Annotated in this window: 57 protein-coding genes (1 of these 57 only partly in view); 53 read left to right on the top strand and 4 right to left on the bottom strand. The window is 54.7% G+C overall.

The annotated features are described in order from the left end of the window. The 14 genes from ACOTZB_RS11580 to ACOTZB_RS11515 form a co-directional block, all read left to right on the top strand. Window positions 1-252: hypothetical protein (locus tag ACOTZB_RS11580; RefSeq protein WP_421627197.1), on the top strand; the 252-nt coding region annotated here is incomplete at its 5' end. 144 nt (window positions 253-396) lie between these two features. Then, the gene (locus ACOTZB_RS11575; RefSeq protein WP_421627196.1) at window positions 397-1,311 is read left to right on the top strand and encodes a ParA family protein; all 915 of its coding nucleotides are present in this window, start codon (window positions 397-399) and stop codon (window positions 1,309-1,311) included. Between the two features lie 123 nt (window positions 1,312-1,434). Beyond that, window positions 1,435-2,799: an SPI-7-type island replicative DNA helicase gene (gene dnaB-PI / locus ACOTZB_RS11570; RefSeq protein ID WP_421627195.1), complete on the top strand. Its 1,365-nt coding sequence runs from the start codon at window positions 1,435-1,437 to the stop codon at window positions 2,797-2,799. Continuing rightward, window positions 2,796-4,517, top strand: coding sequence for a ParB family protein (locus ACOTZB_RS11565; RefSeq protein ID WP_421627194.1), 1,722 nt, complete (start codon window positions 2,796-2,798; stop codon window positions 4,515-4,517). The genes dnaB-PI and ACOTZB_RS11565 overlap by 4 nt, the downstream gene beginning before the upstream one ends. After that, on the top strand, window positions 4,510-4,764 hold the full coding sequence (locus tag ACOTZB_RS11560; RefSeq protein WP_421627193.1) for a TraR/DksA C4-type zinc finger protein: 255 nt from the start codon (window positions 4,510-4,512) through the stop codon (window positions 4,762-4,764). Before ACOTZB_RS11565 ends, ACOTZB_RS11560 begins: the two co-directional genes overlap by 8 nt. Continuing rightward, a complete protein-coding gene (locus ACOTZB_RS11555; RefSeq protein ID WP_421627192.1) occupies window positions 4,757-5,500 on the top strand; it encodes a DUF2786 domain-containing protein in 744 nt (247 codons plus the stop codon). The genes ACOTZB_RS11560 and ACOTZB_RS11555 overlap by 8 nt, the downstream gene beginning before the upstream one ends. Before the next feature lie 84 nt (window positions 5,501-5,584). Then, window positions 5,585-6,184, top strand: coding sequence for a DUF2857 domain-containing protein (locus ACOTZB_RS11550; RefSeq protein ID WP_038643502.1), 600 nt, complete (start codon window positions 5,585-5,587; stop codon window positions 6,182-6,184). Further along, entirely contained in the window at window positions 6,184-6,414 is a 231-nt protein-coding gene (locus tag ACOTZB_RS11545) for a hypothetical protein (RefSeq protein ID WP_038643500.1), read from the top strand. The genes ACOTZB_RS11550 and ACOTZB_RS11545 overlap by 1 nt, the downstream gene beginning before the upstream one ends. A 78-nt stretch (window positions 6,415-6,492) precedes the next feature. Continuing rightward, window positions 6,493-7,725 carry an STY4528 family pathogenicity island replication protein gene (locus tag ACOTZB_RS11540; RefSeq protein WP_421627191.1) on the top strand — a complete coding sequence of 411 codons (1,233 nt, stop codon included), beginning with the start codon at window positions 6,493-6,495 and terminating at the stop codon, window positions 7,723-7,725. A gap of 369 nt (window positions 7,726-8,094) precedes the next feature. Further along, window positions 8,095-8,817, top strand: coding sequence for a PFL_4669 family integrating conjugative element protein (locus tag ACOTZB_RS11535; RefSeq protein ID WP_058970681.1), 723 nt, complete (start codon window positions 8,095-8,097; stop codon window positions 8,815-8,817). A gap of 16 nt (window positions 8,818-8,833) precedes the next feature. Next, complete coding sequence (locus ACOTZB_RS11530; protein ID WP_421627190.1) at window positions 8,834-10,846, top strand: DNA topoisomerase III; 2,013 nt, start codon at window positions 8,834-8,836, stop codon at window positions 10,844-10,846. Between the two features lie 635 nt (window positions 10,847-11,481). Beyond that, the gene (locus tag ACOTZB_RS11525; RefSeq protein ID WP_058970687.1) at window positions 11,482-11,973 is read left to right on the top strand and encodes an STY4534 family ICE replication protein; all 492 of its coding nucleotides are present in this window, start codon (window positions 11,482-11,484) and stop codon (window positions 11,971-11,973) included. Between the two features lie 75 nt (window positions 11,974-12,048). Further along, complete coding sequence (locus ACOTZB_RS11520) at window positions 12,049-12,597, top strand: single-stranded DNA-binding protein (RefSeq protein WP_421627189.1); 549 nt, start codon at window positions 12,049-12,051, stop codon at window positions 12,595-12,597. A gap of 100 nt (window positions 12,598-12,697) precedes the next feature. Continuing rightward, the gene (locus ACOTZB_RS11515; RefSeq protein WP_034948913.1) at window positions 12,698-13,129 is read left to right on the top strand and encodes a DUF29 domain-containing protein; all 432 of its coding nucleotides are present in this window, start codon (window positions 12,698-12,700) and stop codon (window positions 13,127-13,129) included. A gap of 142 nt (window positions 13,130-13,271) precedes the next feature. Here ACOTZB_RS11515 and ACOTZB_RS11510 read toward each other — a convergent pair whose 3' ends face one another. Then, a complete protein-coding gene (locus tag ACOTZB_RS11510; protein ID WP_034948916.1) occupies window positions 13,272-13,619 on the bottom strand; it encodes an FxLYD domain-containing protein in 348 nt (115 codons plus the stop codon). Window positions 13,620-13,784: 165 nt separating this feature from the next. On the opposite strand from ACOTZB_RS11510, the gene ACOTZB_RS11505 reads away from it, so the two are divergent. The 31 genes from ACOTZB_RS11505 (at window position 13,785) to ACOTZB_RS11355 (ending at window position 41,168) form a co-directional block, all read left to right on the top strand. Next, complete coding sequence (locus ACOTZB_RS11505) at window positions 13,785-15,038, top strand: TcpQ domain-containing protein (protein ID WP_421627188.1); 1,254 nt, start codon at window positions 13,785-13,787, stop codon at window positions 15,036-15,038. A gap of 1 nt (window position 15,039) precedes the next feature. Further along, entirely contained in the window at window positions 15,040-15,483 is a 444-nt protein-coding gene (pilM, locus tag ACOTZB_RS11500) for a type IV pilus biogenesis protein PilM (protein WP_421627187.1), read from the top strand. A 19-nt stretch (window positions 15,484-15,502) separates the two neighbouring features. Next, window positions 15,503-17,176: a PilN family type IVB pilus formation outer membrane protein gene (locus ACOTZB_RS11495; protein WP_038643483.1), complete on the top strand. Its 1,674-nt coding sequence runs from the start codon at window positions 15,503-15,505 to the stop codon at window positions 17,174-17,176. A gap of 2 nt (window positions 17,177-17,178) precedes the next feature. Next, window positions 17,179-18,459, top strand: coding sequence for a type 4b pilus protein PilO2 (gene pilO2, locus ACOTZB_RS11490; RefSeq protein ID WP_407637864.1), 1,281 nt, complete (start codon window positions 17,179-17,181; stop codon window positions 18,457-18,459). Then, window positions 18,446-18,943 (top strand): type IV pilus biogenesis protein PilP, encoded by a 498-nt coding sequence (gene pilP / locus ACOTZB_RS11485; protein WP_034948922.1) that lies wholly within the window; start codon window positions 18,446-18,448, stop codon window positions 18,941-18,943. The genes pilO2 and pilP overlap by 14 nt, the downstream gene beginning before the upstream one ends. Before the next feature lie 7 nt (window positions 18,944-18,950). Further along, window positions 18,951-20,528, top strand: coding sequence for a GspE/PulE family protein (locus tag ACOTZB_RS11480; protein ID WP_421627207.1), 1,578 nt, complete (start codon window positions 18,951-18,953; stop codon window positions 20,526-20,528). Beyond that, window positions 20,515-21,630: a type II secretion system F family protein gene (locus tag ACOTZB_RS11475; protein ID WP_421627186.1), complete on the top strand. Its 1,116-nt coding sequence runs from the start codon at window positions 20,515-20,517 to the stop codon at window positions 21,628-21,630. The genes ACOTZB_RS11480 and ACOTZB_RS11475 overlap by 14 nt, the downstream gene beginning before the upstream one ends. A 9-nt stretch (window positions 21,631-21,639) precedes the next feature. Beyond that, the gene (locus ACOTZB_RS11470; protein WP_421627185.1) at window positions 21,640-22,236 is read left to right on the top strand and encodes a type 4 pilus major pilin; all 597 of its coding nucleotides are present in this window, start codon (window positions 21,640-21,642) and stop codon (window positions 22,234-22,236) included. A gap of 4 nt (window positions 22,237-22,240) precedes the next feature. Continuing rightward, window positions 22,241-22,720 (top strand): lytic transglycosylase domain-containing protein, encoded by a 480-nt coding sequence (locus ACOTZB_RS11465; RefSeq protein WP_421627184.1) that lies wholly within the window; start codon window positions 22,241-22,243, stop codon window positions 22,718-22,720. Next, window positions 22,717-23,385 (top strand): prepilin peptidase, encoded by a 669-nt coding sequence (locus tag ACOTZB_RS11460; protein ID WP_421627183.1) that lies wholly within the window; start codon window positions 22,717-22,719, stop codon window positions 23,383-23,385. The genes ACOTZB_RS11465 and ACOTZB_RS11460 overlap by 4 nt, the downstream gene beginning before the upstream one ends. Before the next feature lie 5 nt (window positions 23,386-23,390). Beyond that, window positions 23,391-24,662: a shufflon system plasmid conjugative transfer pilus tip adhesin PilV gene (gene pilV, locus ACOTZB_RS11455; RefSeq protein ID WP_421627182.1), complete on the top strand. Its 1,272-nt coding sequence runs from the start codon at window positions 23,391-23,393 to the stop codon at window positions 24,660-24,662. Between the two features lie 638 nt (window positions 24,663-25,300). After that, on the top strand, window positions 25,301-26,158 hold the full coding sequence (locus ACOTZB_RS11450; protein WP_421627181.1) for a plasmid transfer protein: 858 nt from the start codon (window positions 25,301-25,303) through the stop codon (window positions 26,156-26,158). A gap of 17 nt (window positions 26,159-26,175) precedes the next feature. Beyond that, window positions 26,176-26,889 (top strand): TIGR03759 family integrating conjugative element protein, encoded by a 714-nt coding sequence (locus ACOTZB_RS11445; RefSeq protein WP_421627180.1) that lies wholly within the window; start codon window positions 26,176-26,178, stop codon window positions 26,887-26,889. Further along, window positions 26,868-27,479: a transglycosylase SLT domain-containing protein gene (locus ACOTZB_RS11440; RefSeq protein WP_034948923.1), complete on the top strand. Its 612-nt coding sequence runs from the start codon at window positions 26,868-26,870 to the stop codon at window positions 27,477-27,479. The genes ACOTZB_RS11445 and ACOTZB_RS11440 overlap by 22 nt, the downstream gene beginning before the upstream one ends. Further along, window positions 27,476-28,006, top strand: coding sequence for an integrating conjugative element protein (locus ACOTZB_RS11435; RefSeq protein ID WP_200678931.1), 531 nt, complete (start codon window positions 27,476-27,478; stop codon window positions 28,004-28,006). The genes ACOTZB_RS11440 and ACOTZB_RS11435 overlap by 4 nt, the downstream gene beginning before the upstream one ends. Then, window positions 28,006-28,659 (top strand): restriction endonuclease, encoded by a 654-nt coding sequence (locus ACOTZB_RS11430; RefSeq protein ID WP_058973064.1) that lies wholly within the window; start codon window positions 28,006-28,008, stop codon window positions 28,657-28,659. Before ACOTZB_RS11435 ends, ACOTZB_RS11430 begins: the two co-directional genes overlap by 1 nt. 1 nt (window position 28,660) lies before the next feature. Further along, on the top strand, window positions 28,661-29,035 hold the full coding sequence (locus tag ACOTZB_RS11425; RefSeq protein WP_421627179.1) for a hypothetical protein: 375 nt from the start codon (window positions 28,661-28,663) through the stop codon (window positions 29,033-29,035). Window positions 29,036-29,038: 3 nt separating this feature from the next. Then, window positions 29,039-29,815, top strand: coding sequence for a hypothetical protein (locus ACOTZB_RS11420; RefSeq protein WP_421627178.1), 777 nt, complete (start codon window positions 29,039-29,041; stop codon window positions 29,813-29,815). Then, the gene (gene traD, locus ACOTZB_RS11415; protein ID WP_421627177.1) at window positions 29,812-31,929 is read left to right on the top strand and encodes a type IV conjugative transfer system coupling protein TraD; all 2,118 of its coding nucleotides are present in this window, start codon (window positions 29,812-29,814) and stop codon (window positions 31,927-31,929) included. The genes ACOTZB_RS11420 and traD overlap by 4 nt, the downstream gene beginning before the upstream one ends. Beyond that, window positions 31,910-32,671 (top strand): TIGR03747 family integrating conjugative element membrane protein, encoded by a 762-nt coding sequence (locus ACOTZB_RS11410; protein WP_421627176.1) that lies wholly within the window; start codon window positions 31,910-31,912, stop codon window positions 32,669-32,671. The genes traD and ACOTZB_RS11410 overlap by 20 nt, the downstream gene beginning before the upstream one ends. A gap of 232 nt (window positions 32,672-32,903) precedes the next feature. Continuing rightward, window positions 32,904-33,221, top strand: coding sequence for an RAQPRD family integrative conjugative element protein (locus ACOTZB_RS11405; RefSeq protein ID WP_034948935.1), 318 nt, complete (start codon window positions 32,904-32,906; stop codon window positions 33,219-33,221). Beyond that, a complete protein-coding gene (locus ACOTZB_RS11400) occupies window positions 33,212-33,457 on the top strand; it encodes a TIGR03758 family integrating conjugative element protein (RefSeq protein ID WP_421627175.1) in 246 nt (81 codons plus the stop codon). Before ACOTZB_RS11405 ends, ACOTZB_RS11400 begins: the two co-directional genes overlap by 10 nt. Window positions 33,458-33,469: 12 nt before the next feature. After that, window positions 33,470-33,832, top strand: coding sequence for a TIGR03745 family integrating conjugative element membrane protein (locus ACOTZB_RS11395; protein ID WP_058973054.1), 363 nt, complete (start codon window positions 33,470-33,472; stop codon window positions 33,830-33,832). A gap of 9 nt (window positions 33,833-33,841) precedes the next feature. Then, window positions 33,842-34,216: a TIGR03750 family conjugal transfer protein gene (locus ACOTZB_RS11390; protein WP_421627174.1), complete on the top strand. Its 375-nt coding sequence runs from the start codon at window positions 33,842-33,844 to the stop codon at window positions 34,214-34,216. Continuing rightward, complete coding sequence (locus tag ACOTZB_RS11385; RefSeq protein WP_058973052.1) at window positions 34,213-34,857, top strand: PFL_4703 family integrating conjugative element protein; 645 nt, start codon at window positions 34,213-34,215, stop codon at window positions 34,855-34,857. Before ACOTZB_RS11390 ends, ACOTZB_RS11385 begins: the two co-directional genes overlap by 4 nt. Next, window positions 34,857-35,762: a TIGR03749 family integrating conjugative element protein gene (locus ACOTZB_RS11380; RefSeq protein WP_421627173.1), complete on the top strand. Its 906-nt coding sequence runs from the start codon at window positions 34,857-34,859 to the stop codon at window positions 35,760-35,762. The genes ACOTZB_RS11385 and ACOTZB_RS11380 overlap by 1 nt, the downstream gene beginning before the upstream one ends. Next, window positions 35,762-37,282, top strand: a complete 1,521-nt coding sequence (locus tag ACOTZB_RS11375; protein WP_058973050.1) for a TIGR03752 family integrating conjugative element protein — start codon at window positions 35,762-35,764, stop codon at window positions 37,280-37,282. The genes ACOTZB_RS11380 and ACOTZB_RS11375 overlap by 1 nt, the downstream gene beginning before the upstream one ends. Before the next feature lie 11 nt (window positions 37,283-37,293). Continuing rightward, window positions 37,294-37,554, top strand: a complete 261-nt coding sequence (locus ACOTZB_RS11370; protein WP_421627172.1) for a DUF7446 family protein — start codon at window positions 37,294-37,296, stop codon at window positions 37,552-37,554. Next, complete coding sequence (locus tag ACOTZB_RS11365) at window positions 37,541-37,957, top strand: TIGR03751 family conjugal transfer lipoprotein (protein ID WP_034948940.1); 417 nt, start codon at window positions 37,541-37,543, stop codon at window positions 37,955-37,957. Before ACOTZB_RS11370 ends, ACOTZB_RS11365 begins: the two co-directional genes overlap by 14 nt. Continuing rightward, complete coding sequence (locus ACOTZB_RS11360; RefSeq protein ID WP_421627171.1) at window positions 37,957-40,752, top strand: conjugative transfer ATPase; 2,796 nt, start codon at window positions 37,957-37,959, stop codon at window positions 40,750-40,752. Before ACOTZB_RS11365 ends, ACOTZB_RS11360 begins: the two co-directional genes overlap by 1 nt. A gap of 11 nt (window positions 40,753-40,763) precedes the next feature. Then, on the top strand, window positions 40,764-41,168 hold the full coding sequence (locus ACOTZB_RS11355; RefSeq protein WP_034948945.1) for a hypothetical protein: 405 nt from the start codon (window positions 40,764-40,766) through the stop codon (window positions 41,166-41,168). A 98-nt stretch (window positions 41,169-41,266) separates the two neighbouring features. On the opposite strand, the gene ACOTZB_RS11350 is transcribed toward ACOTZB_RS11355, so the two are convergent. Beyond that, a complete protein-coding gene (locus ACOTZB_RS11350) occupies window positions 41,267-41,692 on the bottom strand; it encodes a GNAT family N-acetyltransferase (protein WP_421627170.1) in 426 nt (141 codons plus the stop codon). A 14-nt stretch (window positions 41,693-41,706) separates the two neighbouring features. Further along, on the bottom strand, window positions 41,707-41,940 hold the full coding sequence (locus ACOTZB_RS11345; RefSeq protein ID WP_421627169.1) for a PerC family transcriptional regulator: 234 nt from the start codon (window positions 41,938-41,940) through the stop codon (window positions 41,707-41,709). A gap of 129 nt (window positions 41,941-42,069) precedes the next feature. Here ACOTZB_RS11345 and ACOTZB_RS11340 point away from each other — a divergent pair, with 129 nt between their 5' ends. The 6 genes from ACOTZB_RS11340 (at window position 42,070) to ACOTZB_RS11315 (ending at window position 49,337) form a co-directional block, all read left to right on the top strand. Then, window positions 42,070-44,481: an ATP-binding protein gene (locus ACOTZB_RS11340; protein ID WP_421627168.1), complete on the top strand. Its 2,412-nt coding sequence runs from the start codon at window positions 42,070-42,072 to the stop codon at window positions 44,479-44,481. A 174-nt stretch (window positions 44,482-44,655) separates the two neighbouring features. Beyond that, window positions 44,656-45,063 (top strand): TIGR03757 family integrating conjugative element protein, encoded by a 408-nt coding sequence (locus ACOTZB_RS11335; RefSeq protein WP_421627167.1) that lies wholly within the window; start codon window positions 44,656-44,658, stop codon window positions 45,061-45,063. A gap of 2 nt (window positions 45,064-45,065) precedes the next feature. Continuing rightward, window positions 45,066-46,031: a TIGR03756 family integrating conjugative element protein gene (locus ACOTZB_RS11330; protein ID WP_421627206.1), complete on the top strand. Its 966-nt coding sequence runs from the start codon at window positions 45,066-45,068 to the stop codon at window positions 46,029-46,031. A gap of 79 nt (window positions 46,032-46,110) precedes the next feature. Beyond that, window positions 46,111-47,466: an integrating conjugative element protein gene (locus ACOTZB_RS11325; protein WP_421627205.1), complete on the top strand. Its 1,356-nt coding sequence runs from the start codon at window positions 46,111-46,113 to the stop codon at window positions 47,464-47,466. Window position 47,467: 1 nt separating this feature from the next. After that, window positions 47,468-47,806, top strand: coding sequence for a hypothetical protein (locus ACOTZB_RS11320; protein ID WP_421627166.1), 339 nt, complete (start codon window positions 47,468-47,470; stop codon window positions 47,804-47,806). Between the two features lie 10 nt (window positions 47,807-47,816). Next, a complete protein-coding gene (locus tag ACOTZB_RS11315; RefSeq protein WP_421627165.1) occupies window positions 47,817-49,337 on the top strand; it encodes a conjugal transfer protein TraG N-terminal domain-containing protein in 1,521 nt (506 codons plus the stop codon). Window positions 49,338-49,386: 49 nt separating this feature from the next. Here ACOTZB_RS11315 and ACOTZB_RS11310 read toward each other — a convergent pair whose 3' ends face one another. Then, window positions 49,387-49,608: a hypothetical protein gene (locus ACOTZB_RS11310; protein WP_421627164.1), complete on the bottom strand. Its 222-nt coding sequence runs from the start codon at window positions 49,606-49,608 to the stop codon at window positions 49,387-49,389. 145 nt (window positions 49,609-49,753) lie between these two features. On the opposite strand from ACOTZB_RS11310, the gene ACOTZB_RS11305 reads away from it, so the two are divergent. Both ACOTZB_RS11305 and ACOTZB_RS11300 read left to right on the top strand, forming a co-directional pair. After that, on the top strand, window positions 49,754-50,692 hold the full coding sequence (locus ACOTZB_RS11305) for a hypothetical protein (RefSeq protein ID WP_421627163.1): 939 nt from the start codon (window positions 49,754-49,756) through the stop codon (window positions 50,690-50,692). A 988-nt stretch (window positions 50,693-51,680) separates the two neighbouring features. After that, window positions 51,681-51,899, top strand: partial view of an integrase domain-containing protein gene (locus ACOTZB_RS11300; protein WP_058973036.1) — the beginning only. 672 nt of this gene lie beyond the right edge of the window; only the first 219 of its 891 coding nucleotides appear in the window; it begins with the start codon at window positions 51,681-51,683; the stop codon falls past the right edge of the window.

Raw genomic sequence — 51,899 nt, 5'->3', positions numbered from 1 at the left:
TCTCCCCATGTGAGAGTAGGGAACTGCCAGGCATCAATTAGAAGAACCCCGTACCGTAAGGTGCGGGGTTTTTTGCTTTGTGCCGGCAGAAACATGCCGGATGGCGGCTTCGACTTATCCGGCATGGAAAACCCGCATGCCCGGTACGCGCTGTGCCACCGGGCGCGCCAGACCGCACGATCCCACGGCAAAGAGAAACAAGAATACAAAGAAGGGATTTATAAACGCAGAAAAGCAAAAACCCAGCCATAGGCTGGGTTCTTTGAATAGTGGTGCCCGGACTCGGAATCGAACCAAGGACACGGGGATTTTCAATCCCCGTGTCCGGTTGTTAACGTTTTGGCCTTTTTGTTGCTGGATTGCTAATCGCACCTGAATCAATTTCAGGTGTATCAAATGCATTCAAAATCAGAGCCTTATAAAGAACAGGGTTCAAAGCCCAAAATTTTACCTGTTGTTTCAACCAAAGGTGGAGAAGGGAAATCAACTCAAGCCGCAAATCTGGGTGGTTTTCTTGCAGATGCAGGTATAAAAACTCTCATCATTGACGGCGACCATGCCCAGCCAACTGCCAGCAGTATCTATCCCTTAGAATATGAAGCACCTTGCGGGCTCTACGAGTTGCTTATGCAAACCGTCGACCTATCCCAGGCCGAAAACATCATTTCCCGCACCGCGTTCACGAACCTTGATGTCATTGTCTCAAACGATCCGCGCAATCTTTTACCTACCTATATGCTCAATGTTGCAGATGGGCGCGTACGTCTGCGCAATGCATTGTCAAACTCGGTATTTAGCCAGTATGACGTCATCCTGATTGATTCGCAGGGGTCACGTTCAGTGATGTCAGAACTGATTATTCTGGCCGCAACCGGCGAGATGATTGGAATGGTCAAGCCTGTGCTGCCTGATGTGCGTGAATTTATGCGCGGCACAGTTGCTCTGATGGAAGAACTGCTCCCTTACATGGCTTTTGGGATCAGTCTTCCGAGTATACGCATGCTGGTTAACTGCATGGACTATACGCTGCTTGCGAAAACCACGGTTGAACAGGCCGAAAGCATCATACTGAGTGGCGATTACAGTCAGCATTCAGACAAGATCGTCATCAACATGCTACAGACGCGCATTTATGATCTTGATGTTTATAAGCAGGGGCATGCGGCCGGTCAGCCTGTTCACCGCCTGGAGAAAAAAACGTCCCGTAAGAGCGATTCAGCATTCGACTCAATGCACAAACTTGCCTGCGAACTGTTCCCTGAATGGAAGCATAAGTTCGACGTGCTTGCGGAAGAAGGGGGATCAAAATGATCCTTTCCCCTTTTTTTTCAGCAGCCCTCACCATGATAGTTAATAAAAACAATGCCGGACGGCAGCTGAGTATAGGTGTTATCAAGCGGCCCTCGGCAATGTTCTCTCTCAATGGAGGTGCGTATGTCTGACAACCGCAGAAATATTCCAGGTATTTATTCACCTGATGCCGAGCAGTCTGTTATCGGTGGCCTGATGCTGGATAACGATCGCTGGGATGACGTTGCTCTCCATCTGAGTGCTGATGATTTCTTTCTCAAGGTGCATAAGGCCATCTTTCAGGAAATGTCCCGGCTGGTATCAGCCGGTAAACCACTTGATCTGATTACGCTTTCTGAAAGCATTGAACGTCGCGGTAAAGACGCTCTTGAGCAACTGGGGGGATTCGCTTACCTGGCTGAGCTGGCAAAAAATACGCCCAGTGCAGCAAACATCGTTGCTTACAGTGAAATTGTTGCCAGAAACAGCCGTGGGCGGCAGCTGGCGGCCATTGGTGCTGAGATTACCGAACAAGTCAAAATGCCCGGAACGAATATTGAAAAGCTCATGGAAACCGCCGAGCAGAAAATAACTCGCCTGGCAGAACGTGCTGAGCCTGAACAGGCCGTGACGCTAATTGATGGTATGGAAAAGCTGCTGACGGAGCTGGAGCGCCGGTGCAACGTTCCCGATGGCATTACCGGCACGCCCACCGGGTTTGACGAGTTTGACGCGATGACCAGCGGTCTACAGCCTGGTGATCTGGTGCTCATTGCGGCCCGCCCGTCTATGGGAAAAACGGCGTTTCTGATAAGCCTCTTGCTCAATTCACTGCAGAAAAAAGTGGGTTCAATAGGCCAGTTTTACAGTCTTGAGCAGCCTACTGAACAAATCCTCATGCGCATGGTTGCATCACTGGGCAATGTTGATCTTACCCATCTTAAAAGTGGATTAATGGATGATGAGGACTGGGCTCGTGCCTCATCCGCGGCCAGTTTGCTTATGGGCGATCTCAAGGACAGCTTAATCATAGATGATACAGGCTCGCTCACGCCAGCGATGCTGCGTATCCGCGCACGTCGTAATGCCCGCCGCTACGGTCACCCGTCCATTATCGGACTTGATTATCTGCAGCTGATGCGCTGTCCGGACCAGGAGAACCGCACGCAAGAAATCGCCGAAATATCCCGTTCCCTGAAAGCGCTGGCCAAAGAGATGGGTTGCCCGGTCGTTGCACTTTCGCAACTTAACCGACAGCTGGAAAACCGTGCGGATAAGCGGCCTAACAACGGTGACCTGCGTGATTCTGGCTCACTTGAACAGGATGCTGACCTGATTATTTTTATCTACCGTGACGAGGTTTATCACGAGAAAACTGAAGATAAAGGTGTTGCTGAAATCATTATCAGCAAACAACGTCAGGGACCCACAGGGACAATACGCCTGCAGTATGAAGGTCGCTATACCCGCTTTAATGCCATGCACAAACAGGCGGGGAGATCAGTATGAGCAATGTCAGCAAACTGGACCTGGGCTCAGCGATGCTACAGCGGGGCAGATCGCCCGCTAAGGTTAATGCCGGTACTGATACAGCTCCACTGCCGGTCAGTGAGATGGCGATGGTACTGACCCTTGATCAGTTGCGCCCCAACCCCGATAACCCGCGTAAAGGCCGTAACCCACGTTATGAAGAGATCAAATCTTCGGTGCGTGCACGCGGTCTGGATTCCATACCTAAGGTCACGCGTGACCCTGATGGCGAAGATGTTTATATCTTCAGTGACGGAGGAAACACGCGATATCAGATCCTTTGTGAGCTCTGGCAGGAGACCGGTGATGAACGGTTTCACCGTGTTCACACCATTTTCAAGCCGTGGCCGGGCAGGCTCAAATGCCTCGTAGGCCATCTGGCCGAGAATGAGGTGAGGGGCGACCTGACGTATATAGAGAAAGCGTTCGGGGTGCATAAAGCGCGCGTCATTTATGAGGAGCAACTGGGCCGCAGCGTCACGTTGAGGGAGCTTTCAGACCTTCTCGGGCAGGAGGGCTATCCGATTGATTACTCTAGCGTTAGCCGGATGGAGGACACCCTCAACTATCTATACCCACATATGCCCAGACTGCTGGAATCGGGTATGAGCCGGGGACAGGCAACGCCTCTGCTCAGTCTTCGTTCTTCGGCGATGAAGGTCTGGAAAATTTTCAGCGGTGACGTCCGGCCCGATACAACTCTTGACGAAGTATTTGGATCGACATGCAAGGGCTTTGACGAACCTGACTGCTATGCACTGGATGTGTTCAGGGATGAATTTATCGGCCAGCTTGTTAAGGCATTACCTCATCCGAGCCTCAATTACGATCGCTGGCTGATTGAACTGGACCCGCGCGAACAAAAACGCCGTGAGCAGTTTGGTGAGCCGCCACCGCTACCCTCGCTCACGCCGCCGCCCGGGCGGTCTGCTGGTCGTGAACGCGCTGAGCCGGGTGTGACCATTCTGCCGTCGGATACTTCATCAGCCCTCCAGCCTACGGGTCTCCGGAGCGGTACGTTAACGTCTACCGGCCGCCCTGAACCAGCGCCGGACCTGACTTTGAACACGTCACTGCCTGATGCAGCGTCAGTCACTGCCGGCAGTGAACCGCGTCGCGAGGTGCAGAACGATTTGTTTGGCGGGTGTCCTGTCATCAGCGGCGAAAGTGAAATTATCACGGATGAGAATGCGTCCTTATCCTCGCCTGAGTTCAATGCCGGCTCGCTTGTCTCGGCGTTCACAGATCCTGAAGAAGCCTCCTCTGATGGGGTAATCAGTTCTGTTGCTTTTGCGGAAACCGGGCTGGAACCGGTCAGCGATATCTGGCACATCTCCGCGCTGCAGGATGATACGGAACATCTGCAGGATATGGCATATCGCCTTGTGTTTGAGATTGCTGAGGCCATGGGCTGCGCGGACTGTGTGCGGGAAGATAAAAATCCTTTGTCTGCCGGCTTTGCCGTATCCGACAGCACCCGCGAGTTTACGCTGTTTCTGGCGGGTCTTTCCGGTTCAGTTCCCAATTCTCAGTTCAATATGTTTATGTTTTGCCTGAATTTCTTCGGATCGCAGGTTCCTTCGGATACGGCCGTTTTTGATGATATTACGGTAGTGAAAACAATGCGCCTTATCCGGGTTATCCGTCGCCTGCGTGAACTGCAACGCCTGGCTGCTCAGGGAGGGGACAATGTCTGACGATCTCAATGATGAAATGGCGCAGGCCAGCACTGCCCTTTTTACTCAGCGCGGTATTGATGCAATCCGTGCAAAGGTGCAGTGTCTGCGGCCCTCAAAAGAAATCTGCGAATGCTGCGGTGCCGATATTCCCACTGAACGGCAACGTGCCGTTCCGGGTGTGGAGTTCTGTGCCGGCTGTCAGGACGTGAAGGAAAAGCAGATGCGTCATCGTTCGGCTGGCGGCAGAGGGAACGGGTATGTCTGAGCAGGCAAAAGTTCTCGAACGCATACGGCGCCTGATGGCGCTGGGAACCCGCAATAGTAACCCCCACGAAGCCGCACGGGCAGTCAGGCTGGCTCAGCGGCTGATGCAGCGCCACGGCCTGACAGCAGACATGCTTTCACTCAGTGAGGTCAGCGAGTCCGTGTGTCAGGGGCTTAGCAGTAATGCCGACAAAGTCCCGGCTTGGCTGAGCTCGCTGGCGACCGTCGTCTGCATGGCCACGGGCAGTCGTTGCTGGTTTGGCTGGTATATCCATACCAGCCTTCAGGGTGTGAACAGCGTGCGCAGGGCACTTCACTTTTACGGTTTTAATGAGCGTCCCGAGGTGGCGAACTACATCTTCACCGTTCTGCAGCGGCAGCTTAAGGTTGCTACAGACGCGCACATGGCAGGGTATCGCAAGCGCCGCATCCTCATCGGTACGCTGAGGCGCCGGGCCGACCAGTTCAGGGAGGGCTGGGTCGCCGGCGTCTGGCAGGTGCTGCAGTCGTTCGCCCCGACAGACGGTGAAAATGTCGTCCTCAAACGCTGGCTTGGCCAGCGTCATTCCAGTGAAACGCTGCGGGAACTCAATGTGCGTAATGCCGGAAGGTGCCGCGGTGACAGACTGGCCCGGGAAAAGGGTTTTCTGACCGGCCGTGAAACGGAATTACATCAGGGAATCGGCGGCGCTCAGGCTCCGCGACAGATTACAGCGCAGGAGAATGTACATGACTGACTTTCTTTTATGGATTGCCTGCCTGTCAGGCTGGTTTTTTGATGTTCTGCTCGTCGCTGACCAGACAATTTCAGGAGGTGGCCTGTGAGCCAGCATAATCTTTCTCAGGCCACCACGGCCATTCTCTCTTCACTTCTTATGGACGTTAAGAGCGGTAACATCCGCCGATGTGAGTCGCTGGGGATGTCAGTTGAGGAGATAAGGGCACTCAGTCAGTTGAGTCTTGATGAGTTGCATTATCTCAGCCAGTCGCACGTTTCCGTTCTGGATATCAGCCTGAATCATGAAAATTTCTGGCTGATGCTGAACCAGGCCCGCAACGAACTTAAGCGCATGCTGATGATTGATCGTGCACTTGAGCTTGGCGGGTCCATGGAGCTGATTGACAAGTATTTTGGCCTTTCTCCAGCTGAGGTAAGCGCCCGTCGCCGACTGATGGGAATTGAGTCGCGGCAGGGACGTACACAGTCCCTGACGGAACCGCAGGATGCGGCGCTCTGGACCGAGTGGAAAGCGGCCGGACTGTCCTCTCCCGACTCTCATCAGGCGCTGGAGGCAATGATGCTGGCTTCTGAACAACACGGTCTGTCACTGACTGCCGTGTGGAGCCGGGTCAGTCAGTGGTGCCGCGAGGCAGGTGCTGCAGCACGCCGGTCTGAATCTACCGTACGTAAGGAGGCGTGATGCAGCTGGGTGATTTCTCTCCCCGTCAGCAGGTGTCGCCGGCTGTCAGGCGCCGCGCACAGACGCTGTTCCGGGCGGCATGCTGCGGACACAAGGTGTTTCGCCGGCTGACCATGAACGGTTATCTCAAGATAGATGTGGGTCCGTTCTGGCGCATCCTGAGTAAAGATGGCGGACGGCAGTGGTGGCTGATGGATCATGAGACCTACAACCGTGAAATTCGCCGGTAAAGGACGACCGCTGATGACCACACAGTGCCGGGTCTAGCCCGGCACTGTGCTGTCTCAGGCAGAAGAGGAGATGATTAAATGACCATTCCAGCCGATAGCATTGTGGCGCACACGCTGTCCAGAATGCAGAAAAATCTTGAGCGGCGGTCAGATATCGGCGATGTCAGCCAGGAGCGCAGCGGCCTGCTGTTTATGGGCAATGTGCACGACGCTTTTCCGCGCAGGCTGTTCCTGGACACGCGCCTTTCACCGCTCGATAAAACCGCCTGGGTGATGATCCGGCTTTATGCGCAGCAGAATGAGGGCGCCATTTTTCCTACCTATGATGAACTACAGGCTCAGCTCGCATCAGCCCATTCAGATAAGGCATCCAGGGACACGGTCAGTCGCGTTCTGCTGATGCTGCGCCTCACCGGCTGGCTCAGCCTGTGCAAACGCGTACGCGATGACCGCGGCCGGGTAAGGGGGAACATTTATGCACAGCATGATGAGCCGCTGGGTTACCGTGATGCAGAAACCTTTGACCCGGGCTGGCTGAAGCTGGTCGAAGACAGCTGCCTCAGCCGGAACAAAGCCGTCCGGATGACGGCGCTGGCCGTAGTAAATGACATCCTCCAGGATAAGGGGATGCGGCATCGCCACAGCCGCCTTGCGCTGATTGAGAGTCGACTGAGCGCACCGGAAACGCCTGCTCAGATGGTCCATCAGCGGCACACTGAACAGCTGAGTCCGAAAAACGGACTCAGTAAAAATAGCATAAAAAACAGCCAGAATTCACTGAGTCCGGAAAACGGACTCAGTACACCTCCAACAGATAAAATACCGGGTCCTGATTCAGGACTCAGTGATAAATCAACATGTTACACCGGAGTCCGAAATCCGGACTGTAACGTACGTTCTTTCACACAGAGTGTGAATAAAAAAACGTACGTACCCTGTGAAAATCACTATCTGCCTGACGATTTTCTGAACGGGCTGAACAGCGAAGACCGTCACATGCTGACCTCGCAGATGGCCTCGCTGCCTGAGGTTGTCGCAAAGGCCCTTGCTGGCATGCTGCAGGAACAACTTAACCGGGGCAAACTGGCCAACCCTGCTGGCTGGCTGTTTTCCATGCTGCGCCGGGCGCGAAACGGTGAACTGAAACTGTCCGACGAGACGACGAAGCGCGATGCCGCTGGTGAGCCTTTGCGTATGACGGAGACGCGAAAAGTCCCGCCAGCGAATCTGCCAGTGATGCCAACCAGTCGCCCGTCACCGGAGGATGTCAGGGCAATGATCAGTGCCATACGAAACAAAATAATCACCTGAAACAGCGATTGAAAAGCGAGCATTTTTGCTGGGCGCAGCGAGGTTAATAATCGTATAGAGGTGCTGTTAATGCAGTGAACCTGACGTACAAAAAACCAGCAACATTAAAGCGTTCAAATAATGACCTTGTTGCGGGGCGCAACAAGGTTAAAAACTGTACAGAAGAGATATTGTTGTAATGACACTATCATTGAAAAAATCAGCAACCCTGAACTGTTCAAATAATGATCTTGTTGCGGGGCGCAACAAGATTAAAAAATGAACAGAAGAATAATTTCATGCTGATGATTAAGAGTTTCACATTGTTGTAAGTGCACAGGTTTCACGACTATGCCTGCTCATCTTAACTGAACACAGGTGACGACAACGATGGCAGATCAAAAAGTAACTAAGACGGGTTCGCTTCAGTCAGAGATGACAATTGCGCTCCACACAAATTATGCAATAGGTTTATGGCAGGGGCGCAGGCCGGGTAAACAGGAGGGTAATGTTCCTGTAAAGCATGGCATTATCGGAATGCCGCAGTTTTTTCATCGTGCAACGCTTATCAACCAAGACTCGCTCAAAAACAATCCTTGGGCAGATGAAGCTATGTACAGGCTTGAAGAAAAGTTAAAAGCAGCAACAGAAAGAATGTCTGAATTGATTCAGAAGCTTGAGCAAGAGGTCGCCTTATTACCCAAAGGAGTAACTCTTACAGAAGTGGCATCAGTTGAACCTCTAGACATTCAAGTCTTTACTCGTACTCCTCTTGGTTACCGATGTGTATTTCTTCTTGTTGGCTTTGATCAGTTTGCCAAAAAGGTACTTCAGGCATCTCATTACGGTTTAATCACCCGCAACGCGCGCGATTCGTATCTCAGTGAAGGGGGAAGATTGCTGCGTCAGATTTATGGAACCGTGCTTTCATATCGCCGAGTGGAAGCTACCCGAATCGATGCAGCGGAGAATAATGACATCTGGAAAAAAGCCTGTGAAATTGCGGGAGAGCCTGACCAAGCTATCCTGCTGGGACATAAGCGTTCTGCTTTCTCTCCACCGGTCAATGAAGCAAGCGTGAACCTCCTTCGCCTGCGTTATCAGGCTATCTGAGACGCCGGAGGCAGCCATGCGGCTTTATATTTGTGAAAAGCCCTCTCAGGGGCGAGATCTTGCTGGCGTGCTGGGTGCAACTCGTCGCGGTGAAGGATTTCTGTCGGGCAGCGGTGTGACCGTGACATGGGCGGTGGGTCATCTCCTTGAAACGGCTTCTCCTGAAGCCTACGGTCAGCAGTACGGTAAACCCTGGTCACTTTCAGCGCTGCCGATCCTGCCAGCTCCCTGGCAGGTCGTTGTAAAAAAGGACACGCAGGATCAGTTCAAGGTCATTGAGCGGTTGCTTCGCCAGGTTGATGAGGTGGTCATTGCCACCGATGCTGACCGTGAGGGTGAAGTTATTGCGCGAGAGCTGCTGGACTATTGTAGCTGGGAAGGCCCGGTGCAGCGTCTCTGGCTCTCTGCTCTGGATGAACCCAGCATCCGTGCAGCACTTCAGGACCTCCGCCCCGGCCAGGCCACGCTCGGCATGTATCATGCCGGCCTGGGACGTGCCCGTGCTGACTGGCTGATAGGGATGAATCTCTCGCGGCTTTACACCCTGCGAGCCGCCGAAGCTGGCTTTGACGGCGTGATCTCCGTCGGGCGAGTGCAGACCCCCACGCTGGCGCTGGTTGTCCGCCGGGACCGCGAAGTCGCGTCTTTTGTGCCAAAACCCTACTGGCAGGTCAAAGCGCTTCTTTCGGCTGGCGGCCTTACCTTCCCCGCGCAGTGGGTGCCGGCGAAAATCTATACTGACGATGAAAAGCGCTGTATCCACCAGAATATCGCGCAGCAGGTGGCGCAACTCTGCCGGCAGACAGGACGTGCTGTCGTCACCGAGTGTGAGACGAAGCGAGAAAAAGTTGCGGCCCCTCTGGCGTTTTCGCTTGGTTCCCTTCAACAGGCCTGCGGCAGACTCTGGGATATGTCTCCCCAGCAGGTGCTGGATACCGCTCAGAGCCTGTATGAAAAGCATAAGGCGACAAGCTATCCCCGGACCGACTGCGGTTATCTGCCTGAATCCATGCAGGAGGAGGTCTCCGGCGTACTCGATGCCATCGGCCGAACTGATCCGGATTGTGTGCCATTACTGACTCGTCTTGACCTGACATTTGTGTCTCGCATATGGAATGACAGGACAATTACGGCACACCATGGCATTATTCCCACTCGAACCGCCTTTCAGCTCTCGGCCCTGACGGAGTCTGAGCGTAAGGTTTATCTTCTTATCCGTCGCAATTACCTCGCCCAGTTCCTGCCCCTGTATGAATCCGATATCACCCGGCTCCAGTTCGACATCGGCGGGCAGCTGTTCCGTACCACGGGGCGCACCGAGGCAGTAAAGGGCTGGAAGGCTCTCTTTGACAGAGCCGGAGATGAAGATGCGCAGGCGGATGACGATGCAGCGCTGGCGCTGCCACCGCTCTCTCAGAATGCCCCCTGCGCCGCGACAGGTGCTGAGGTAGCGCAGCTAATGACCCGGCCGCCGGCGCACTACACCTTTGCCACCCTGATTGGTGCGATGATGAACGCCTCCGCTTTCGTTACTGATATCGCGCTGCGTAAGGTACTGAAAGACAATGCGGGTCTGGGCACTGAGGCCACCCGTGCAGGTATAATTGAACAGTTGCTGAACCGCCGATTTATTGTGCGTAAAGGCAGTAAGCTGATGGCCACAGAGCTGGGTAGTGACGTCATTGATGCTCTTCCCCCACAACTGACTGAACCCGGCATGACCGCGCTCTGGGAGCAGGCGCTGGATGAGGTCGCTGCAGGTCGCATGTCACTTGACGACTTTCTGCAACGGCAAGCTGGCTGGACGCGCAATCTGGTCAGTCAGGGCGCGCAGCAGCGGGTGAATATTCGCGTGCCTCCTTCCCCTCCCTGCCCACTATGCGGAAATAAAACCCGACTGCGAAAGGGAGAAAAAGGGGAATTCTGGAGCTGTCAGCGCTATCCGGTATGTAAGGGCGTCATTAATGTCAGCGGCAGTAAAAATAAACGTTCCCGTAAGGCTAAGTCTCCTGAATCAAAGAAGAATTAATCCGTTTTCTCCAATTGCGGGCCATCAGGGGCTTTGCTATTGTGACACCGGCTCTGAAGCCGCACCCCGTGACTGCGGGTTCTGTCATCATCTAATGCATATGCTGACGGAATACAGTCTGACTGGCCTCGTCCACACCTGAACGGGAGCCGGTAAGGCACGAAAACTCCGTGAAAACCGTGCCGGGAACTGAACACGCCAGCGGAGCTACTGTAAAATACAGCTTAACACCAGGTCGAAGGTGCAGACCTCAGAAGGCGGTGCCACATGGCGCCGCTTTTTTATTTTCATGCAGTGATGATTTTTTGCGCGGTACAACGTTGACAACCGTTGCGACTGAATGAATGATTGTGAGGCTTATCGTTGTCTTCCCGACAACTGCCAATGTTCCAGTGATTTGAGAGGGACGCCTTCGGGTAATCACATGCCAAAGCCATCACAACCTGAGAGATGGCGCTTTCGGGCGGTTTTAAACCTGTTTAACCTTTGCAAACAGGGACCTGTTAGTCAGGTAAAGGTCCACTTCACCAATTCAGCCAGTCGGCAAATTATGCTGACCTCCCTGCGGGAAACATTTCCCGTACGGGACAAATGTTTCTCCGCTACCTGTTCAGTTTTACTCCGGAGAAAACATCATGACTGCAACTAATCAAACCCCTGCTTCAAATGGCTCTGCTTCTGGAAATCAGAAAAAAGAGTTTTTCAACCTTAATGTCAGCGGCATCGGTTATCTGAACTCGATACGTCGCGTTCAGGGCCCTAACGGTGAGTTCACCTGCGCTGTTATTAACGCTCTGACCGGTCCGACTGACAATGCTTCCTATACCCGATTTGATGTCACCATCGCGGGCCCGGAAGCAACCAAACTGATCAATCGCTGCCAGAAAGCCGTTGATGAAGAAGAAAAGGTGCTGCTCGGATTTGTACTGAGCGGACTGAAAGCCGATGTGTTTACCCTCCAGTCGGGTGATCATGCTGGTGAGAGTCGCCCTTCTCTGAAGGCCCGCCTGATAAAGGTGGAGTTCATCAAGAAAGGCCAGGACGTGGTTTACCAGGCTCCCAATGCTTCCCAGACGCCGGAATCCGGTTCATCTGCTCCGAAAGAGTACGATCCGAACTCATTCTAAGCGTCACGGACACACCACCGGAACACATCCCGGTGGATGTGCTCCTCTCAACCCAATTCATAAGAGGAAATCATTATGTCCGCACGCGGCGTCAACAAAGTCATCCTGGTTGGTCATCTCGGCCAGGATCCTGAAGTACGTTACATGCCAAATGGCAATGCAGTAACCGGTTTAAACCTGGCGACTTCAGAAACCTGGCGTGATAAACAGACCGGTGAAAACCGTGAAAATACCGAATGGCATCGTGTCGTGCTGTTTGGCAAGCTGGCTGAGGTTGCCGGTGAATACCTGCGAAAGGGTTCACTGGTGTACATTGAAGGCCAGTTACGCACCCGCAAATGGACTGATAACAGCGGTACCGATCGCTGGACAACTGAAGTCGTTGTGGGTGTTAACGGAACGATGCAGATGCTGGGCGGGGGTCGCAATAACAGCTCCAGTACCAGTGGAAACAATGCGCAGTCAGGTCAGCAGAGTGGCTGGGGTCAACCTCAGCAGCCACAGCAGACTCCGTCAGCGCCAAAAAATCCACAGAATGAGCCACCGATGGATTTTGATGATGACATACCGTTCCTCGGACACGGTTATGGCATCTGTAAAAAAGCCATTTACGCAATTTCATAATGGATTTAGATAAATATACCCTCTTATGCGCCAGTTCAGTCTGGCGCTTTTTTCTTCTATAATGATGTTCATTAATCAGGAATGTCACTGGAGATCTACCATGAACACACGCTACGAAGCTGACGTTGTTGCCTGGGCTCAGGAGCAGGCAGCTTTACTCCGTGCCGGTCGGTTCTCTGAGATTGATATTGCTAATATCGCCGAGGAGATCGAAGACGTGGGTAAAAGCGAAAAGCGGGAGCTGGCCAGTCGTATGGCCGTTCTGCTGGCGCATCTTCTCAAATGGAAGTTTCAGCCAGGCCGTCGTGGGTCAAGCTGGCAGCGAACCATCAAAGAGCAAAGAAAAGCACTGGCATTACATATAAAAGGCACTCCGAGCTTAAAAACGGCTCTTACCGATAGTGACTGGATTGCTGCAGTATGGGCAGATGCAGTCTCTTCTGCAGCTCAGGAGACACAGCTTGATGTTTTTCCTGAAGATTGCATCTGGGAAATGGGACAGATCTTGTCTCAGGAATACTACCCGGATTGATTTTGTCAGCCTGTCTTAAGACTAAGCGCCATCATGGCGCTTTTTTTTGTCCTGAATTTCCTGGTATTTAGTCAGTTATCGGAAACCCGTCCATGACATGAAACTTGCTTTTATGGCGTGGACGGGTTGCCCCGAAGGGGAGTTATTTTTCTGTTGCCAGCACTTCGGTCAGTTTGAACGAATCGGGCTGCAGTTGGATACTGTTGTAAATAGCGTTAATAGTAAACTTCTGACCAGGTTCGATATTACTGGCCATATCTACAGCCTGCCCGATGACGACGTCATTTTTAAGCAAATTAAATTTAACGATAATATTGCCGAGCGTTTTACCACTGGTATTTTGTCCCAGCCCTTGAATGTTCTGAAGACCGTTTTGCGTTTTCTGGAAGTGCAGGTCACTTACCGCAACTTTGTTGCTGGTCGCGGCCAAAGCTGCTGAGCTGGTAATGAAAGCCGCGGCGAAACAGATGGCTGATAATTTTCTTTTCATAACACCCTCTTGATGAGTGAACCTTAACGTGACGAACTGTCACTTTTCTTCTATCGGCCGTCAGTACTTTATTCTTCAATCTGAACTCAGAGTTTCACATTGCCCGCTTTTTCATCACCGCCAGAATAGCACTCCTGACTAAGACTATCCCTGGGGTGAATCCTGATGGCAGTACCTTCAAGACGCGCGGCAACGGGAGCCGGCCTGCTCGCCTGCTCTGTCATGTTAGCCAGCTGCAGCAACCCGGCTTCTGACCCTGCGCCATTAACTAATGGGCGTTATCAGCAGCCTGCACGTTTCGATGACATTTACCGCAATCGTGCCCCTGAAGTGGTGCGCTACGATCGCTACACGCTCGTCAGTACGCGCCCGGATGATGCACAGCGCGATCCGCTCAATCAGATTATTGATATCACGATGCCTGCACAGCTGGTTAACACAGTAGGAGAAGGATTTCGCTATCTCCTGCTGGAATCAGGTTATTCACTGTGCTCAGCCACGACTTCTTCATTTTCGGAACTTCTCAGCCGTCCGCTTCCCGCTGTTCAGCGCGATATTGGTCCGGTTAAGCTGAGCGAGGCGCTGCAAATTCTTGCCGGCCCCGCCTGGCGGCTGAAGGTGGATGAAGTCAACCGTGAAATTTGTTTTGTGCTGCGCGATCAGTACCGCCAGTTTGACGCAGCGGCTGCAACGCCCCCCCCGGCAAAGAGCCTATCGGCAATTAACCCGGTTCAGCCGAAACCCGTTCAGTCAGCGGGCCCAGCCGTTCCGGAAAATGCTTTACCCCGTAACCCTTTCACAGGAGAAACCCTGCCGGCTGCCGTCCCAAAAACAGCGTTGACTCCACAGAATCTGGCCGTGCCGTCACCCATGCTGACAACCAGCGGACCCCAGAAAGCGCAGAAATCAGCGAACAATCCGCCGCTATTAGCTAAGGCACCGGTTGCTAAATTGGCTCAGCAGCACGATTCTCAGGCTGTGGCAGTTCGACCGCCGGTAGTCACACAGACTACAGTGAATGCCACACCGAAAGCATCCTCTGTGCGTCCTGTCACAACGCTCCCTCCCGCGCCGCCTGTGAGCAGCCAGACGGTAGCCTCTCCCATTCCGGGCACACCTGTTACCGTCGCCCCGGTGGGTCAGACATGGCGGGCAGAACCGGGTTCAACCCTGAAAGAGACACTCACCGGCTGGGCTTCGAAGGCGCCGTGCAGTAACGGCGGTAACTGGGTCGTTATCTGGCCGGTATCGCTTGATTACCGCATTGATGCCCCTCTGATTTTCCACGGCAACTTTGAGTCGGTGATGGTTCAGGTATTTGACCTCTATCGCAAGGCCGAAAAACCGCTGTTTGCTGAGGCAAACCGCATTCAATGCCTGATTTCCGTCAGCGACACCCCTGCGGGCGGGGGGCACTGAGATGGGATTCGCGCTGCCGGTTCTGGTGTTTTGTCTGGTCATTGCGCTGATGGCGGGTGATGCGCAGCGTCATTCGTCAGAACACGTCCGTGCGGCTGTCCAGCAAACGCTGCCGGATCAGTTGGCCGCAGACATGCTACGTACGGCCGATGCTGTCAATAACTGGCGCCATGGTCGCACGGTTGCCGATGGTGCTATTACCCCCGCTCAGACAGGCATGATGCCTGCGCCTGACAGCCGAATTCAATCCGTCATTCTGAACAACCGACTCTGGGTATGGGTCCCTGCTACTGACGGCGTTTTTGCCGCCCTGCGAAGCCAGTCAGTGACCTCAGCGCTGGCGCTGACCGTAAGCGGCGGTCGCCTGCGCATGGCTGACGGCACCGATATGAATCTTTCCCTGCCCTCCGGAATAACGGAGGGCAGCATTGTTTACCTCAATTAACCACCTCAGGGAGCTGCGGATGCCGCGTATACCTTTCTGCCTGACAGCGCTGGCCACCGCGTTCGTGCTGTCATCCTGTTCGCTGACAGAAATCAGCAAAATGGACAAAGAAGCTTCAGGACAGGCTGACACTGCTCAGCGGGTGTTGCAGAGCCGACAGGCAATGACCCAACCTACCGTCGTCTGGTCCGACAAACCCTGGGTTAACCTGCAGCCGGTTGCGCCCGTCGTATCCACGCCGGACGAAAAAAATCTGCCTGCCTGCCAGATAACGATAAACCGTCCAGACGGTATATCACTGCCTGAGCTTGGACAACGCATTACCGCGCTTTGCGGCATCAGGGTTTCCATCACGCCGGATGCCTTTGCGGCACTCAGTAACGTTTCAACCGGTAGCGTGACCACCTCGCAGATGAATGGTCAGCTCCCTGCGCCTGATGATAATGGTCGCGTACCACTATCACAGATCGGCTCAGCATCAGGGCAGGCTGCACCTGTTCAGCAAAGCACTGCCCTTGTCCGTGGTATCAAATTCCAGGGCGATGTACGGGATCTGCTGGATGTTGAAGCCAGCGGATACGGTCTGTCCTGGCGTAGTGACCGCAGCGGCGTGTATTTCTACCAGCAGGATACCCGCACATTCCAGCTCGTCATTCTCAATACCAAAGTCAACAGCAGCGCCTCAATCAACTCTGGCTCCGGTAATCAGCTGGGCAGCGGAGGGGGAACTACCGGTGGCACGACCGGTGACATCAGCTCGAACCAGAAGACCGATTACGGTATGAACAGTGACCTGTATGATGATATCCGTAAAACAATCGATCAAATGCTGACACCAAAATCAGGCAGATTCTGGCTGTCTGCCGCCACGGGTACGCTCAGCGTGACGGACACGCCGGATGTGCTTGACCGTATCGGACGCTACATCGAATACCAGAACAAAGTCCTGAGTCGTCAGGTTCAGCTAAATATTCAGATAGTCAGCGTCAGCCAGACGCGTAATGAGCAGCTGGGACTGGACTGGGGGCTGATTTATAAATCCCTCAATAACTTTGGCGCCAGTCTGACCGGCTCCATGGCCAATGCATCCACATCTGCTGCCAGCGCGGGCATTTCAATTCTCGATACCGCCTCAGGTAACGCTGCGAAATTCTCCGGCTCCAGCCTGCTTATCAAAGCGTTGTCTGAGCAGGGTAACGTCAGCATGGCGCTGAATCAGACTGACCCGACCGCCAACCTGACTCCGGTGGCCTACCAGCTTTCCAGCCAGAAAGGCATCCTATCCAGTTCCAGCTCGACGGCCACGGCGAACGTTGGCGTCACCTCATCAATGACTACGACGACCATTACCACCGGGCTGTTCATGACCATGCTGCCGTTTATTCAGGAAAACGGTGACGTGCAGCTGCAGTTTGCCTTCAGCTATACCAGCCCGCCGCAGATTGAGAAGTTTATCAGCGCCGACGGCAATACCCGTAATGACCTGCCTACAACCTCTACCGAAGGCCTGGCACGCAAGGTGAACCTCCGTTCCGGGCAGACGCTGGTGCTGACCGGTTCGGAACAACAGAACGTCTCCGCAGACAAACAGGGCACCTTTACGCCAGGTAACTTCATTCTGGGCGGCGGTCAGACCGGCTCCCGCGGCCGTACCACGCTTGTCATCATGATCACTCCTGTTCTGCTGAGGTAAACATGCCAGCAATGAAAAAATTAAGCCTTCGTACCGGCGTCCGGATTATGCATCAGCGTCGCGACTGGATGGCCGGAATGCACTGGGAGCCGCAGCGAAACGCTTTGGCCACCCGGTTTCGCAGCCAGTCCTCTCCCGATACGCACTTTGTTGCTGCCGGGCGCGGGAATGCATCGATGCAGGGGCTGGTTTCTCCGGGCCGCGCGCGCCGTCATATTCATTCCCTTGCCGTGGCGTTTCTGCTCACCGAGGGCGGGAAAGCCTGGGGGATCTACCGTCTGAGTCACGAAGAGGATATGTGGGTGTTCTTTGCCGCCATCGGCGGGCAGCTTTCGGTGATGGGCGACGTGACCGGCTCGCGAGCCACCATTGAACTGGCTGCAAAAAATTTCCTGCGGTTCAACGACGCCGATGCGCCGGGATTAAGGTGTGCCGCGACGGTGGACGACGATCGCCACGCCAGTACGCTGACTGACAGACTCAGTCGCACCCAGCTTAAGCGCTGCCGGCTGCGTAAGCGCGTCACTGCGATGGCGGTTATCCTGCCGGTGGTCCTCGTGACCCTTGCATTGGCCTCGGGTATGTACTGGTACGACACCGCCTCTGAGAAAGCCGAACAGGCGGCTGCGATGGCGGCGTTTCGCGCCCGCCTGGCCCTTAAGCCTGAAAAACCGGCCGTGCCCGCACGCGCACCGCACCCGTGGGCCTCGCAGCTTCCCGTTTCTGTGCTGCTCAGCAACTGCTGGCTCACCCGTGAACCTGTTTTTGCCTCCGTGGCCGGCTGGCGATTTACGGATGGCGAATGCGTGCCGGAAGGGCTGCGTTTGCGGTTTATTGCCACCCCCGGCGCAACCGTGGAGGACTTTTCCCGCCGCGCACGGGAGCTGCTGGGGCACTCAGCCGTCTTTAACCTGCAGGAGGGCGGCAAAAGCGGCGACGTTTTTATTCCCTTCAAACGCACCTCACCCGCCGGACTCACGGACGAAGCGCTCCCCGGTGCTGACGCTCAGCTCATGCGATTTATTTCCCATCTGCAGCGACGGAATCTCGACGTGAAGTTTACCGAGGTGAAGCCGCCGGCTGTCACGCCGGGTCAGGAAAAAAACACGCCTCCGCAGGACTGGCGGGAATTCTCGTTCTCAGTCAGCTCTCGCCTGCAGCCTGAGCGGCTGCTTCAGGATTTTGATGCCACAGGGCTACGCCTGACCAGCCTGTCCATCACCATGAGCCCGCAGGGGCAGTTCGACTACACGATGAAGGGGAGCGTTTATGCGCAGAATTAATCCCGCCGGCAGGGACTTGCTGCTGGCCGTTCTGCTCTGCGGAACGACACTGCCGGTACTGGCCGCCGACCCACTGCCACCCAACGTCACGCTTGGTGAGCTTGAAGCTGCACAGGCGCGAAACCTCATCCTTGAGCAGAAAGTTCAGACAGCCCGCCTCGAGCAGCAGCTGCGTGAAAGCCAGTCCGGGCAGAGCACCGACCGGAATTATCTGGCCACTGCCGCTCAGCCTGCCATGCCACTGATGGCGCAGCCTGCCCCCTCACAGCAGACCGTGTCAACTGGCGCGGAGAAGCGCGCCGGCAGTGTGCGGCTTCAGGAGATTTACGGACGTGGTAATCAGTTACGTGCCCGTATTGTGCTCCCCGATGGGGGGGTGACAGAGGTGGTGAAAGGGGATCAAATCCCGGGCACCACAAAGCGTGTCACTGAGGTCACGTCCACGCTTGTGCGCCTCAACGACGATTCTGAACTCTCCTTCTGAGGCCATGATGACACCTGATAAAGAGATTATGGATTTTGTATACGCTGAACGGCTGCCCGCCGGTGGCGTGATGCTGCTGATTGATGGTAACCGACGAAAAGAAGCGGCGATTCAGCGCTGGGTAATGGACGTCACACGCCATTATCCGGCCGCGACAACCGAGTTTGTGACCCTGAGCGAACTGAACCGACGTCGGGAAGTGGCTGACCGTCAGGGAATGGGGCTCAGTCAGGGGATCAGCGAAGCGGACATGGATAAACGGGACGTCAGCGTCTCACAGGACAAGGTCATCAGCTATATGAAGCTGGGCCATGAGTTCAATGCTTCTGACATCCATTTTGAGATCAGTGCAGACCGTAAACTGACGATCGTACAACTGCGGATCCATGGTGAGCTCGAAGTGGTTGATGAGGTGAAAGATGTGGAGGGCATGACGCTGGCATCGACTTCCTACCTGTCTATGTGCGACGTCCGTGAGCAGTCCTTCTTTGCCGGCCGTGAGCAGTCAGGGCGCGTCGATGCAAAGTTTGCGCGCCGGGCCGGTCTCTATGGCGCACGCTACGAGCATCGCCCCACACCTGACGGGCTGATTGTGGTCATGCGTCTTATCCCGGACGACGGCGACAGAATACCGACGTTGCCGCAGCTGGGTTTTTTGCCGGAGCAGATAAAGCTTATCATGCAGATCCTGAAGCTACCGGAAGGGATGGTGCTGCTGACCGGACCAACAGGGTCAGGTAAAAGCGCCACGCTGCGCGTCTTCAGCGATATCTGGCTGAAACTGACCGGCGGTAAAAAGCGCCTGCTGACGCTGGAAAATCCACCCGAAGGTCGTATTCCGGGCGCTATTCAGACACCGGTTATGCCCGCCGATAACTCCCCGGAGGCTGTCAGCCGTGCCTGGAATAACGCCAACGCCTCCGCTCTACGCCTCGATCCTGATGCCATCCTGAATGGTGAGATGCGTGATCTTCATTCACTGATTGCGGCCATTTATGCCAGTGAAACCGGGCACGCGCTCTTCTCAACCCTGCACACCCAGAGTGCTATCGGCTCACTGCGCCGCATGGAGCACTTTGGTGTGGATCGTCATCTTTTAGCGGATGCGGCACTCATCACCGGCCTGATAGGCCAGCGTCTGGTGCCGCTGCTGTGTGAACACTGCCGTGTCCCTTGGCATGTCAAAGCCCCTGAGCTGGATACAGATACGCTGACCCGACTCGAACGGTACTGCACCGTTGAGGGCCTGTGTGATACCAGCAAACTTTTCTTCCGAAATCACGAAGGTTGCCCGCACTGCCAGAAAACGGTGCCGTTGACGGGGCGCATTATCAGTCGTGGGGTGACGGGGCGTACGGCCGTGGCCGAGGTGGTCAGGACGGATGCGCGCCAGATGCAGCTCTGGCTGTCACACGGGCCAGCGGTGGCCCGCCAATACTGGGTGAACAACGGGGGGATCACCCGGCGTATGCACCTGATGCGATATCTGTCTGAGGGGCGGGTCGATCCGCTCGAAGGGGATCTTATCTGTCCACTGGATGAAGATGAGGTAATGCATTGCGAGGTCCCTGATGGCATCCGTTAATCGCTTCACGCCTGACAGGGACATGTCGGTCGCAGAAAAACTGCGCTATCGCCTGGTCAGGGCGACCTTTACCGGTCAGTATCGCCAGCCCTTTTACGAGACCCTGCGCTTTCTGCTGGAGAACGGTAAACAACTTAAAGAGGCGCTGATCATGATCGGTGAAGTGCATACCGACTTTGGCCAGCGCTGGCATCCCTACCATGAGCTGGTCCAGGACTGCCTTGAGGGGGTGAACGATAACCGCCCCGGGCGCGCACTGCAGGATGTCCTCGCCGTCTGGGCACCTTATGAAGAGGCCGCGCTTATCAGCGCCGGGATGGAAACCGGCAATATTCCTGGCGCCCTGATGCAGGCCGACAAGCTCATTGTCGCCCGCCGGCGCATCCTCGGTCAGGTTCTCTTCGCCTCGGTGTTCCCTGTCGTGCTGGTCTTGCTGGGAACAGGACTGCTGCTGGCCAACAATCTGGCGCTGGTGCCAACGATGAGCAAAATGTCCGATCCTGCGGGCTGGACCGGGGCACTAGGCCTGATGAACGGCGTCGCACTCTGGACAGGCCAGTGGGGGCTGACCGCAGCGGGTGTAGCCGCCGGTCTGGTGGTTCTTGCCTTCTGGTCTCTGCCGCGGTGGCGGGGGCGACTGCGTCGTTTCGCTGATTACGTCATGCCCTGGTCGGTTTACAAAGACCTGCAGGGCGCCGTTTTTCTGATGAATATTGGGGCGCTGCTCGGTGCCGGCGTGCAGGAACTCAAGTCTCTGCAGATCCTGAACGGATTTGCACCGCCCTGGCTGCAGGAGCGGATTGAGGGGGCGATGGAGTGCATGAGCGAAGGGGATTCTCTGGGCCGTGCAATGCGCAACAGCGGTTATGACTTCCCCAGCCGTGAGGCGGTGAACTACCTCTCGCTGCTGGATAAAGGCAGCAGCGCTGCGTCGCTAATTACCCGGTATGCCGACCGCTGGCTGGAGCAGGCCCTGGCGCGCGTTGCACGGCGCGCGAACGTCACCAAACTCTTTTCTCTCGTTCTGATTATGAGTTTCTTCTTACTCATCCTGCTGATGGTGATGCAGATTCAGGACATGAACACGTTCAGCAATCATTAAGGAAAAATCATGTCATCTAAGGCTTTCCCGCAGCATCAGCGCCAACCCGACAGAGGCTGGGGCATTCTGGAACACGGTGCCATTGCGCTGGGTACCGTTATCGTTATCTGTATTGTTGGTGCATGGGTATGGAGCCTGTGGGGGAAAAAGTCCGTTGGCGTGGAGGTGTCAAATCTTCAGACCATCGTGACCAATGCTCAGCAGCTTAAGCAGACACAGGGGGGATATAACTTCACCAGTGGCACCACGATGACCGGTACGTTCATTCAACAGGGGGGCGCACCGAAAGCGGGCTGGACCATTCAGGGAACGGCGAGCTCAGGCTCCGCCACCATGTGGAACAGTTACGGCGGACAGGTGGTGATGGCGCCGGTAGCGACTAACGGATTTAACAACGGATTTTCCGTAACGACTCAGAAAGTACCGCAGGCAGACTGCATCTCTCTAGCGACTCAGCTGGGCTCCGGTGGCGCTTTCAGCGCTATTACCATCAACAGTACGGACTACAGCGATGGTGTTGTGAGTGCAGAAGAGGCGGGCAAATCCTGCTCTGCTGACAGCGGTATGACCGGTAACAATACACTCGTCTTCACGCACAACGGCTGATGACATGCTGCGCATTATCACGTTACTGCTTCTGGTCACGCTGTGCCCCCGTGTGGGGGCCTTCTGTTTTGAAGCGGCGGGCGCGAAATATCACATTGACCCACTGCTGCTAAAAGCCATTGCAACGGGCGAAAGCAGCCTCCGTCCGGGGGTTACCAATATCAACCGCGATAAAACTACCGGCCGGGCGTTGAGCACCGACTACGGTCTTATGCAGGTCAACTCAACACACATTCCCTCGTTGATAGCACAGGGCGTTATACGCAGCCCTCAGGAACTCCTGACGCGCCCCTGTCTGAATGTGCAAATCGGCACCTGGATACTGGCGAAGCATTTTCAGGTCTGTGGCATCAGTTGGAACTGCCTGGGTTCCTATAACGCCGGCTTCAGAAAAGATCGTCATGAAACCCGTGAGTCCTACGCCAACCGGATTTATGCCATTTACCGCCAGCTTTTGCTGAAAGAACGGGGAGTTAAACTGTGACCCTGCTGACCCTGAGCATGCCATGGCCCACGCTTATCATTATTTTTCCACTGTGCATCTGCATCTTCAGTTCAATGGCGAGCCTTGTCCGTCTTTATCTGATGACTTCAGATGATGAGCGAGAGTGGATAAAGGTCTTTTTCATACCCGCACCGCCAGGTATCACCTGGCTTTTCGCCGCCGCAGCAGCCTTTATGATTATGTCTCCAGCGCCCGCCCTGGAACGACTACTGGCGGTATTATTCAGCCTTTTTCTCTTCAAAATGACGCTGAGTGATGCCATTACCGGCTTTCTTCCCCGGGAAATGACGGTGAGCTGTCTGATCGCCGGACTGGTCTCTGCTCTTGCCGTTCCCGCTTTCTGGGAACACTTCTTCTCAGCTGTGACCGCGCTGGCGGTATTCGCCGTATGGCGATATGCCACGTTCAGAATGCATGGCCGTGAATGTCTGGGTCTGGGGGATGTCTGGCTGGCGGGCGCCGTGTCTGCCTGGCTGGGCGGACCTGAAGGACTTTCTGCTTTGCTTGCCGGCGTCATATTTTTTGTGCTCTGGCAGTTGCTGGTTCGCCGCGTCAGTGAAGGAGGACCGATGGGGCCCTGGCTGTGCACTGGCGCGATTCTTGTCACCTTAACCCGACTTTATCAACCACTCATTACATGGTGAATCCCGTGAAATCAAACAACTCAATTGACCGGGGATGGGCCATCCTCAGCACCGGCGCTGCACTGATTATCCTTCTGCTGGTCAGCGTATGGGGTTATTCACTGATCAGCGAATGGATGCAAAAGCGCACCTGGATGAACACGTCCGCACAGGTATCACGCTTTACCCAGGCCGTGAAGAGTTACACGGGGCGTTATTACGACACATTGCTCTCGAGTGCCACAACAACGGCCCCGGTCATCGTGACCCCGGTCATGTTAAAAAATACCGGTTTTCTTGAGCAAGGGTTCAGTGAAAATACGATAGATGGCCAGGGGTATCGCGCTGCACTGGTCCGCAATGCGACGAATACCGATCAGTTGCAGGCTTTGGTGTACACGCAGAACGGCTCCGCGCTTCCTTTTCTGGCGCTGCGTCAGATATCCATGGATATCACGTCAGGCATGGGTGGGTATATCTGGACGTCAGGCATCGCCACCGGTGCGATGAGCAGCTGGAGCATACCGTTGTCACAATTTGGTGTCACTACCACGCAGGGGCATATTGCCGTACTCCTCACAACCGATGAACTGGGCGTTGCGCGGGGTGAAAGTGATCGCCTGTATCGTTTTTCCGTAACCGGCAAGCCCGACCTGAATACCATGCATACCAACATTGACATGGGCGGAAACAACCTGAATAACACGGCCACCGTCAACGCAGCAAACGGTGCCTTCACCAGTAACGTCAGCGCGGGCGGTAATATCACCGCCAGTGGAACTGTGACCGGGCAGAATGTTGCAGCAGGCTCGAATGTGACCGCGGGTAATGGCATGACGGCGAATAATGATATCCGTTCAAATAATGGCTGGTTTATAACGCGTGGGAGCAAGGGCTGGCTGAATGAGACGTATGGCGGCGGTTTTTATATGTCTGATAACGACTGGGTGCGTGCCATCAATAACAAAAATATCTACACCGGCGGGCAGGTTCGTGGAGGAAGCGTTCGGGCTGACGGGCGACTGTCAACGGGGGAGGTTTTACAGCTTGATGGTATAAACACCGCTGGCGCAGGTTGCTCGCCAAACGGGCTGGTAAGCCGCGACGGTGCTGGCGCCATACTTTCCTGTCAATCCGGTGTGTGGAAATCAAGTTCCGGATCCACGATGAGAGTATGTGCAAACTATTGTGGTGGTAACTGGCCACTGGAAATTGGAAAAGTAAATCATGATGGTGACTGGTCCTCCTGGAATACCCTCGTGAAGGCTGCGGCGGTTCATACTCGAAGAACTGGCTGATACCTGTTTTTTGCAGCATTAACTGACTGTCAATCCGGTGTGTGGAGTGGGTCCAAAAACAGCGGACGTTATTCCTTGGTTGGCAGCTTCACTTCACAGTACAACGGATATAACTCAGCTAATGCAACTATCAATGTGTATGCAGTAGGCGGTAATTCAATCGTGTACAAGGATCTCGGTGATGGTCAGGGCTGTACTAACACCTGGGCGCTGAGTGCTTCTGCAGGTGGCGTAGGAGCAGCGTCTGCATCCGACAATAATCCAGCCTGGGCTAAATCAGGGACGATTTCATTTCAGTAACTAAGGAATCAGTTTCCGCAGATTGACTGCCGAAATGATTTTTATGAAAATTAAGTAGTACCAACGAAAGCAAACCTCTAATGACATATTGATACCGCATGCCATTTATTGGTATGCGGTTTTTTTTATCCATTACACCTTATGTGTTGAGTTTTACTGCACTGCTCCTCCAGGTATCTGCAGAGCAGATCTTCCATACCCATACTCAGTTCATTGATATCCACTTGCCGGCGTCTTCCTGAAATTTTTACAAACGGCTAATGAGTTAATCATCGTTATTCGTCGCGCATTTTTGCACCTTATGGCCGTTCTGCTGTGCAGCCATAAGGAAACCCTGTATGTCACCCAGTCATGCCTCACCCGAGGAACTACTTCCGGATGCGCCTGAGTCTCAGCTCTGTGGGCCAGAGGTGCAGCCCTCTGCTGCAGTCAAGCCGCGTCAGCGATTGCCGTTTAGCCCCCGAAAAATTCTCCTGACCGGCAGTGCCATTTTACTGACTGTCAGTCTGGCCGGATCACTCATTGCGCTGGTTGTTATGGGCAGTCAGGTATCTGACCTCACCATTCGTGTTAACACGCTCGATGCCGCTTTTCGCAGCGGACAGATTGGCCAGCTGACCTCAAATGTTTCGGCAATGGAAAATCGGCTTAAAACGCTTGAACAGCAGGCCGCCGCGCTTGCTGACCTGCCTGGCGCAGTTCAGTCAACCCGTGAACAGCAGGACAGCCTGAAGAGCGCGATCAATCAGCTCCGTGATAACGAAAACACCAACAGCCAGGCGGTGGCTCAGTTGCAGACCCGCGCGGGTGCGCTAGAGCACGACGTTCAGCAGGCTAAAGCCACGCTGGATGAGCTTAACCGCAGGGCAGAACCTGCACAAAAACCTTCAGAGCCTGAAAAGCCCCGCACCGCCAGTGAGGCAGGAAAAAGTCGGACGGCGTCCGCATCAAAAAAGATTAACCGGTCAGTCAGGCGCGCGGTGACGCTGGCTGCACCGTTCGAGCTGACCGGCATTGAACGTCGTGGCGGTCAGACCTTCGCCGTGGTCATTCCCCGGGGTGCCTCGCAGATATCAGCGATGCGCCTGCTTTCTCCGGGTGACAGTCTGATGGGCTGGACGCTGAAATCCACGGAGGGGGGGCATGCGGCCCGCTTCCAGATCAATGGCAGTGAACAGCTGATCCAGGCTCAATAAGTGGAGCTAAAACGTATATGAGAAACTTTTTACTGACAGCACTGAGTCTTATGCCATGGGTACTTCAGGCTGCTGAAGTCCAGACGTCACCCGCGCAAAGCGTGGTATCGGTGTTGCAGCAGTCATCCACGAGCGTTCTGAGCGCGCAGCAGCAGGCTCAGCAGTGGGGATTATCTGATACCGACTGGAGTCGGTACCAGGCGATGATGAAGGGATCGCGGGGCATTATGTCCCCCGGGCTTGATCCACTCACCGCACTGGGTGTTGAGACTGACAGCTCTGCCGAACGTCGCCGCCTTGCTGAACTCTGGGTCAGACATGAGTATCAGCGAAGCGAGAAGGAGCTGGCTTTTCAGCGAGAAATTAACGCAGCCTGGCTGCGACTGTATCCGGAGACGCTGGCCGTCAATATGGGCAGCAACGCGGCCGGCATTGCGCACGACACGCAGGGCCGTCTGGCCCTCTTTGTGAAGGAAAACTGCACCCGCTGCGATGCGCGCCTGGCCGCCGTTCTGGCCGACAACCGGCCGGTTGATATTTATCTGGTAGGAGACAGCAGCGACGAAGGCATCAGGACATGGGCCATTAAACACAATATTCCGGTAGATAAAGTCCGCAGCCGCCAGATTACTCTGAACCATGATGGCGGCCTGTGGATGCGCTACGGTCAGGGTCAGATGCCGGTCATTCTGCAGCAGGGAGAAAACGGATGGCAGCTTGCCGCATTCTGATGTTCTTTACTGTCCTGCTTTTTGCCACGGGGTCCGCCTTGTCTGCAGAGCTGCAAGTTATTCCCGATGCTTACCGGCAGATTGCAGCAGCTGAACGTGTGCCTGCTGAATCACTGTATTCACTGGCCATGGCAGAAAGTACCCGCCAGACCGCATGGGGGGCTAAGCCCTGGCCATGGACAATAAATGTGGCGGGAAAAGGATACCACTATGAGACGCGGGAGCAGGCCTTTTCGGCACTTATGGGGTTTATGCAGCGCTGGCCCCTGAAGAACATTGATGTCGGCATTGCGCAGGTCAATCTGGGCTGGAACGGGCATTTTTTTCCGACGTATCGTGATGCTTTCGACCCCTATACCAACCTTCGCGCTGCCGCCCGGATACTGAGAGCCTGCTATGACGCCCGACCTGGCAGCTGGCTGCGGGCTGCGGGTTGTTACCACCATCCTGCGGGCGGGCAACACGCAGCGACCTATATGGCCATCGTTCGTCGCAAACTCAGTCAGATCGCACAAGCCAGTATACCGGCAGGCTCAGCTCAGCCTGTGGCGCTGGCCCGCTCAACGCTCACCTGGATTGAACCTCAATGAAAAAACTCTTTCGTCAGGCTTTTACTGTCTCACTCCTTTCAGCCGTTATGGCTGTCGCCTTCAGTGCATGCGCCTCGCTCATCGTCGTGGGCGATTCAGGTGGTGAGCCAACCGCCCCCCTCTTTGAGGCCATCAATGCCGGTCAGAACAACGACACCGGCATGCCTGAGTCATTGCCACAGCCGCCCGCCTCTCTGAGCATTTCCGATATGCTGCCGGTCAGTACGCCGGAAATGTCTCCGGGAGTTGTAGCATCCCGGCCACTGAACCTTCCCGGTATGCCGCCGGTATTTGTGCTGGGTGATGACGTGGCTTCACGTCAATGGCTGCAGCAGCATGCTGCATCACTCAGTGGCATGCAGGCAACTGGCATGGTGATAAGCGTCCAGGATGAGCAGGGTTTAAACACCCTTCGTCAACTGGCGCCGGGCGTGGCTATGGTGCCCGTCAGCGGCGGCGACCTGGCTCGCCGGCTGGGGCTGAATCACTACCCCCTGCTTATCACCGCAACAGGAATATCACAGTGATGTCGGTCATTCTCATCGCCGAGCTGCTGAGTCAGCACAGGGGGATGCTTGCTCTGTTACTAGCGGGGGCGCTGGCACTTGCCATCACAGTGTTAAGGCCGCGTTCGGTCAGCCAGCGTCGCCATCACCGCTATCAGAAACAGGCGGCCCGGGCACTGCTTCGTTTGCCGCAGCTGCGTGACGACGCGGCCAGAATCACCTGGCTTCGTAAGATGAACCCGTACGTCTTCGAGGAAATGTTATTGACGGCGATGTCCCGACAGGGATTTCGCATACAGCGCAACGCACGATACAGCGGTGACGGTGGTGCTGACGGTCAGGTCTGGATAAACGGTCAGCGCTGGCTGATTCAGGCCAAGCGCTACAGCGATACCATCAACGCCGCGCACGTCTCTGCATTCGGCCTGCTGACCGAAACTGAACGGGCGTCGGGGCTGTTTGTACACACCGGGCGCACGGGTGAAGTGAGCAGAGAAGCATTCCTCCGCTATCCAGGCATCAGACTCATCAGCGGTCAGCCACTGCTGAGATTGCTGGCAGGCGACCGTCGCTGGATGGAAAAGCTCAACGTTTCACCTGAGCGACAGACACCAACACGTGCAGTTTCACCACCGGCTTTCTCCCTGTCACCTTCTGCCCGAAAGGAACGCTGATATGCGCAAACTCAACACGCCCCCCTCCGAACTTATCTGTGACATGTTTACATCGGAGAGGGCCAGAATGATTTATACCGTCCTTGGAAACCTGGTCCAGTGTGCAATCAGGATCATTATCTTTCGTCCACTTTTTCTTTTCAGCTGCCTGGCGTCGGTCGTTATGGCTGCAGTGCCTGTAGCGGTCTTTATCAGCCCGGCCTACACGCCAGAGGTCCTGAATGCAGGGTTATTACGTACATTGCGTCTGCTGCCCGACGCATATATACCGCTGTGCCTCGCCGGTCTGCTCTTCGAGCTGGTTTTTCAGGTCCGTAAAATCGTCGGGTCCCATCATGACTGGCCAGATATTGCCGGTAAAGGAAGAGGTCAATAAGCCATGAGTGACTTTCTGACGAGAACGGACGCTAATCCACCGCACTGGGCTGGGGACATTATTGGCGTATGGGATGAGCATAAACTGCGGCTGCACGGTGGTTTTTTGCGCCGGCATTACTGGACGGATCAGGGCAGCATTAACGTGTTTTGCATTAAGGGAACCGAACACCCGGATTATCAGGGACTCACCTGGCATGATTTCCTTCATCGTGGTAAACGCATGGACCGCAATATCCCCATGCTCGAACGCAACCCGGGGTACTATCTGGAGACTGAACGCAAAAAGCCCTCCATGTATTACAACAGCTACAACGGCATTGACTGGTATATCGGCGCCGACGGCAATCATCGCAGCGGTTTGGCGCGGTTTTTGTTCCATGAGCGGGAAATGGCGTATCTGCACGGGGTGCATCTCAGTCATTACGAGTTCGATGAACCTCTGCTGGCCGTGTATGTGGCGCTTCGTGATGAGTTGAGTCAGCATACCGCCCAAGGTTTTTATATGGACCTTGAAGTCAACCACATCCATCGCGGCCGTGAGGATACTGCAGGCTGGAAAACTGATACGTATTCCAGCTCGCTGTATTTCAGCTCGGGCTCCTGGCAGCGGGAGTACCGTGAAAATCCCGCCGTCAGTTCAGTCACTGCCGCTCGTGCTGTCTCAGACCCGAAAGATGGCTGGAGACTTCTCCATGAGCTACGGATGTGGCGCGATCAGCGTGCGTCAGCTGGCCGCACCGGCTTTTTTCACAGGCTGACAGGATGGAAGCGCCCATGAGCAATGATTACGTCATGGAGTCTTTGCTCCGTCCGGCCGTAGAAATGTATTCCGCAACCGTCGCTGCAAGCGCGACCTGCATCTGTCTGACAGCCCCGTGGGCGGTGGCGCTTGCGCCTTCCGTCAGTTGGGTGACTGCTGCGGGATTTGGGGTGCTGGCCCTGAAGCGCACCCGGCAGGGCCTGAAGATACTGCGCTATCGCCGCAACATCCGCCGTCTTCCCCGTTATGTTCTCACCAGTGAACAGATACCCGTCAGCCGCCGCCACTTGTTTTTAGGGAAGGGGTTCCGGTGGTCAGCTCGCCACACGCAGCGGCTGATGGAAGCGCGTCGCCCGGAGTGTGAAGTATATGTTCAGCCTTCAGTGCTGTATCGCATGGCGCGTGACGTGGAAAAAAAGATGGAGTACAGCCTCCCCTGGCTGTGCCGTCTGACGCGGACTGATTCAGCTCTTAACCCTTTCCGTCCGTTGCCTCCGGTTGGCGGCAGTCCGGTTTATCATGGTGTCGAACCTGATGAAACCGCTGTCACCTATGATCTTGGCGAGCGCGTGGGGCATATGCTGGTCATTGGCACTACGCGCGTGGGCAAAACCCGGCTGGCAGAGTTGCTCATTACGCAGGATATCCGGCGGAAAAATGCGGCCGGCGAGCATGAGGTTGTCATCGTATTTGATCCAAAAGGCGATGCGGACCTGCTACGTCGAATGTACGCCGAGTCTCATCGTGCGGGGCGTCAGGATAATTTCTGGGTGTTTCACCTGGGCTGGCCTGATATCAGCGCACGCTACAACGCAGTAGGAAGGTTCAGCCGTATATCTGAGGTGGCATCCCGCGTGGCCGGTCAGCTCTCTGGTGAGGGTAACTCTGCCGCATTTCGTGAGTTCGCCTGGCGCTTTGTTAATATCATCACGCGCGCGCTGGTCGCTCTGGGGCAGCGGCCCGACTACAGTCTCATTCTCCGCTATGTCACCAACATCGGTGAGCTTTATGAAACCTATGTCGATAATCTGCTGAGTGAAAAAGCGCCGCAGCTTATGAACTCGGTCGAGGCACTGATGAGCAACGGGGTAAGCGATAAGGACCTACCTCGCCATCTTCAGGGCAGACCCAATGGCGCAAAGATATGGGTGTCCGAACAGGTACTGGGGAGCCCTGAGGGTAAAAAGCTCTGGGACCCCGTGCTGGACGGGCTTCGCAGCGCGGTTCAGTATGACCGGACCTATTTCGATAAGATTGTCGCCTCCCTGCTGCCATTGCTGGAGAAGCTGACCACGGGTAAAACGGCGGCGCTTCTCGCCCCGGATTACACTGACCTCAACGACCCCCGGCCGATTCTGGACTGGCACAACATTATCAAATCGCGCGGCGTGGTCTATGTCGGGCTCGACGCCCTCTCTGATCCTGTTGTGGCCGCCGCCGTGGGTAACAGCATGTTCGCTGACCTCGTATCCGAAGGCGGTCACATTTATAAATTCGGTCTCGGTGATGAAGATGAGGGCCAGTCGTCAAAAGTAGCCATTAACCTGCACTGCGATGAGTTTAACGAACTGATGGGGGATGAATTCATCCCGCTCATAAACAAAGGCGGCGGCGCCGGTTTTCAGGTGACGGCTTACACGCAGACACTGTCTGATATTGAGGCCCGCATTGGCAGCACGGCCAAAGCCAATCAGGTTGTGGGTAACTTCAATACCCTGGTGATGCTCCGTGTGCGTGAGAAGAATACAGCCATGCTGCTCACCGATCAGCTTCCGGAAGTGGACGTCTACCAGAAAACGCTTACTTCCGGGGTTACCGACGTGTCCCGTCCTGGCGAAGGCACGGATTTCAATAGTAACGTCAACGATCAGGTGAGCCTGATAAAAACGCCAATGATAAGCCCTGCCGATATCATCAACCTGCCCAAGGGGCAGGCATTTGCGCTGCTGGAAGGCGGCCAGCTATGGAAAATTCGTATGCCGTTGCCGGCAGATAACGACGACCCGCATATGCCTGCCAGTCTGAAACATCTCGCTGACAGCATGGAGAAGAACTACCACACGGGTGAAACGTGGTGGACGGGCGGTGACCTGGTGTTTACGGGGGGATCGGATGTCACAGCAGGACAGTGAAAACGGGCAGCGCAGCCAGCCAGCTCGTCAGCGGCAGTCTGGCCCGATAGGCATGCTGCTGTGGGATTTTCCGATGGGTCTTATTGGCATTTTGCTGGGCTCATTGCTGGTCAGCCTGCTGATTGAGTACGCCTGCATTGCTCTGCTTTGGCCCGATGAAGGGGCTGCACACAGCTACCGCGTCATGCTGGCAGAGAGCCGGTGGCTGTCAGAGGGGTACACCCGTAGCCTGCTGATGAGCGCGCCGGTCGAGACCGTCAGTCGATGGGTACATATGGCATGGCAGTGGCTTTTTGTGGACAGCGGATTCAGCGGCTGGCTGCAGTCGTTCAACTCCCTGAGTAAAAAGGGAAGTGGCCTTATTCCGGCGCTGAACGGCGTTGGCGCCTCCCTGGTCAGCTGGCTAGAGGTCTATCTTCAGGCAACGGTCTGGGTCACGCTGATTTTCTTTATCCGGGTCATGATCCTCTTTTTGAGTCTACCTCTTTTTGCACTGGTGATCATAACGGGCGTGGTTGACGGGCTGGTCCGGCGTGACCTGCGGCGCTACGGTGCGGGTTATGAATCAAGCTTTGTCTATCACCACGCAAAACGTTTCATCAAACCCGCGCTGTACGGACCTTGCATGCTTTATCTCGCATGGCCTACTGCAGTATGGCCAAACCTGTTACTCCTCCCATCAGCATTACTTGTTGGCGCAATATTGGCTGTAGTGACCGGTTCATTTAAAAAGTATCTCTGAAATCTCTCCAGAGTAGTAGTTTCGGGACTATGCCCGGAGGCCCGCAGCTGGTGCGGGTTTTTTTTTGCGCAGCATATAGACAAAACCCACACCGCGATTATTCAGATGTTAACGGTTAGAAGAATCAAAACACGTCATGCTGTTTTTCTTCACATCAGCATTAAGAATTTCCTGCTGTAAGGCTTTCCCCTTTACGTCAATCTCCCGACGACCAGTTAACCGGGAGATCCCCATGCGTCACACCAGAAAACTCATTGTACTGCTGATAGCCACACTTCCCGTTCTGCAGTGCCATGCATCAGAGAAAGACGAGCTGGCGCAGGTTTTACGTCAGTTGGATCAGGTGCAGGCCGGTCTGGATCGGGCGCGTGTGGTGGCCAATCAGACCCAGGATGCCCGTTTTTATTTCGATTACCAGCAGGCAACGCGCGACATCTCCACCATGAAGCAGGGTATATCGACCTATCTTGAACCTTCTCGGGCACAGCCTGCATCCCGTCAGTCCTCAGTTACCGGCCAGTATCGTGCTGAGGAACCCGCATGGCGATGAACGGTGCGCAATTGAACGGCTGGAGCGCGGGGACCGGTAGCAGCCTGACTCCTGGGCAACTGAATACTCTCGTTCTCGGCACGCTTGCGGTCGTAATTCTGCTTTTCTGCGCCTGGGCGCTGGTTCAGGCCTATCGCGGGGTCGTATCAAAATCCGTGACGTTCCGTCAGTTCAATGAGCTCGCCGTCAGACTGGTCGTGCTTTACCTGTCGATGCTCTTTCTGTTTTTCCACTGAAAGGATAAATCAATGAAATCCAAGTTACTCAGGTTTTACCACTCTGCTTTTGCGCGGACGGGGCTACTGCTCTCAGGATTAATGTCTGCCGGACAGGCTCTGGCAGACCTTCCCTCTGTTGAGCAGCCCACTACAGGAGGTGGTGGCGGCACCTACAACACCATGATGGGCTACGCCAAAATGGGCGGTCTGGCACTTGGCCTGATTATCTGTGTCGGTGCTTTTCTGGCCGTCGCCCATGCCGTCATTACGTCTTTCCATGACATCCGTAAAGGTAAAGGTTCCTGGACGGAATTTCTGACTTACGCGGTAGTCGGCATCATTCTCATCCTTGTTGTTATTTATCTGGCCACCAAAGCCTCAGACATTCTGTAAGGAGCGTGTATGGCCGTCATCGATTTCCTTCCTGACCGTCTGAATAACCCTCCTGTGGTGTGGAAAGGTTTTACGTCTGGTGAGTTTCTGCTGGCGGCCATCACAGGTGTTATTGCCGGCATACCGCTGGCAGTACCGCTGGCGATGGTGCCTTTTATCGGGTGGCTGGCGTTTCCAACCTGCATGCTTCTCATGCCGCTCATTGTCAGTTTTCTTGGGGGAGGCTGGATAGCCCGCTACAAACGTGGCAAGCCGGAAAACTACATCTGGCAGCGTCTGGAAGAAATCCGCTGTAGGGCCCGCCTGTCACGGTCAATGGTTCTGGGCAGCCGTGCTTGGGAGGTAAAACGTACCCGGGCTGTCATGCGCGGGGGTGAGAGATGAGTCGTTTTCGTAATGGCATGACGGCACGCGACAATCACATTATTTCCCTGCGCATCGCCTGTGCGCTGCTGTTCGCCGGCATGCTGGTCACAGGCATCGGCTGGATGCGGGCGCCTGCCGAACTCACTATTCACAACCCGCCAGATCTCCGTTCCGGCAGTACGCGTAAATGGTGGGAGGTCCCGCCCTCAACCGTTTACAGCTTTGCCTTTTACATTTTCCAGCAGCTGAATTCCTGGCCAAAAAATGGCGAGGTGGATTATCCGGCGAAAATCGCACAGATGAGCCCTTACTTGACGCCCTCCTGCCAGGACTTTCTGAACAAAGACGCAGAGATGCGTAAGAACAGTGATGAGCTTCGTGATCGCGTTCGCGTGGTATATGAAATCCCGCGCCGTGGTTACAGCAACCGCAGCGTCACCATTCTCGATCAGGACCACTGGATTGCACAGCTCGACCTGGTGGCAGATGAGTACTACCACACTGAGTCGGTTAAGCGCGCGCTGGTACGCTACCCCCTGAAAGTGGTGCGCTGGGAAGGCGATCCGGAGCGCAACCCTTTCGGTCTCGCGCTGGACTGTTATGCGGCCACGCCGCAGCGCCTGGAGGCTGTCACCCTGCCTGAGCCGGAGAAAAAGTGATGAGGCATACATTGAAAAAGTACTCTCTTGTTCTTCTCTCTGGCCTCTTTCTCCCTGGTATGGCCAGTGCGGTGGAACTGATGAAGTGGGAGCGTATTCCGCTTCAGGTCCCGCTTACCGTCGGGCAGGAACGCATCGTATTCGTAAATAAAAACGTGCGAGTGGGTTTTCCGCCCACGCTTAACAGCAAACTGCGCATTCAAAGCACGGGTGGTGCGGTGTATCTCGATGCCAGCGAAGCGTTCCCGGTGACGCGACTTGAGCTTCAGGATAAAGAGAACGGGGAACTTATTCTGCTGGACGTGTCTGCAGCGCCGGGTAAAACCACACGTGAGCCAGTGAAAATTGTGTATGACGGTGAGGTGGCCACGGCTACTGCGCGTGACAAGCAGTCCGTCAGCAGTGATGGGGACAGCACCGGTCGTGGCGCTCAGCAAACGGATAATCAGACAGCTAAGGCAGACCGTAAGCCGGCGAAACTTAATGCGCCGCTGCCGGTGGTCCTGACCCGCTATGCGGCGCAGAACATGTATGGTCCGCTGCGCACGGTAGAAGCAGTGCCGGGTATCAGTCCGGTATCCCTCAAACTGCCGTCGTCCATTACTACGCTCATGCCCTCTGAACCCGTTTCCGTCACGCCAATGGCAGCCTGGAGCCTTCAGGGCAGTAGCGTCATTGCCCTGCAGGTGCGTAATCGTTCACCGGGCAAGGTCATCCTCGATCCGCGTGCGCTTGAGGGCCAGTTCATGACGGCGGCCTTCCAGCACCGCTGGCTGGGGCGTGCAGGCACGCCAGAGGATACCACGGTGCTTTATCTGGTAACGTCCGGGCGTCCGGAGGGAGCCTTTATCGCCGAACCGCCGTCACTGCAGCCTGCTGACGGCCGTAAGCGGAGAGAAAAATAATGAAAGCACCTTCCTCTAATCTCATTGTCAGGGTCGCTGTGCCGGTGGTGCTGGCCAGCGCCATTGTCGTCGGCGTGAAATCCTGCTCAGGCGGTGGCCAGCCCTCCACCGGTTCACACGCACCAACGAATGCTGCACTGAAAGACCTGTCACCAGAAGACCTTAAAACGCTCGGTATTGAAGGTGATACGCCGCAGGATACGCTGCGCACGGTGGTGGGCAACTTCCGTAAAGTACAGGATCGCCTGGACACACTTGCTGATGACAATAAAAAACTCAGTGACGAAAACAAGGCGCTCAAAACCACTAACGGCAACGTTGATGCGCAAATTAATCAGGTTGTCAGCAATGTTCGCGCTGAAGAGGCACAGAAGCGCCTTCAGCTCAGCGCGCAGGTTAACGATCTCGGTACGCAGGTTAAGAAGCTCATGGATCAGCTGCAGGACGGTGGGGCCGGTACAAATGCAGGTGCAAAAAGCAGCGGTCCGGGCGGTGACATACCGATAGGGCTGGGTTACGACAATGGACTCAATCCCGGTGCCGCAAGCACCCCTTCTCCAGACGGTTTGCAGTGGGTAGAACCTAAAGACGGTATTGCCGTTGATGCCAGCGGAAAGGCAGTAACTGAAACCAATAAAAATAACGCAACGGGTTTCTCGTTTGCCACATCGTTTGGTGATGTGGGTCAGGCGGGAAAACAGGCTGCCGGCAATACTGCCGCAGCGGTGCAGACTCAACTCACTGATGCACAAAAGGCCACCGATCCAGTCTATACGCTACCGGAGAACTCAACGCTGGTCGGGAGCCGCGCGATGACAGCACTCCTGGGGCGTATTCCGATTGATGGCAAAGTCACGGATCCCTATCCCTTTAAAGTCATGATTGGTAAAGACAACCTGACGGCTAATGGCATCGAACTGCCCGACGTGCAGGGCGCTATTGTATCCGGGACCGCCACTGGTGACTGGACGCTATCCTGCGTGCGCGGCTCCATTACCAGCATTACGTTTGTCTTTACCGACGGTACCGTCAGAACGCTGCCTTCTCCCGATGGCCAGAACAGTGGCGGCACCCAGAACAGTGGTAATGCGAACGGCAATAACAGCAGCATCGGATGGCTTTCAGACGATAACGGCATTCCATGCATCTCCGGTACGCGTAAAAGCAACGCCTCAACCTACCTGCCGACCATCGCAGGGCTTGCCGCCGCGGGAGCTGCGGGTGACGCATTTGCGCAGAACCAGAATACCACCCAGACCAACGCCTACGGTGGCGTGACTTCGTCTCTCACCGGTGATGCCGGTCAGGCCGTGCTGGGCAAAGCGCTCTCAGGCGGTATGAGGGAAACGATCGACTGGGTTAAAGCCCGCTACGGACAGACCTTCGACGCCATCTATGTCCCACCTGGTCAGAAGGTCGCTTTACATATCACGCGCCAGCTGGCCATCGATTATGAAGAAAAAGGCCGCAAGGTTAAATATGACTTCAGCCTTGCCGGTAATGGCACAGGAATGGACTGACGGGGAATTCAATGCAAAACACCCATTTAGAATACAGGGTGGGGTATACCCCACTCGGTGGAAGACTTTATGCGGGCTTTGTCCGCAAAGACAACGGAAAGTGGGAGGGGATTCACCACGATGTGACGGACTGCGCCATTTTCGCGGTAGGTCAGAAACTGGCACGGGAACGCAAAGATGTGCGTTATTCCCTTCCGGATGGACGGGTGTTGCAGGTGTCTGCTGTGATAACCGGGGCTGAAACAACGGAGGAAGACCATGCAAACCGCTAAATACCACCGTATGTTACCTCTGATATTTTTGCTGCCCCTTCTGCTGGCCGGCTGCAGCACGTCAAAGGATGAGATGCTGCCGCCCGGTGACAGCTCTATGCTCGAGCTGTGGAACGATGGCGCCTCCGCCTCCCACGCCACGGGAGAAAGTCGTACCACCCTGCGCCGGCCCGTGACGGACTCTGAGCGGACGATCGCTCAGCAGACTCGTGAAAGTTACAGCCGCACGCAGGAAAACGAAATCCAGCAGACGTTTCCTCGCCTGCCTAATCCCGACATGGTGATGTACGTCTTCCCGCATCTCGCTGAGGGCAATACGCCGGTGCCCGGTTACAGCACCGTCTTTCCTTTTTACAGCCAGGTACAGTACGCGTTGCCCGGCGAGCGCACGGAGGATTTGTAATGGCTTTTTCACTTTTCCGTCGCAGGGCGGAAGATGAGGCACCGCACCAGTACGGTGACGGCCCGTTTTCTGTTAACGGACATGAGCCGCTGACCCGCGAAGGACGTCTGACCCGCCGTGATGAAGCGACCCTGTACAGTACAGCCCCGTCCATTATCGATCACATCCCATGGGGAGAATATCTCCCGGCGCAAGAGTGCATCCTCCTCGATGACGGCGTTTCGGTAGGCGCCGTTTACGAAATCATTCCGGTCGGAACCGAGGGGCGTCCGGATTCGCGACTCGACGAAATTCGCGACGTGGTGGAAAATGCCCTGCAGGACAGTCTCCCGGAGCTGGATGCCCATCAGTGGGTAGTACAGTTCTATTGCCAGGATGAATCAGATTTGACTGCCTACATGGATAATATCCGGGGTTATGTCAAACCTGGTGCGCAGGGAACCGCATTTACGGAAGCCTGGCTCAGCGAGCAGGCCCGTCATTTGCAGAACGTGGCCAGTGAAAAGGGACTCTTCGTAGATGATGCGGTGACCGGTGCGCCCTGGCGCGGTCAGATCAGGCGAACCCGAATGGTGATCTACCGCTGGGTTGAATCTCCATACCGTGACCCGATGGCGCCTGAAGTACTGCTCAAACAGGTATGCGATCGACTGACTTCCGCACTGAGTGGCGCCGGAATTCGGTGTCAGCGTCAGAATGGAGAGCAGATCCACAGCTGGCTACTGCGCTGGTTCAATCCGGATCCGAAATGGGTAGACAAGGCCACGCTGTACCGCTGCGCAAAACACACCGACGATGCGCCCGGCGAGCTGCCGTTGCTAAATGATTTCAGTGAAAGTCTGTGGTTTACCCGCCCCCGCAGCGACGGGGAGAAAGGCGTATGGTGGTTCGATGATGTGGCGCACAAGGCCGTCCCCGTTGCCAGACTGCGCAACGCCCCTTCCACCGGACATCTGACCGGAGAGGTAAAACGTGGTGATAATATCAATGCCATCATGGATCTGCTGCCGGAGGGGACGGTGCTGACCCTGACTCTGGTGATCCATCCGCAGGATAAACTGGAGGAGACATTTGCCCGCCTGAGCCGCGATTCAATGGGTGAAAACGTGGATTCCCTTCGCGCGCGTGAAGACGCCGCCACGGCACGTACCTACCTGGGCAATAAACATAAGCTTTATCGCGCCGCCGTTACGCTGCTTATCAAAGCGCGGGATCTGCCTTCACTTGATCGGCGCTATCTCGATCTCAGCAGTAAGCTGCTCAACTGCGGGCTGGAACCGGTAAACCCTGAGCATGATATCGGTCCGTTGAGTACCTATATGCGCGCCTTACCCATGTGCTTCAATCCGGCGCAGGACCGTCACAACTGGTATACCCGGCTAATGTTCGTGCAGCATTTTGCCTGTCTGGTACCGGTGTATGGACGAGATACCGGCACCGGCAACCCCGGCTTCACGTTCTTTAACCGGGGAGGCGGCCCCCTTTCGGTCGACCCACTGAACAGGAATGATCGTACGCAGAATGCCCACCTGATGCTCTTCGGGCCCACCGGTGCAGGTAAGTCTGCAACGGCACTTGTTAAGCTTGCGCAGATGATGGCCATTTATCGCCCCCGTATTTTTCTGATTGAAGCGGGCAACAGCTTCGGACTTTTTGGTGATTACTGCGCGTCTCTCGGCCTCAGCGTTCACCGGGTGAGCATCAAGCCCGGAAAAGTCATCTCGCTTGCGCCGTTCGGAGATTCTCATTTGCTGATGCAGGTGAAACCGGACGCGCTCATCATCAGTGAAGACGCGCTTCCTGATATTGATGATGAAGATAAAGATGAAGAGCGGGATGTGCTGGGAGAGATGGAAATTGCTGCCCGGCTGATGATTACCGGTGGAGAAGCTGCTGAAGAATCTAGGTTAACGCGCGCAGACCGCGGCATGATACGTGAGGCCATCATGATTGCGGCCAGAACCGCGTATGATGAAGACCGGCAGATGCTGCCTGAAGACCTGATGTTTGCACTGCAGAATATTGCCCGGGATATTAGCCACGGTGAAGACGGCCGCGAAAAACGCACCGCTGCACGTCGCTCCCGCGCAGAGGAGATGTCAGAGGCGCTGCGGATGTTCACGGAAGGATTTGAAGGTGAACTCTTCAACCGTCCCGGCACCCCATGGCCAGAGGCGGATGTGACAATCGTTGACCTGGGTACGCTGGCCCGTGAGGGCTATGAAGCACAAATGGCGGTAGCCGTTATTTCCCTGCTGAACACCATCAACAATATCGCCGAGCGCGACCAGTACAGCGACAGGGATATCATTGTACCCATCGATGAGGGACATATTGTGACCACGAACCCGCTGTTGGGTCCCTATGCCACCAAAATTGCCAAAATGTGGCGAAAGCTGGGGACATGGCTCTGGATATTCACTCAGAACCTTGAGGATTTCCCGGACACGGCTAAAAAAATGCTGAACATGGCGGAGTGGTGGATATGTCTGGTAATGCCTCCGCAGGAAGTGGAGCAGATTGCCCGTTTCAAGACACTCACGGATGAACAGCGTGTCATGCTGCTCTCTGCCACCAAGGTGCCGCGAAAATATACCGAAGGGGTCATTCTTTCAGAAAAAGTCCAGGCCCTGTTCCGTGCAGTTCCGCCCAGTCTGTATCTGGCTTTAGGGATGACTGAAAAACCGGAAAAAGCCGAGAGACGGCAAATCATGAACGAATTAAATTGCAGTGAACTTGAGGCTGCGTTTCATGTTGCGCGCCGACTTGATGAAAATCGCGGACTGAGTATTTGACAGGGGAATTCATGAAAAAACTGACTATGGCACCGCCAATGGTCGTACCGGACAAGGCTCTGATCGCTTCTGTCATTTTTAACGTTCCGCCTCAGGGAATGGCTTCAATCGGGCAGGCTGACAGCGTGTCGCTGGATTTGCTGCAGCGGGAAATCATTAACCGTCTGGACAAACCCGTACTACTCTCGGTGTATCCCCACCGGGTAGGCCGCCGCAGTTGTGTAGCGGTTCATCTGGCTGATGCTCATGAGAAAACGCTCGATATTCTGATCACCGTCACGGGAAATACGCTATGGCCCAATGAGGCGGAGTTCGGGGCCAGCCTGCGCTGGAATATCTGCGTGCCGGATGCCACCGATCTGTTGTGGGTATTGAAGGAGATAGACAGGGTAACCGGCGGAGTAGCATGTAATTAAACCGGCCCTGCCTGACGGCCAGACAGCGACTTTTGCTGTCGGGCCGTCAGGCAGGCTGCGGGTGCGGGCGGCATAGAGCCCGCGTTTTCCAGAAAATTTCAGAGTGTTTTTTTCATAAATATGCGGCTGGAACCTTCAGGCTGACAATTGATTTCACCAAACACCTCCCAGCCATATTTTCTATAGAATTCTGGTGCCTGAAAACTAATCGTGTAAAGTACACCCGCCAGGCACCCTCGTTTCTTACCTTCGCTTTCGAATCGTGTAAGGATTTCCTTCCCCAAACCCTGAAAACGTAACTCCGGCTGTAGCCAGAATAAGTCGATAAACATTAGTCCCAGAGAAGTGCGACCGATCATCCCGCCCTGAGCTTTGCCGGTGTGGCTGTCTCTGACAATCACACCAAGGGGCTGCCGATCGCAGTAACCCGTCGTGTTATCGTTAAATCCATTCAGTCCGTTTTCAACAATGCGATAATCATCCGCAGCAATCACGTCACAAATATCAATATGTATGCCTTCCATTGACCCTCCCCAGGTCAGTAGCCATCATTGCAGCGACTCTGGATCTTATATAGTCGCCGTGTCTCGCTTCTCCGACCATCTGGTGACAGATTGGCGGCGAGACCCAGACAGTGCTCTCTACGGCGGATGATGGCCTCGCGTAAGGCATCGTCAGTAATATCATCCAGCACGGTCAGCCAGCGCTGGGCTGCACGGCGCCATAAGCCCCTTCTTTCCAGCGATTCAGCAATCGTGTCTTTCAGTTCCATTTTCTCCACCGGCATGACTCATGTCTGAACAGTGCCACCTATTCTTTCACAATGGCAATCACAGTTCTTTATTTAACCCTGCGCGCATTACCAGAAAATGGACATTTGTCCATAAAAAGGAGTCTTTTAATGCGCCATCCCTTTGAGCTCGATCCGCAAATTATTCATCACATTATCTACAGTCAGGCCGGTTCAATCGGTAAAGCTGTTATCGAATTGATCATGAACAGCGTGGATGCCGCCGCCGGCGCCGTCACTGTCGATATTACCCAGGAGGGCTTCTCTTGCCGCGATGACGGTCGCGGATTTACTTCATATGATGACGTTAAGCGCTATTTTGGCCGTTTTGGCACGCCGCACCAGGAAGGGGATGCGACCTATGGTCGCTTTCGTCTGGGCCGCGGCCAGATTATGGCGCATGCCCGCACAGTCTGGCGATCGCAGCGCTGGCAGATGTCGGTTGATACCCGTGTAATGGGATATCACTACGACCTGGAGGAAATTGCGGAGGTTGAGCCGGGTTGCTGTATCCGCGGGGAGTGGTATGAACCGCTGAGCAGCCAGGAGCGCATGTCGTGCATTCAGGAAATACGCGACCTGGTGCGCTATACCCCAGTCTCGGTATGCCTCAATGGTACCCTGATTTCACGCCAGCCGGCTAAAGAGACATGGGACGCGGAGGACGATGTGGCCTGGTATCGTCTCCGGGAAGACGGCGCTCTGTCGATTTACAATCAGGGTGTTCTGGTGCGTCACGACCCTGGCCATATCTGGGGTACCGGCGGCCTCATCGTCAGCAAAAAGCCTCTTGCGCTGAACGTCTCGCGGACTGAAATCCTCCGCAAGACCTGCCCTGTCTGGAAAGTCGTTGCAGCCCGGTTTGGCGAGCTTGCCGCCGATTTCTCAGACAATCAGGGAAAGCACCGTAAAACAGAAGCGCGACGGGAGAAAACGGCGCGCGCGCTGCTCGCAGGAGAGGGGGATCTCCAGAAGCTAATGAACGGTGAGGAGGTCATCACCCTCCTGCCCGGAAAACGCCACGTCACGCTCGAGCACTTCATCCGTAAATGCCGCTATTACCCGGCGGCAACGGACAAAAACTGTTTTACCCTCGTACGGTATGCACGCGATGTTCCGCGCGGGGAAATTATTGCCCGGGCCGGTATCGCGCCCGTAGTGCACCCCGTCACACTCGCCCGCTTCGGCTGCTTTGAACCGGATGAGTTCATGGAATGCCTGAGCCGCGTACGCGCAAACCTGCTGGCGTTCCGTGAACAGTTACCCGGGCAACAGCGATGGGGTGCCGGCTGGCAGACCGACCTGGCGCTGGTTGATTTTGACACCCTCAGCGCCAACTTTATCGATCGCACGCAGATGGTCAGCGAAAAACAGCTTGATAAGGAAACGCGTCGGGCTTGGACAGCACTGCGCTGGTGCCTGGCCCAGTATGCCGCCGTGTGCTCGGGGGGCGAGTCTGGCTATCAGTCACGCTCTTATGGCGGCAAACGTTTTCAGATCCTGCTGGGTGAGTCTACGTCTGCCGATGCGTGGACGGATGGAGATACTTATATTGCCTATAACATCGATATTGTGCGCCGGCTTAAATCCGACGCGCTCCAGACCGCTAGTCTCCTGTTCAGCCTGACGGAGCATGAGGTGGCACACGAAGGTGACAGCATGGACTGTGGCCACGACGAGGCTTTTTATCAGCGCTTTCATGATATCAGCATTCTGTGTGCGCCCGATCGCCAGCGTTACATTCATGTCTGGCTGATGAAATACACCACGAGTCTAGAGGGTGAGGGTAAACGCGCGACCGGGACGGCCTGGAGAGAGCGATATCTGACAGAGCGGGCCAGCACCGGGAGGGAGAAAAAGGGCCTGCCCGGCGTAATCAGCCGCGAAGGCATTGAAGACGCTGTCAACGCACCGTCAGAGCCGGAAGATATTTCCCGGCTCAGTCTGCTTAATCAGCTGCTGAACGGTTCGGCCCAGGTTGCTCCGGCTGAAACTGACTGGAACAGCGTTGTGGCCACCGGTATTGAGCAGACCCGTGAAAACCAGGCTCAGCGGTTGCGGGAGCAGCAGGCTCTGGAAGAATGGTATTCATCTGAGGAGAACGCATCCGATATGCTGACGGATGAGCAGCAGGATTCCGCAGAGCAGCAGTGGCTGGATGCGTGTAAAACGCATTATTTGTCGCTTTTGCCCGGGGCAACGCAAGACGCTTTAACTGACTGGGTCGTTCAGTTCCTGGCCTGTGCGACCGATTCCGATGAAGAGGCACTCGCTGCCTGGGGAATGCAGGCATGGGAAAACAGTGACCTCTGGTACGCCAGATTTACCCCGGACTGTACTGAAACGGAAGACCTTTATGAATATGGAACTGGACCCTCCAGTGAAAGTCCTGTCCCTTCTGACTGGCTTCCTTTCCTTCACGAAGGTGAAACGCGGTGGAGCATCGAGCGTAACGCCGCTGCGGCCGGATTTATGAAGGAGTTGGACTACCTTGAGTGGCGCAAAAACAGTGGTAGCGTCTGAAATGAAACGGTGCATAACCCCCGGTTTGTCACCTTACATATCGGTGCACTTTTTCCGTTCTGTCAACCAGACGTTGTGGCGAAAAAATATCAGTTACGGGCTCAGAGTTAATTACTGACCCGCCCCGATATTGAACGCACCCTGAGCGGGTTATTCACTCAGGGAGTGTTCTCCATGAAATTAAACGTCAGCTGCTTCACAGCGTTATTCCTTTCCGCCGGTGCATGCGCCGGTACCGTTATTTACACCGACAGCGCCCACCCGGTCGCGGGCAATCCCGGGCCAGAGGTCACCGTCGTTCTGCTCGATGCGCCCGACAGGCTTCAGGCGCAGATGTTTGGGCCCCTGCCGGCAGATCCAGCGCAGGCTGAGCAGCAGGCGCGCGCGATCGTCAGCTCACAGGCCTTTCAGCAGCGTCATCAGGAACTGTCAGGCGCTTACGTCGGCCTCACGCACGCCTGGACACTGGGGCTGGAAAAGTACCCTGCCGTGGTGTTTGACGACAGGTGGGTCGTGTACGGCACCACCGACGTCGGTACAGCCACGCAGCAGCTCAATGCCTGGAAGGAGAAAGCCCAGTGAAAATGTCATTCTTCCGCCCACGCCGTCTGGCGCTGGCCACATTGCTGGCCTGCACGGGCACGATGGCCAGTGTCAATACTGCCAGCCTGCTCTCCAGCGCCGCCAGTCAGGACTGCATCAGCTGGCGCATCAGCGGTATCTGCTACTGGCTTTTCTGCACGCCGTTCGGCTGCTCGGTGAAGACATCCGTCAAGGTGACGCATTATATCCCTGAGGCCGTGGTGTCGGCCTATCTGAGCCCCGGCTCCAATCCCTGGACCGAAATGTCTGCCGTCAGCAGCCTGGCAGACGGCGCCGAAAGCGCCCTTCTGGGCGGCGCGGCCGGTGTGCCGACCGGTGGCGGCCGCCAGGAAATGAAGGCGCCCGGCGAGCGCAAGCAGAACCTGCACTTTTACTATGGTGATGCATACGGTCATCCCGCGACAAAACTCATCGGTGGCATGGTGTCGGGCTACTCCTGTGACAGCGCCGCCATCCCCTCTATGCCGTATTTTACGAGCGCTCTCGATGCCCTCGCCTGGCGCACCGGCGTGCCTGAATCCTTCTATCCGGAAGCCCTAATCCCGGGGCAGCGTGAAATTGGCAGTACGACATCCGGGACGATGTGGGGCAACGTTTATCCACGTGGCGGCTTTGTCACGCAGACCGACAGCTACAAATCCGCGGCAATCGTGGTTCAGCGCGTGGCTGATATCATCACCCGGGAGGGTCAGCTTCACGTCTACAGTCCGCTCACAGGCCAGCGTTCACCAGGCTACTGGCCACCCGATCCGGTACAGGAAAACACGGGAACCAAAAATCACAAGTGGCAGCGACTATCTCCTCAGCTCTCGCAGAGCTGCGCGGTATTTCCGGACACTGATGGCCAGATTGCTGAAGACGGCAACTACGCCTGGGCACTCTGGCAACCTTACAGCTGTTGCAAGCGCCGTGGCCAGACCTTCCTTTACAGCACCGATTTCTCCTGAGGATAAACCTATGAAACAACAGCAGACACGGGTTGTACTCCGCCTGGTGGCGGCGTGCACGCTTTTTTCTCTTATCTCCATGCCGGCGCTGGCCGTTGATACCTCGCTGTCATCAGGGGGCGCTTCGGTCAGCGGCGCCATTAATGATGGTTTGTTCTATTCGATCGGGGGCGGATCGGTCATTTCCCCGCCGCCAAGCCGCAGCAACATGTCACGTTTAGGTCTGAACAGCGGCTGGAGCAGCGACCTCATGTGCGGCAACTTTGACCTGAAAACCACCGTGGGCAATCAGCTCAACGGGGTCACCAGTGGTTTTAAGGACCTGATGGGTAACGTTATTCAGGGCGCAACCGGCGCAGTCATGAGCATGCCGGCAATGGCCATCCAGCGGGCGAATCCGGGACTGTATGAAATGCTCACCAACGGCGTTTTGCAGGCGGGACTCAGTTTTGATAAAGCTCAGCTCAACTGCCAGAACATGTCGAAAAAGCTTGCCGATTATACGCTGGGGAGTAAGTGGCAACAGGCCGCCGTCTCCGAAGAGTACAAGGATATTGTCGCCTCCAGCGGCGGTGATGCCGTCTCCAGCGACCAGAAACTGCAAAAAGCAACCGGTGAAGAGGGGGTGACCTGGGTCGGAGGTCAGAAACGCGGCGGAAAAGGCCAGCAGGCCATTCAGCCGACGCGGGACCTCGCGAAGGCAGGATACAACATGATGAACAGCCTGCCGGTCACAAGTAACAGCAGCGTAAGCACATCGGGCTGCAGTGGCACCGTATGTCAGCGATGGCCAACGTCCGATGCGGCCGCCGCAGCGGTGGTTAAAGTACTGGGCGACCGTTCCATTCGCACCTGCCGTGAGACCAGCGAGTGCACCAGCGGCGGTTCAGACAATCAGCCTGGTAGCACGCTTGCCGGTACAGGGTTCTCGCCGGTGCTGGAAGATGCCACCAAAGCCAATCTTGAGCAGCTCGGCAAGCTGGTCGGCGGAGAACTGCAGCCAACAGCTGATAACCTCGCAGCCCTTAAAACCGGCAGTCTTGTCGTGACGCGCGGCGTCATCCAGTCGCTGCGCGATGACCCGGACAAGGTCGCGCTGGTTCAGCGACTGGCCGGTGAGCTGGCGATGGCTGACACCGTGGAAACCGCGCTGACCATGCGACGTATGCTGACCACGGGCGAATCTGAGCCCAACGCAGCGGAACAGCCAGAGGCGATTGCCGAAGGTGACCGTCGTATTGATGCGCTCGATCGGGAACTGAATGCCCTGCGTAATGAAATGGAGCTTCGCAAGTCCATCAGCAACAACAGCCTGCTGACCACGCTCGCGCGTCAGGGAACCCGTAACCAGGACAACCAGCTGCAGCAGAAGTCCGGCAACCAGGACCAGGGCTTTGGCCAGATGAACCAGACGCAGTCTTCCGGAGCAAACTGACATGAAACGCACCTGGTTCCGCGGCCGCACAGGCCGTTTCATTATGATGGTATCCGTCCTGGTTCTGATTACTGCAGGTATGTTTGCCCTGGCTTCCGTATTTATGGCTTACGACCCGGATGGCCACCTGACCCGTCGCTGGCTGCATGACAGCCGCTGGGCGTTGTTTGCCTGGCGACTGATGATGTATGCCGGTATCGCAGGAGTCTGGCTCATAAAGGTACGCCCACAACTGCTGAGGCGCTGGCCGGAAGTCCGTGCGCGCCTGCCGCGCACCGAGTTGCTCGGCGTATTGTTTATTCTGGCCACAGAGTGCGTGGCCTGGACCGGCACGGCATAAGGAAAAGACCATGACTGCAAACAGTTATCTGGAATACTTTCTGGTCCTCTTTGGTTGGGTGATGAATAACGCCATGTGGACCATCCTCAGCAGCACGGGGCTGTTTGCCCTGCCGCTGGTGTTTAAAGTGATTGGCGTCTGGCTTAAGGTGCGTGAGGAAGGTGCGGATGAGGGGAACAAGGGGCTTCTTGCTATGCCGCGCATCGAGCACGCTATTTACGTCTCGTTCGTGGTGATGCTGTTCTGCTGTATTCCACTCCTGCCGGTTGATATCAGCACCATTAAGTTCGACAGTTCGAGAGCAAAGCAGTGTGGCATCAGCGTGCCTACGCCGCAAAACTCCGGTTACAGCGGACTGGTTAACGACTTTGACGGACGTACCGCTCAGGTACCCATATGGTGGTATCTGCTGCATATGATGTCTAAGGGAACCACACAGGCGATGATTGCATCTATCCCCTGCGGCACACAGCTGCGCCAGATGCGCTTTGACGTGCAGAACACCAAGCTGCGTGACCCTGTATTGCTGCAGGAGGTGCAGGATTTTGCCGACCAGTGCTACTCCCGGGCATATTTCCGCCTCAAAAACAGCAATACTCAGCTCAGCGATGCGACCATTAACTCGGTAGGCTGGATAGGCAGCGACTACTTCCTGAATACATCGGGTTACTATGATTACTACACCGCCACCACCCCGAGGAGCCAGTGGCCCTATGACAGCACGCGCGACAGCGGCTATCCGGACACCGGTCAGGGAGGCTATCCCACCTGTAAAACGTGGTGGTCCGGTGGCTCATCCGGGCTGCGCACTCGCGTGCTAGCCACTTTCAGTGATTACACACGTAAAGAAGTGCAGAGGCAGTTTCCAGGTCAACAGTGGGAGGAAGTGGTACTTCGATGGATAGTCAGCCCGCGTAACGCCGGACTTTCAGGCGGAGGGGTGACCTATATGGCCGGTGCGGATGATACAGCGTCAGGCATTGGCGGCAATCTCTCACGGCTGGCATCTACTGTAGGTTTAGGCATGAAACAGGTAGAGGCACTTCCTGGCTTCGATGCGTTGAAACAGGCGCTTCCGATGATACAGGCGCTATTGCAGATGATGATTATTACTGTCATACCTGTGCTGATGATGTTCAGTGCCTACGAGCCCAAAACGGTGGTTACTATATCATTTGCGCTGTTTGCACTGCAGTTCATCACCTTCTGGTGGGAGCTTGCTGGCTGGCTTGATGACAGACTGATAACCATTTTGTACTCAAGCCTTGCTGCTAACGGACTTGCTTCAGGTGAACCTATCGCAGATTTCCTCAGCTCTCCAAGAGATGGATGGATCATGAATTTGGTACTGGGGATGATGTATGTGGTGTTCCCAGCTTTTTGGGTGGGCATGCTGGGCTGGATTGGAGTGAAAATTGGAGGCATTGCTGAGGGGTTCATTAAGGGAGGTGCTCAAGCTCAACAAGCAGGTCAAGAAGGGGGAGCTATGGCCGGTGAGGCTGTTAAAGCTGGGGCTAAGAAACTAATCTAACTATTTTTCGAACCAATGGTGAGGCTGACAGATCAATCACTGACAGCCTTTAATCACGATCTATTCTGTAATTACCTACGTACCAACCGTAACCTTCAAAACCATCACGAAAGCCATCCTTAAGCTTTTTAGCTTTAAAAGTCGAATCAGGCAGTTTTGAAGCAGCTAAAGAAGTAGCTGAGAAAGCAGTCTTGATTGAGTCTCTCAAATCATCCCCGAAACTACGCCCACTCTCGTATTTGTCTAACTCTTCATTCCAGTCACTCGCCATCGGGTCTTCCTCATTCACAACACATAGCAAAGGTTGTTATGTCGAATAACAGTACTAAAAAACAGCACTACTGGCAAATTTTTGTACTGCAATCACAGCTCGTTTCATCAGGCACCACATTACGGACTCTGAAACTGATCCTTAGATGAATTTTGATTTACAACAAAACCAGTTTCGCATGAGTTATAGTTTGTTGGGAATATGTAGTTGTTTTAATTATACTGGTGGAAATATGCCCTCATCTAAAACACATGATTTAGACATCTATTCTAATGACCATAAGCTTCAATTGAAAAGCGAGCTTTTATCAGCTTGTATTGGTTATGGGAGTCATGAAGAGAAATATGGATTCATAACTGGATTTGGTGATAAAAAAAGAAATGGATATGCAATCTTATTGAGACTCTTATCTATGGCTTTTGATGTCCATGGAAAGCTCATTGATGATGACAGAATATACTCAAGGTATAGTAATGAGGTTGATGCTTTTATTGCTCCCCTGAGTAAATCACAATTAAAAGAAGTTATTCTCGAACTGATTAACATTTACCGTCACCAGCAGGAAATTTTAAATACTGCGGGAGTGACTCATGTAAAATTGAGGAGAGAAATAGGACCCAAAGAATTACCGCAACAAAAAGTCAAAGAAGTAATAGTATCATATAATTTTTCCGAACGCCTTAATTACAGCGAGTTACTAATGCTTTATAAATCCGCAGCTGATTTATTAGGTAAAGAAAAAATACCTGTACATATGGACTTACTTAACTCTTTTACCGACACCAATGACAAAGGTGGCTATGGAACTATATCGATTGAGTTAAGCATACCTGCAGAGGATGTCTTGTACTCATACTTAATGTTCCCTTCCGGGCAAATGGAAGGAGAAGAGTGGATAATAATGAACAGTTCCTTAACAGGTGTTGTTGAAATCCCTGCTTCCAGCATTGTCATTAATGATGCTAAAATCAGAGACTCTTATAAGGAAAGATACAGTAATTTAACTTTGCATTCCGCACAGCAATTATTCGATATGAGGCATTCTACAACATGGGGGAGGTTACCACTTTCCCGTTCCTTCTAACTACTATTGAAATGGCGTAGGGTTCTAAGAATTTATAGAACCTATATTCCAGGTTTCTTTCTTCAGACTACTTATCTTATATGATTTGCATGTGGCTATGACAATTGACTTGTCAAAGGATCATGCTTCGATCTAACATCTCCTCGTTGTACCGTTGCGTAAAGCAACATGCCAATGTCCCGGCAATCTGAGAGGGACGCCTTCGGGTGATTGCATGCCAAAACCGTCATGACCTGAGAGACGGTGCCCTAGGGCGGTAACTCCGTTTAACCTTTGAAAACGGAGGTCGTACAACGACAAAGGTCCTTTTCTTTCAATGCCTGTTCATGGCTTCTTTATCTCCATGGCGTTACTCGCCAACGTTTTCTCTTTCGTTCAGACGCTGAATTCCGGTTGCAAACTTTGCGGCGTGGGTATGACCATTTGGAACATTTGGGCATCTTCCACGAATGCATTGAGAGCAGAGGAGCGCGGCGTCACTTGCGGTCGAGTGAAACGAGTACCAAGTGACGCGCGCAGCGCATAACTGGCAGAGCTGACGCACTGCCGTTTCAACAACTCTTTTACCAACTGACCAACACGTAATTTAAGGTTTGAGGGCCTTAAAGACGTACATCACTCACTGTTTGTTCAAATATCAACCAAACGTCTTACCCATAAAAAACGGGTCAGGACTCCATTTAAATAGGAGAAAAATCGACACGATATCGATGGCGACACCAGTAGACATACTGGTGTGTGGAAGCAGACTGATTCATTTCAGCCCGGTGAAAACCGCGAGCAGGTCAGAGACCTGGGGAGCTTCGCAATAACTCAACTTTTCGCCGCCCCGATGCACAGTTATCTGTCGAGACGCAGGAAGCGCAACCTTAAACCGTGCCGTCGGGGTGAAATTCATCGTCTGTAGTTGTAGCGCAGTCGGTGTCAGTGCTTTTCCGTTCACTCAGACGGAAAAGCACTGACACCTGTTTGAAAAGGATGGTTGACTATGGCAAAACTCAATAAGAATTTAAAAACGCTTGCCCGACAGGCAGGGGGAAGTTTTAAGACTGTCTCTGACCGCATGAAAATTGCGGACAGGTTTGCTGAGCGTTTATTAAAACTTAACGTCCAGATTAGAGATATAAAAAACATAAAGACCGGACATATTGAGTTGTATATGAAAAGCCGGCTCTCTGAGGAAATTTCAAAGCGCACTCTCCAGAAT

The sequence above is a fragment of the Enterobacter cloacae complex sp. SHL020 genome, assembly GCF_049236945.1.
GTDB lineage: Bacteria > Pseudomonadota > Gammaproteobacteria > Enterobacterales > Enterobacteriaceae > Enterobacter > Enterobacter dykesii.
This window is presented reverse-complemented; position numbering and strand designations above follow the sequence as displayed.

Excerpts from the sequence above, each read along its gene's own strand:
- ACOTZB_RS11370 (WP_421627172.1), top strand. The coding sequence starts at position 37,294 with ATGCAAAACACCCATTTAGAATACAGGGTGGGGTATACCCCACTCGGT.
- ACOTZB_RS11360 (WP_421627171.1), top strand. The coding sequence starts at position 37,957 with ATGGCTTTTTCACTTTTCCGTCGCAGGGCGGAAGATGAGGCACCGCAC.
- ACOTZB_RS11530 (WP_421627190.1), top strand. The coding sequence starts at position 8,834 with ATGCGGCTTTATATTTGTGAAAAGCCCTCTCAGGGGCGAGATCTTGCT.
- ACOTZB_RS11540 (WP_421627191.1), top strand. The coding sequence starts at position 6,493 with ATGACCATTCCAGCCGATAGCATTGTGGCGCACACGCTGTCCAGAATG.
- ACOTZB_RS11320 (WP_421627166.1), top strand. The coding sequence starts at position 47,468 with ATGAAACGCACCTGGTTCCGCGGCCGCACAGGCCGTTTCATTATGATG.
- ACOTZB_RS11335 (WP_421627167.1), top strand. The coding sequence starts at position 44,656 with ATGAAATTAAACGTCAGCTGCTTCACAGCGTTATTCCTTTCCGCCGGT.
- ACOTZB_RS11510 (WP_034948916.1), bottom strand. The coding sequence starts at position 13,619 with ATGAAAAGAAAATTATCAGCCATCTGTTTCGCCGCGGCTTTCATTACC.
- pilM (WP_421627187.1), top strand. The coding sequence starts at position 15,040 with ATGGGATTCGCGCTGCCGGTTCTGGTGTTTTGTCTGGTCATTGCGCTG.
- ACOTZB_RS11380 (WP_421627173.1), top strand. The coding sequence starts at position 34,857 with ATGAGGCATACATTGAAAAAGTACTCTCTTGTTCTTCTCTCTGGCCTC.
- ACOTZB_RS11545 (WP_038643500.1), top strand. The coding sequence starts at position 6,184 with ATGCAGCTGGGTGATTTCTCTCCCCGTCAGCAGGTGTCGCCGGCTGTC.
- ACOTZB_RS11355 (WP_034948945.1), top strand. The coding sequence starts at position 40,764 with ATGAAAAAACTGACTATGGCACCGCCAATGGTCGTACCGGACAAGGCT.
- ACOTZB_RS11440 (WP_034948923.1), top strand. The coding sequence starts at position 26,868 with ATGGCAGCTTGCCGCATTCTGATGTTCTTTACTGTCCTGCTTTTTGCC.
- ACOTZB_RS11470 (WP_421627185.1), top strand. The coding sequence starts at position 21,640 with ATGTCATCTAAGGCTTTCCCGCAGCATCAGCGCCAACCCGACAGAGGC.
- ACOTZB_RS11395 (WP_058973054.1), top strand. The coding sequence starts at position 33,470 with ATGAAATCCAAGTTACTCAGGTTTTACCACTCTGCTTTTGCGCGGACG.
- pilP (WP_034948922.1), top strand. The coding sequence starts at position 18,446 with ATGCGCAGAATTAATCCCGCCGGCAGGGACTTGCTGCTGGCCGTTCTG.
- ACOTZB_RS11410 (WP_421627176.1), top strand. The coding sequence starts at position 31,910 with ATGTCACAGCAGGACAGTGAAAACGGGCAGCGCAGCCAGCCAGCTCGT.
- ACOTZB_RS11405 (WP_034948935.1), top strand. The coding sequence starts at position 32,904 with ATGCGTCACACCAGAAAACTCATTGTACTGCTGATAGCCACACTTCCC.
- ACOTZB_RS11330 (WP_421627206.1), top strand. The coding sequence starts at position 45,066 with ATGTCATTCTTCCGCCCACGCCGTCTGGCGCTGGCCACATTGCTGGCC.
- ACOTZB_RS11535 (WP_058970681.1), top strand. The coding sequence starts at position 8,095 with ATGGCAGATCAAAAAGTAACTAAGACGGGTTCGCTTCAGTCAGAGATG.
- ACOTZB_RS11315 (WP_421627165.1), top strand. The coding sequence starts at position 47,817 with ATGACTGCAAACAGTTATCTGGAATACTTTCTGGTCCTCTTTGGTTGG.
- ACOTZB_RS11575 (WP_421627196.1), top strand. The coding sequence starts at position 397 with ATGCATTCAAAATCAGAGCCTTATAAAGAACAGGGTTCAAAGCCCAAA.
- traD (WP_421627177.1), top strand. The coding sequence starts at position 29,812 with ATGAGCAATGATTACGTCATGGAGTCTTTGCTCCGTCCGGCCGTAGAA.
- ACOTZB_RS11345 (WP_421627169.1), bottom strand. The coding sequence starts at position 41,940 with ATGGAACTGAAAGACACGATTGCTGAATCGCTGGAAAGAAGGGGCTTA.
- ACOTZB_RS11525 (WP_058970687.1), top strand. The coding sequence starts at position 11,482 with ATGACTGCAACTAATCAAACCCCTGCTTCAAATGGCTCTGCTTCTGGA.
- ACOTZB_RS11350 (WP_421627170.1), bottom strand. The coding sequence starts at position 41,692 with ATGGAAGGCATACATATTGATATTTGTGACGTGATTGCTGCGGATGAT.
- ACOTZB_RS11325 (WP_421627205.1), top strand. The coding sequence starts at position 46,111 with ATGCCGGCGCTGGCCGTTGATACCTCGCTGTCATCAGGGGGCGCTTCG.
- ACOTZB_RS11450 (WP_421627181.1), top strand. The coding sequence starts at position 25,301 with ATGTCACCCAGTCATGCCTCACCCGAGGAACTACTTCCGGATGCGCCT.
- ACOTZB_RS11475 (WP_421627186.1), top strand. The coding sequence starts at position 20,515 with ATGGCATCCGTTAATCGCTTCACGCCTGACAGGGACATGTCGGTCGCA.
- ACOTZB_RS11445 (WP_421627180.1), top strand. The coding sequence starts at position 26,176 with ATGAGAAACTTTTTACTGACAGCACTGAGTCTTATGCCATGGGTACTT.
- ACOTZB_RS11505 (WP_421627188.1), top strand. The coding sequence starts at position 13,785 with ATGGCAGTACCTTCAAGACGCGCGGCAACGGGAGCCGGCCTGCTCGCC.
- ACOTZB_RS11425 (WP_421627179.1), top strand. The coding sequence starts at position 28,661 with ATGCGCAAACTCAACACGCCCCCCTCCGAACTTATCTGTGACATGTTT.
- ACOTZB_RS11340 (WP_421627168.1), top strand. The coding sequence starts at position 42,070 with ATGCGCCATCCCTTTGAGCTCGATCCGCAAATTATTCATCACATTATC.
- ACOTZB_RS11390 (WP_421627174.1), top strand. The coding sequence starts at position 33,842 with ATGGCCGTCATCGATTTCCTTCCTGACCGTCTGAATAACCCTCCTGTG.
- ACOTZB_RS11385 (WP_058973052.1), top strand. The coding sequence starts at position 34,213 with ATGAGTCGTTTTCGTAATGGCATGACGGCACGCGACAATCACATTATT.
- dnaB-PI (WP_421627195.1), top strand. The coding sequence starts at position 1,435 with ATGTCTGACAACCGCAGAAATATTCCAGGTATTTATTCACCTGATGCC.
- ACOTZB_RS11305 (WP_421627163.1), top strand. The coding sequence starts at position 49,754 with ATGAATTTTGATTTACAACAAAACCAGTTTCGCATGAGTTATAGTTTG.
- ACOTZB_RS11520 (WP_421627189.1), top strand. The coding sequence starts at position 12,049 with ATGTCCGCACGCGGCGTCAACAAAGTCATCCTGGTTGGTCATCTCGGC.
- pilO2 (WP_407637864.1), top strand. The coding sequence starts at position 17,179 with ATGCCAGCAATGAAAAAATTAAGCCTTCGTACCGGCGTCCGGATTATG.
- ACOTZB_RS11400 (WP_421627175.1), top strand. The coding sequence starts at position 33,212 with ATGGCGATGAACGGTGCGCAATTGAACGGCTGGAGCGCGGGGACCGGT.
- ACOTZB_RS11465 (WP_421627184.1), top strand. The coding sequence starts at position 22,241 with ATGCTGCGCATTATCACGTTACTGCTTCTGGTCACGCTGTGCCCCCGT.
- ACOTZB_RS11515 (WP_034948913.1), top strand. The coding sequence starts at position 12,698 with ATGAACACACGCTACGAAGCTGACGTTGTTGCCTGGGCTCAGGAGCAG.
- ACOTZB_RS11565 (WP_421627194.1), top strand. The coding sequence starts at position 2,796 with ATGAGCAATGTCAGCAAACTGGACCTGGGCTCAGCGATGCTACAGCGG.
- ACOTZB_RS11560 (WP_421627193.1), top strand. The coding sequence starts at position 4,510 with ATGTCTGACGATCTCAATGATGAAATGGCGCAGGCCAGCACTGCCCTT.
- ACOTZB_RS11435 (WP_200678931.1), top strand. The coding sequence starts at position 27,476 with ATGAAAAAACTCTTTCGTCAGGCTTTTACTGTCTCACTCCTTTCAGCC.
- ACOTZB_RS11365 (WP_034948940.1), top strand. The coding sequence starts at position 37,541 with ATGCAAACCGCTAAATACCACCGTATGTTACCTCTGATATTTTTGCTG.
- ACOTZB_RS11555 (WP_421627192.1), top strand. The coding sequence starts at position 4,757 with ATGTCTGAGCAGGCAAAAGTTCTCGAACGCATACGGCGCCTGATGGCG.
- ACOTZB_RS11430 (WP_058973064.1), top strand. The coding sequence starts at position 28,006 with ATGTCGGTCATTCTCATCGCCGAGCTGCTGAGTCAGCACAGGGGGATG.
- ACOTZB_RS11375 (WP_058973050.1), top strand. The coding sequence starts at position 35,762 with ATGAAAGCACCTTCCTCTAATCTCATTGTCAGGGTCGCTGTGCCGGTG.
- ACOTZB_RS11480 (WP_421627207.1), top strand. The coding sequence starts at position 18,951 with ATGACACCTGATAAAGAGATTATGGATTTTGTATACGCTGAACGGCTG.
- ACOTZB_RS11420 (WP_421627178.1), top strand. The coding sequence starts at position 29,039 with ATGAGTGACTTTCTGACGAGAACGGACGCTAATCCACCGCACTGGGCT.
- ACOTZB_RS11310 (WP_421627164.1), bottom strand. The coding sequence starts at position 49,608 with ATGGCGAGTGACTGGAATGAAGAGTTAGACAAATACGAGAGTGGGCGT.
- ACOTZB_RS11495 (WP_038643483.1), top strand. The coding sequence starts at position 15,503 with ATGCCGCGTATACCTTTCTGCCTGACAGCGCTGGCCACCGCGTTCGTG.